Source organism: Nitrospirae bacterium YQR-1, assembly GCA_039908095.1.
Lineage (GTDB): Bacteria > Nitrospirota > Thermodesulfovibrionia > Thermodesulfovibrionales > Magnetobacteriaceae > Magnetomonas.
In genome coordinates this window covers 1-42,396 of sequence record JAMOBJ010000031.1, presented here as the reverse complement: position 1 = coordinate 42,396, position 42,396 = coordinate 1, and the positions used below count along the sequence as shown (strand labels likewise).

General features: G+C 41.6%; 39 protein-coding genes, 1 tRNA gene and 2 pseudogenes. 26 read left to right on the top strand and 16 right to left on the bottom strand.

The genetic code is table 11. The features are described 5' to 3' along the window. Positions 1 to 89: 89 nt before the first annotated feature. The 11 genes and pseudogenes from H7844_13065 to H7844_13015 all read right to left on the bottom strand — a co-directional run bounded on the left by H7844_13065 (position 90) and on the right by H7844_13015 (position 6,378). A complete protein-coding gene (locus H7844_13065; GenBank protein MEO5358208.1) occupies positions 90 to 1,193 on the bottom strand; it encodes a phage tail tape measure protein in 1,104 nt (367 codons plus the stop codon). Between the two features lie 22 nt (positions 1,194 to 1,215). After that, the gene (locus H7844_13060; protein MEO5358207.1) at positions 1,216 to 1,401 is read right to left on the bottom strand and encodes a hypothetical protein; all 186 of its coding nucleotides are present in this window, start codon (positions 1,399 to 1,401) and stop codon (positions 1,216 to 1,218) included. After that, complete coding sequence (locus H7844_13055; protein MEO5358206.1) at positions 1,401 to 1,571, bottom strand: hypothetical protein; 171 nt, start codon at positions 1,569 to 1,571, stop codon at positions 1,401 to 1,403. The genes H7844_13060 and H7844_13055 overlap by 1 nt, the downstream gene beginning before the upstream one ends. 141 nt (positions 1,572 to 1,712) lie before the next feature. Beyond that, on the bottom strand, positions 1,713 to 2,033 hold the full coding sequence (locus tag H7844_13050) for a hypothetical protein (protein ID MEO5358205.1): 321 nt from the start codon (positions 2,031 to 2,033) through the stop codon (positions 1,713 to 1,715). A 165-nt stretch (positions 2,034 to 2,198) separates the two neighbouring features. After that, a pseudogene (locus tag H7844_13045) lies at positions 2,199 to 2,378 on the bottom strand (hypothetical protein). 63 nt (positions 2,379 to 2,441) lie between these two features. After that, positions 2,442 to 2,705, bottom strand: a pseudogene (locus H7844_13040) (hypothetical protein). A gap of 196 nt (positions 2,706 to 2,901) precedes the next feature. Further along, positions 2,902 to 3,492 carry a PBECR2 nuclease fold domain-containing protein gene (locus H7844_13035; GenBank protein MEO5358204.1) on the bottom strand — a complete coding sequence of 197 codons (591 nt, stop codon included), beginning with the start codon at positions 3,490 to 3,492 and terminating at the stop codon, positions 2,902 to 2,904. Then, on the bottom strand, positions 3,461 to 3,856 hold the full coding sequence (locus tag H7844_13030; protein MEO5358203.1) for a hypothetical protein: 396 nt from the start codon (positions 3,854 to 3,856) through the stop codon (positions 3,461 to 3,463). Before H7844_13030 ends, H7844_13035 begins: the two co-directional genes overlap by 32 nt. A 237-nt stretch (positions 3,857 to 4,093) precedes the next feature. Then, positions 4,094 to 4,648: a hypothetical protein gene (locus H7844_13025; GenBank protein MEO5358202.1), complete on the bottom strand. Its 555-nt coding sequence runs from the start codon at positions 4,646 to 4,648 to the stop codon at positions 4,094 to 4,096. A gap of 11 nt (positions 4,649 to 4,659) precedes the next feature. Beyond that, a complete protein-coding gene (locus H7844_13020) occupies positions 4,660 to 5,538 on the bottom strand; it encodes a hypothetical protein (GenBank protein MEO5358201.1) in 879 nt (292 codons plus the stop codon). Positions 5,539 to 5,661: 123 nt separating this feature from the next. Beyond that, entirely contained in the window at positions 5,662 to 6,378 is a 717-nt protein-coding gene (locus H7844_13015) for a zinc ribbon domain-containing protein (protein MEO5358200.1), read from the bottom strand. Between the two features lie 880 nt (positions 6,379 to 7,258). Here H7844_13015 and purL point away from each other — a divergent pair. Together purL and purF are read left to right on the top strand one after the other, a co-directional pair. Beyond that, positions 7,259 to 9,505, top strand: a complete 2,247-nt coding sequence (gene purL / locus H7844_13010) for a phosphoribosylformylglycinamidine synthase subunit PurL (protein MEO5358199.1) — start codon at positions 7,259 to 7,261, stop codon at positions 9,503 to 9,505. Beyond that, the gene (gene purF / locus H7844_13005) at positions 9,498 to 10,913 is read left to right on the top strand and encodes an amidophosphoribosyltransferase (GenBank protein MEO5358198.1); all 1,416 of its coding nucleotides are present in this window, start codon (positions 9,498 to 9,500) and stop codon (positions 10,911 to 10,913) included. Before purL ends, purF begins: the two co-directional genes overlap by 8 nt. Positions 10,914 to 10,957: 44 nt before the next feature. Here purF and H7844_13000 read toward each other — a convergent pair whose 3' ends face one another. Further along, positions 10,958 to 13,531: a response regulator gene (locus tag H7844_13000; GenBank protein ID MEO5358197.1), complete on the bottom strand. Its 2,574-nt coding sequence runs from the start codon at positions 13,529 to 13,531 to the stop codon at positions 10,958 to 10,960. Positions 13,532 to 13,903: 372 nt separating this feature from the next. Here H7844_13000 and H7844_12995 point away from each other — a divergent pair, with 372 nt between their 5' ends. Genes H7844_12995 through H7844_12980 form a run of 4 tightly spaced genes read left to right on the top strand, consistent with a single transcriptional unit; the run spans position 13,904 to position 19,346 of the window. Further along, on the top strand, positions 13,904 to 16,483 hold the full coding sequence (locus H7844_12995; GenBank protein MEO5358196.1) for a protein kinase: 2,580 nt from the start codon (positions 13,904 to 13,906) through the stop codon (positions 16,481 to 16,483). Next, positions 16,473 to 18,299 (top strand): AAA family ATPase, encoded by a 1,827-nt coding sequence (locus H7844_12990; protein MEO5358195.1) that lies wholly within the window; start codon positions 16,473 to 16,475, stop codon positions 18,297 to 18,299. Before H7844_12995 ends, H7844_12990 begins: the two co-directional genes overlap by 11 nt. Then, entirely contained in the window at positions 18,266 to 18,877 is a 612-nt protein-coding gene (locus H7844_12985) for a radical SAM protein (GenBank protein MEO5358194.1), read from the top strand. Before H7844_12990 ends, H7844_12985 begins: the two co-directional genes overlap by 34 nt. Next, a complete protein-coding gene (locus H7844_12980; protein MEO5358193.1) occupies positions 18,864 to 19,346 on the top strand; it encodes an FHA domain-containing protein in 483 nt (160 codons plus the stop codon). Before H7844_12985 ends, H7844_12980 begins: the two co-directional genes overlap by 14 nt. A gap of 231 nt (positions 19,347 to 19,577) precedes the next feature. On the opposite strand, the gene H7844_12975 is transcribed toward H7844_12980, so the two are convergent. Continuing rightward, positions 19,578 to 20,588, bottom strand: coding sequence for a flagellin FliC (locus tag H7844_12975; protein MEO5358192.1), 1,011 nt, complete (start codon positions 20,586 to 20,588; stop codon positions 19,578 to 19,580). Between the two features lie 297 nt (positions 20,589 to 20,885). Here H7844_12975 and H7844_12970 point away from each other — a divergent pair, with 297 nt between their 5' ends. From H7844_12970 to H7844_12930, 9 genes are all read left to right on the top strand, one after another. Then, on the top strand, positions 20,886 to 22,391 hold the full coding sequence (locus tag H7844_12970; GenBank protein ID MEO5358191.1) for a glycosyltransferase family 39 protein: 1,506 nt from the start codon (positions 20,886 to 20,888) through the stop codon (positions 22,389 to 22,391). 296 nt (positions 22,392 to 22,687) lie between these two features. Then, positions 22,688 to 22,879 (top strand): helix-turn-helix domain-containing protein, encoded by a 192-nt coding sequence (locus H7844_12965; GenBank protein ID MEO5358190.1) that lies wholly within the window; start codon positions 22,688 to 22,690, stop codon positions 22,877 to 22,879. Between the two features lie 4 nt (positions 22,880 to 22,883). Continuing rightward, the gene (locus tag H7844_12960; GenBank protein ID MEO5358189.1) at positions 22,884 to 23,288 is read left to right on the top strand and encodes a DUF5618 family protein; all 405 of its coding nucleotides are present in this window, start codon (positions 22,884 to 22,886) and stop codon (positions 23,286 to 23,288) included. A gap of 664 nt (positions 23,289 to 23,952) precedes the next feature. Further along, positions 23,953 to 24,498, top strand: a complete 546-nt coding sequence (locus H7844_12955) for a hypothetical protein (protein ID MEO5358188.1) — start codon at positions 23,953 to 23,955, stop codon at positions 24,496 to 24,498. 200 nt (positions 24,499 to 24,698) lie between these two features. Beyond that, the gene (locus H7844_12950; protein ID MEO5358187.1) at positions 24,699 to 29,861 is read left to right on the top strand and encodes a PBECR2 nuclease fold domain-containing protein; all 5,163 of its coding nucleotides are present in this window, start codon (positions 24,699 to 24,701) and stop codon (positions 29,859 to 29,861) included. Positions 29,862 to 29,941: 80 nt separating this feature from the next. Next, positions 29,942 to 30,556, top strand: a complete 615-nt coding sequence (locus tag H7844_12945; protein MEO5358186.1) for a hypothetical protein — start codon at positions 29,942 to 29,944, stop codon at positions 30,554 to 30,556. 60 nt (positions 30,557 to 30,616) lie between these two features. Then, on the top strand, positions 30,617 to 30,985 hold the full coding sequence (locus H7844_12940) for a hypothetical protein (GenBank protein ID MEO5358185.1): 369 nt from the start codon (positions 30,617 to 30,619) through the stop codon (positions 30,983 to 30,985). 5 nt (positions 30,986 to 30,990) lie between these two features. Further along, complete coding sequence (locus H7844_12935) at positions 30,991 to 31,251, top strand: hypothetical protein (GenBank protein MEO5358184.1); 261 nt, start codon at positions 30,991 to 30,993, stop codon at positions 31,249 to 31,251. Between the two features lies 1 nt (position 31,252). After that, the gene (locus tag H7844_12930) at positions 31,253 to 31,519 is read left to right on the top strand and encodes a type II toxin-antitoxin system mRNA interferase toxin, RelE/StbE family (GenBank protein ID MEO5358183.1); all 267 of its coding nucleotides are present in this window, start codon (positions 31,253 to 31,255) and stop codon (positions 31,517 to 31,519) included. A 43-nt stretch (positions 31,520 to 31,562) separates the two neighbouring features. Here H7844_12930 and H7844_12925 read toward each other — a convergent pair whose 3' ends face one another. Beyond that, positions 31,563 to 32,324 (bottom strand): ORF6N domain-containing protein, encoded by a 762-nt coding sequence (locus tag H7844_12925; GenBank protein MEO5358182.1) that lies wholly within the window; start codon positions 32,322 to 32,324, stop codon positions 31,563 to 31,565. 280 nt (positions 32,325 to 32,604) lie between these two features. On the opposite strand from H7844_12925, the gene H7844_12920 reads away from it, so the two are divergent. From H7844_12920 to H7844_12910, 3 genes are all read left to right on the top strand, one after another. Continuing rightward, positions 32,605 to 32,787, top strand: coding sequence for a hypothetical protein (locus H7844_12920; GenBank protein ID MEO5358181.1), 183 nt, complete (start codon positions 32,605 to 32,607; stop codon positions 32,785 to 32,787). Then, positions 32,771 to 33,241, top strand: coding sequence for a DUF2335 domain-containing protein (locus H7844_12915; protein ID MEO5358180.1), 471 nt, complete (start codon positions 32,771 to 32,773; stop codon positions 33,239 to 33,241). The genes H7844_12920 and H7844_12915 overlap by 17 nt, the downstream gene beginning before the upstream one ends. A gap of 206 nt (positions 33,242 to 33,447) precedes the next feature. Beyond that, entirely contained in the window at positions 33,448 to 33,696 is a 249-nt protein-coding gene (locus H7844_12910) for a hypothetical protein (protein MEO5358179.1), read from the top strand. Between the two features lie 274 nt (positions 33,697 to 33,970). Here H7844_12910 and H7844_12905 read toward each other — a convergent pair whose 3' ends face one another. Together H7844_12905 and H7844_12900 are read right to left on the bottom strand one after the other, a co-directional pair. Further along, positions 33,971 to 34,225: a DUF5659 domain-containing protein gene (locus tag H7844_12905; protein MEO5358178.1), complete on the bottom strand. Its 255-nt coding sequence runs from the start codon at positions 34,223 to 34,225 to the stop codon at positions 33,971 to 33,973. A 544-nt stretch (positions 34,226 to 34,769) separates the two neighbouring features. Beyond that, positions 34,770 to 34,841, bottom strand: a tRNA-Thr gene (locus H7844_12900). Between the two features lie 217 nt (positions 34,842 to 35,058). Here H7844_12900 and H7844_12895 point away from each other — a divergent pair. Genes H7844_12895 through H7844_12860 form a run of 8 tightly spaced genes read left to right on the top strand, consistent with a single transcriptional unit; the run spans position 35,059 to position 41,935 of the window. Next, positions 35,059 to 35,493, top strand: a complete 435-nt coding sequence (locus H7844_12895) for a hypothetical protein (protein MEO5358177.1) — start codon at positions 35,059 to 35,061, stop codon at positions 35,491 to 35,493. Positions 35,494 to 35,495: 2 nt separating this feature from the next. Further along, on the top strand, positions 35,496 to 36,056 hold the full coding sequence (locus H7844_12890) for an ATP synthase F0 subunit B (protein MEO5358176.1): 561 nt from the start codon (positions 35,496 to 35,498) through the stop codon (positions 36,054 to 36,056). Continuing rightward, a complete protein-coding gene (gene atpH / locus H7844_12885) occupies positions 36,053 to 36,595 on the top strand; it encodes an ATP synthase F1 subunit delta (GenBank protein ID MEO5358175.1) in 543 nt (180 codons plus the stop codon). Before H7844_12890 ends, atpH begins: the two co-directional genes overlap by 4 nt. Positions 36,596 to 36,599: 4 nt before the next feature. Further along, on the top strand, positions 36,600 to 38,114 hold the full coding sequence (gene atpA / locus H7844_12880; protein MEO5358174.1) for a F0F1 ATP synthase subunit alpha: 1,515 nt from the start codon (positions 36,600 to 36,602) through the stop codon (positions 38,112 to 38,114). A 6-nt stretch (positions 38,115 to 38,120) separates the two neighbouring features. Beyond that, entirely contained in the window at positions 38,121 to 39,002 is an 882-nt protein-coding gene (atpG, locus tag H7844_12875) for an ATP synthase F1 subunit gamma (GenBank protein ID MEO5358173.1), read from the top strand. A 21-nt stretch (positions 39,003 to 39,023) separates the two neighbouring features. Beyond that, a complete protein-coding gene (atpD, locus tag H7844_12870) occupies positions 39,024 to 40,442 on the top strand; it encodes a F0F1 ATP synthase subunit beta (protein ID MEO5358172.1) in 1,419 nt (472 codons plus the stop codon). A gap of 2 nt (positions 40,443 to 40,444) precedes the next feature. Next, complete coding sequence (locus H7844_12865) at positions 40,445 to 40,711, top strand: hypothetical protein (GenBank protein ID MEO5358171.1); 267 nt, start codon at positions 40,445 to 40,447, stop codon at positions 40,709 to 40,711. A 15-nt stretch (positions 40,712 to 40,726) separates the two neighbouring features. Next, positions 40,727 to 41,935: a U32 family peptidase gene (locus H7844_12860; GenBank protein ID MEO5358170.1), complete on the top strand. Its 1,209-nt coding sequence runs from the start codon at positions 40,727 to 40,729 to the stop codon at positions 41,933 to 41,935. The last annotated feature ends 461 nt before the right edge of the window (positions 41,936 to 42,396 follow it).

Below are 42,396 nucleotides of genomic sequence, written 5' to 3'. Positions count from 1 at the left end.
GAACACTTCTTTGCCTTTTGCCAAATCTCTTACTCTTATTCCTGTTGTCTTCATTTCTGTTGCCCTCCTTGTTGGTCCTGGCTACTATTTTAACCAATGAGGCTATCTTTCATGTTTCTATCATAGTATCTCTCTGTTATTAAGGAGGAGCCGGATTCCTGTTTTCGGTGTAATGACATCTCTGTAAACATTGATTGCCAATAATCGCCAACAGTTGTACCTTCAATTTTAAGTTTACTTATTGCCGTGCCGAGTTCCCAACTAGTAGTAGCCACTGCGGCGGCAGCAAATGCTCCGTTTAGACTTTTGATTGCAGTAGTTGCACTTATTGTTGACAGGGAAAGCCCTTTCATATAAATTGTCAGTTTTGATATGCTGCTACCAAAAACTGTAGAAGAAATGGCAGCAACGCCTAAAACAACTGTTATACCTTTGACCGCTGCCGGCAACTCATTAAAAGAATCAAGCATCGTCTTTACTGCTCCTGCCACCATAATCACAACTGGGGCAAATGAGGCCATTAATGAACCACTGATGGCATCCAATGAGTTTTTAAACAATTTGATTTGATTTTCCAGAGTATTTTCCATTTTCTTGTAAGCGCTTTCAGTAGAACTGGCTGCTTTTTCTATCTGACGTAATGTATCTACAAGACCATTAAAATTCTGAGTTAAGGACATCACACCCTTAATACCCTCCGTATCAGGGATTATTTCACTGAGCGTTGAGGCTGACAGGTGTAATTTAGAAATTTGTTCAAGCGTGCCCATAAGGCCATTCCACTGTATTCCCAGTTCTCGCAATTTACTTTTTGCCTTTGCTGTGGGCATTGCAAGAGACCTCAATGCTGAGTTAAGAGCTGTAACGGCTTCAGGAGTTTTAATGCCGCCATTTGTTAGTTGTGCCAATGCCGCCGATACCTCGTTAAACCCGACTCCTACAGCTCTGGCCGTGGGTAACACATTGCCGATACTTTGAGACAATTCAGGGAAGGTTGTAACACCAATTTTAACCGTCTGGAAGAATGTATCATAGACACGTCCAAGGTCATTTAAGCTCATACCGTAGGCGTTAATGACTGCCATCCCTGCGGTGATGGCGGTTTTTGTATCTGTAACGCCTGCAACGGCAGCCTTTGCTGAGGCCTCTAAAGCAGCAGGGGCATCCTCCACCGATGCACCGGCTGATATCATCTTATACAGACCGGCTCCAAGCTCAGATGCACTTTGAGGTATAGGGAACATTAAGTTTTTGGAAAGCATTTGAAAGCTCATTGTCAGCCGTCTTTATTTGTTTAGAAAAATTCGTTATACTATCAATAGAACTCTTGAAATTTTGTTGAAGTTTGTCAAAACCTTTCGGGGTGGCCTCTATAACGATTTTAACATTAGTCTCAGCCATTAGGAGGTTCCCATGCTTAAAGAGAAATTATCAGTTAAGCAAACGATTTTTTTACTTTCAGTGGGTATCATTGTTATACTTTTGTGTGCTTCCCCTTCTTTAGAGAAATTCGGGAATTTCATAGCAACCTCTCTCTGGTCAATTGTTCTTGTCATCGGTATTCTTGTCATCGTTAACTTCATGTTTAAATTACTTTATTTCCTCTCTCGGCGTTAACATTTTTAGTTGTGTTTTAACTATCCTTTCAAACCACGAAAAACCATACTCAAAAGCATTAACGTGGCCGTTGTTGATTAAAAACGTAATTTGCATTAAGAGCCCGTCAACGACTTTGTCATTGCAATCATCCTCTGAATCATCAGAGTATAACCCTCGAAAAAACTTTTGTTTATCTCCATGATTGCCCGATGAATCACAACAAAATCATTAGCAGCCTCCATGCACTCAACAGCCTCTTCTATCGTCAAATTGCCGGAAAGAGTAAGCATGTGTTTTGTGGCTTCAACATCACCGGACAGAAATTTGCCAAGCACATTGTTTTCATCTGCAAACAACGTTAAAGCGTCTTTTGCCCTCAGCTCGTTTATCGTTATCTTTTTATTGCCTATGGTTACAATTTTTGATTTGAGCATTGTTGTCTCCTTTTTTTCTGTTTATTAGAGTAGTAGCGCAGTAGTTCTGCAGAGCCCTCCTTTGAGAGCAGTAGAGCAACAGACAAGGGATAGCGCAGCAGAGCAGTAGCCCTGCTGGTCTGTTGCTCTGCTGCACTGCTGTTCTACTGTTCTATTCCTGCTCTTTTAAAACTTCACCCAAACACCATGACTGTTTACGTCAAAAACCTTGCCGGCCACTGATCTTGTACCTGTTCCGTCCGTCTTTGCCACGCTCTGATCATCCACTATGTAGCAGTCTTTGCCAATATCGGCCTTAGTTATTTCATCAGCGGCACTGCTGTTTTCATATGCAAATATACCCTTTATAGCATCCCTGCCAAATTGGTGCGTGGCGCCATACACAACGTTAGTGCCAATTTCTACCTTGTCTTTTGAGGCTTTGTAGTTTATTGAATTCATCAGATGTTTGCTCTCAATTAAAATTCTCTTATCAGCAAGCCTGTTTACTGCTTTTTTCTTTAGCCCGCCTTTTTGCTTTAGGTGAACCTTCATGTTTTCACCACGTCTTATTGTATTAAGCAGTGTTGCGTCTTTAAGCGGAGTCCATTTCTCAGGCCGGCCACCGGCTAAAAAATTCTCTCTTACCGAATCTCTAAGAATCTTCCCGACTATTTCAAAGACGGGCTTCATGTTTTGTGTGCGGGTTAATAGCGTATTCAAAAGCTCACTTAATCCCTTATCGTCTATTTCTACTGTTAAAAGTGCTCCTGCCATTTGCTATTTCCCTCCTAAAGAGTTAAAATATAATCGTATTGTTGCCGATTGGACTACGGCTCCGATAATCGGCAATGGTGATGCAAGTTGCCGTAGGGCTTGACATCTGATTTTACTTTCCATAAAGTAATATCCCAACACGTCTTTTGTTTAAAGCATCTAATTGTGATGTATAAACAAAAGTCCATGTTTCTAATTTGCCGTTTATTGATTGCAACACAACAAAACACCCTCTTTTTTTATCATTTTCTAACTCAAAACCTTTGATCAGATATTCTCTTAATACTACACTGCCATCTACGCTGCTCTTCTCAAATGATGCCCATATCTCATATGGGTCTTTTATTGTTTCTATCAAAAACGGATAATATTTTGTCCTTAAAAAACCTTCTTTATCCATATGTCTTCCTAACGCTTCTGCATTTACCAAAACAGATTGTGTAAAATCACCATAGTTGTGAATAAATATTTTCTCTTCCTTCCCGTCGAGCAAGTCTTTCAAAAAAGTAACGGCTTCATATCCATTACTCGTAATCTTTCCTGCTTTAATTCCGGTTGTCATCGGGACGTCATGCGGCCTATCATAATTTGTATAATCTTTTCCTTTGAGTTTTTCCCATTTGATTTTTGGTTTCGCTTCAGTAGGCTTCCATTCAGTTACTGTGTAAGCGTCAAGTAAACCCCACCAGGCCCCAGAATCCAAGATTAAAGCACATGCTGATTAGTACCATCTTGCGAATGTCCGAAAGTGAGTCATAAAAGGTGAGTCTCTTTAACTTTTCCTCACATTCTGCTATATCGTTATCTAAAAGGTATAAGGCGATTTCTTTCGTTATTCCAATACCTTTGATATCGTTTAAAAATTCATTACAGGTGAGAGCAAAAGATTTAAATCCATTAAAATTAGACGTTATATATTGAAATTCATCCTCAGTAATTCCCTTATCATCAAGATTACGGCCTACTCCAACTGTCCATTTGCCGACCGTGTCTTTATAAGCGTTAAGCCTCATTCCCTCGTGCCGGACTAACATCTCTTTAAGGGCTGTCATAGATTCATCTGTCAACGGGAATCACCTTTAGTGAAGGGAGGGAAGGAAGAGCGGAGATCAGGGTATCCGCCCTTCCTCTCACATTGAGGAGTCTTTTCTGGCAAAAAAGCTCATGCTTTGAGCTTAACACCTACCCCTTTAGCATTAAAATTATCCTGTTAAAGGATTTAGGATAAAATCTTCAGGGGGTTAGGTAGCAGGGGGTGGCTGGTAGGGGTAAGGACTGGATTTCAGGGATTCGGTAGTTTAGACTTATTGAATGTCTGAGGGCTCTGATACCTTTTTTCTTACTTCTACCCTGAATATCAGATATAAACTTGTTATATTCCTCAAAGAAAGCAGTATATTTTGCAGTATCCCAAACACTATTAGAAAAAATATAATAAACACTATCTTTACCATGTATGGGTTGTTTATATTCACTGAGGATAAAAGAAAGAGATTCAATATTGTCATCATAAGGATCGCAGTCCCTGATATTATCGAAAATACAAAATTCATGTAAATTAAGGTAAAATATGTGATGCTCTTTCCTAATATTTTTCTTTCACTTTCAACCTTCAAAACAGGCGTCCTGTCTTGATTGGCTGTTGTAAATATTGCAATTGCTGCTATTGTAAACCCTAAAAGTATCGCTATCAGGCTGATTGTCGTAGAAATAAAAAACTTAACAAATTCTGTGTTTATATAATCATTACAAAGAAAATATAATGATGTTGTCAGCGCCAAAGGAAAGCACCATTCATAAATAAATTCATTTCTCTTTAATACGATAAAATATTCTATAATTGGAATCCGAAAATCCATGTAGAACCCTTTCAGATCATCCCCCTGATTATCGTTGCTAATTGAGGAAATATTGATTCCGTCACCACTTGACCATTTTCGTCAAGCTCAACTTCTATCTTTATTTTCTCAATAATACGATCTGTGTCTAACACCATATTAGCATTATCTTCTGTTTTACCACGAACTCTCAATCTTGAAATTATTTTATCATTTTTACCAAAATGTGTCGAATGTATTTTTTCGATAAAAGACAACGTGCCCTTCTTTTTTGCCGATAGTGTTATTATTATGTTATCTTTTATTTCTGCCGGTATTATAGCATCGCTAACAAAAGTATCGGTGAGTATTTCAGATGGCGTATATATCTCAGCTACTCTTATTGTTTTCATCTTATTTAAATTACTTAAAAAATCTCCAGCCACTAATAATTGATATGAGAGAAAATAGTGTTTACCAAATTTATTGTTATTTTTGAAAATGATATTTAGTTGATTTTCTATGAATTCTTTAATTAATCCTATAGAAATCCCGCCATGCTTCTTTTCTAAAATTAAATATGCCTCTGTCTCTCCGAGTCCTAATGCAAAATGAGTTTTTTCAGCTTCTCCTTCATTCGGTTCTTTGGGATTAGGCCTTGTCTTTAATGTTTCAAGAGAAATCAAATCCGGCATATGATTGTATTTAGCAGATATAAAATATCCCAAGCCATAATGAGATTCACTCCTGTAATCCTTTAAGAAGTGAAAACGATTATTGTTCTTTCTAATGAGTAGCCTCTCACCCGGAACCCTATTCATTAGTTCATTCATGCAAGTGTTTATTATCTCTGTTTGAATTACCGGTGTTTTTATATCCCCTGTTTTCAATCTCAAGATATAATGTAAAATCTCTCTGGTCTTTTCGCTCATTTCAACCCCCTTTATTCCAATATTTTATTGCTTATTTTTTCCCTTCCCCTCTGCACCTTTCCCTTCTCCCCTTCCCCCTCCGGTCATCCCCCACCACCAGCGGGAAGGGAGGGTAGTTACTTATTAATTTAGGACTTCTCGAAATCGTTGTTCCCGCAGATGTTCACTTATCCCGCCTTCCTTTACATAGCCATTCTTTGTATCTATATTCCAGACATCTTTATATCTATCAAAAAGATTGTATTCCCTTCTTAATTCCACAGCCTTAATCCCGACACTATTTAATGCGAATAAAGTCTGTTTATTATTAGCGAACTGATAAGCCCATGGCCGTGAGAATAAAGGATATTCAATAACCATTACATCTTCACGATCTCCTTCTATTTCTAATTTATCTGTACTTAAATAAATCACTACATTCAATCCTTTAAGTAAGAGTTCCTTTTCATATTTAACGGCGAACAGCCTTCTTTCATTTGTAATTTGTTCTTTAGTTTTGGAAACTTTTTCGGGTAGTTGAGCTTGAGAGTTTTGTGTTATATTCGCTTTTGTATCATCTTTGAAACCGGAAAAGATTACACCTATAATAAAAAAGACTATAAGAATAGCCCCGATGATGCTGCCATAATTAGCTGCAAGTTTACTTTTTTTAGCGACAACTATATTATTTCTGCATGATGGACAGACCGTAGCCCTGATATCCATCGCTGTAAAACAATAAGGACATTGTTTTTGAGGTATTGGTTTTATATTTTCTTTCGTAACCTTATTATACCCGCACAGACACGTCTCTATCCTATCAGGGCCGGTTCTCTTACAATTTGGACATTCCCATGCCATTTCTTTCCCCTCCTCTCTACCCTTAGTATCATACGCAATTATATCATTTCAAACTTTTTTTGAAAACTACTATCCAGCATGGATAATCAACCATTATTTTTTCTAATACAAAATATTGTAATATATATGGAAATGACATTAAACCCTTGACATAAAGGGACTTGGGATTGATTTTTTGCTATTTTTCAGGAATTTGAGGCGTTTAGATTCTCTAAACAATATATATACATTCCAGATATTTCATTATTGTTACGAAAGACTAAACATGATTATATTCTGAAAAATTTTAAAGAGAGTAATCAGCGAGAATTAGCAAAAGCAACAAACTATTCCTTACCGTATATTTACAAAATCATTAAAAGTAAATGCCGTCAAGATGCTAAAAACACCGCAGAAAACGCAGCCAAACAACCATCTCTGTTTGAATAATACATTTCAAATTTAGTTTGAAAAGCCTCCGAAAGTAAAGCTACCGTACACCTAATTCCAAGCATTTTAAAGTATCTCAAGAGCAACTTATAACATTTTCAAGTACTTACTTATAACATCCCTCCCCAATGACTGAAAAGAAATGACTGAAGAAAAGGCCCCTCCTCTGTCATTGCCGCTCGGAGGCGGCAATACAGAGGAGTACGTTATTGGGGAGGTCTTTCTTTCCTCCTTTTCTGTCATTCCGAGCGAATGCCGGAATCCAGTTCTTTGTTAACGCAGTTAACTATAAAGGCAAGAAATCCACTATAAAATTTCAGAAATCCACTACATAACAAAAACTGAAAAGCAATTGTTTATTCATTTATGTTAGAATGCAGAAGTAGCCTTAAAAATCAAGATTAAGAAATATATTCTGTAAAAAATATATTTTAATGAAGGGGCAGTTTACGTGAAACGACCGCAAATGAGAGAACCTCAGATAACAGACCGGTTGATTAAAGAACATGGTCTTAAGCCGGATGAATACGAAACAATATTAAAGATACTGGGTAGGGAGCCGACTTTTACCGAGCTGGGTATTTTCTCAGTCATGTGGTCTGAGCACTGTTCGTACAAAAGTTCAAGAATACACCTTAAAAACTTTCCGACTGAAGCGCCATGGGTAATCCAGGGGCCGGGTGAAAACGCCGGTATCATAGACATCGGGGACAATCAGGCGGCTGTGTTTAAAATGGAATCCCACAACCATCCGTCCTTTATAGAGCCGTATCAGGGGGCGGCAACCGGGGTGGGCGGCATACTAAGGGATGTTTTTACGATGGGGGCAAGACCTGTGGCAAGCCTTAATTCGCTGCGTTTCGGCCCGCTTTCCGAGCCCTATCACAAGCACCTCTTCAGCGGCGTGGTCTCAGGCATTGCCGGATACGGTAACTGCATCGGAGTGCCCACAGTCGGCGGTGAAATTTACGCTCATCCCTGCTATGCCGGAAATATCCTTGTTAATGTGTTTAATCTGGGAATAGCTGACATCGATCGCATATTTTACGGTAAGGCTACAGGGGTGGGTAATCTCATCGTCTATGTCGGCTCTAAGACCGGCAAGGATGGCATCCACGGTGTCACAATGGCCTCTGAGGAGTTTACAGATGATGCTCAGCAGAAAAAACCCAACGTTCAGGTAGGAGACCCATTTACGGAAAAACTCCTTCTTGAGGCCTGCCTTGAGGCCATGAGGGAAGAAAATCTTATCGTGGGCATACAAGATATGGGGGGGGCTGGGCTTACCTCATCGTCCTCTGAGATGGCGGCACGGGCAAACATGGGCATTGAGCTGGAGCTAAGCCGGGTGCCTTTAAGAGAGGCCGACATGATCCCATATGAGATCATGCTCTCGGAAAGCCAGGAGAGGATGCTTATCGTGGCGGAGGAAAAAAACCTTGAATCGCTGCTTTCAATATTTAAAAAGTGGGACCTTGAGGCTGTAGCCATTGGTTTTGTAAGCGGGGACGGCTATCTCAGAGTTAAGTGGCACGGCGAAACTGTAGCTGAGATTCCGGCCTCACGGATTTCAACCGAGGCCCCCATTTATGACAGGCCACAGGCACGTCCCGGCTATCAGGATAATTTAAACTCTCTTGATGAGTCTGAGATAGAGGTACTTAACGACAATAACGATGTTTTATTAAAACTCCTTTCATCTCCTGCAATAACCTCAAAGGAGCTGGTGTGGCAGGAGTATGACCATATGGTCAGAACCTCAACCGTGCTGCTTCCTGGCAAGGCGGATGCAGCAGTGATAAGGGTACAAGGCGGTAAAAAGGGGCTTGCCATGTCGGTGGATTGCAACAGCCGGTACTGTTACCTTGACCCATACATGGGCGGCGTTCATACGCTTGCAGAGTCGGCCCGAAACGTGGCCGCAACAGGCGCAAAGCCCCTTGCCGTGACCGACTGTCTGAACTTTGGCAACCCGGAAAAACCCGAGGTCATGTGGCAGTTTGCAGAGGCGGTAAGGGGAATTGGGGATGCCTGCCGTGCTCTTAACATACCCGTAATCAGTGGTAATGTTAGTTTATATAACGAGACAAAAGGTACCGCCATATATCCCACTCCAACGGTCGGCGTTGTCGGAATCATAGAGGACGCATCAAAGGCTCTCTCTATGGGATTTAAGGCTCATGGTGATATTGTCATGCTGCTGGGCCCCCCAGCAGGCTCTCTGGGCGGCAGTGAATACTTAAGTCTTCTGCATGGGATAGAAAGGGGATTGCCGCATCCGGTGGATTTAAAAATGGAGAGCTCCCTGATAGAACTGATGGTGGAATTGTGTAAGAGGGGGCTTCTCAATAGCGCTCATGATCTGTCGGAAGGAGGGCTTGCCGTAGCCCTTGCCGAGTGTTCAATTGTGGGTAATGTAGGGTTGGAGGCGGAGCTATTGCCAATAAGTGCGGGGCTGCGGACGGACACACTGCTCTATGGAGAGTCCTCAGGCCGTATAGTGGTAAGTGCCGGCGCATCCGGTAAAATCGAGTCTATGGCAAAGAGCGCATCAGTGCCATTTCATATAATAGGAAAAACAGTGCAAAATGGAATGTTTAAAATAACTCTGGGGGGAAAAACCTTGACAGAAGTACAGTGCAGCGACATTTCCACGGCATACAAAGAGTCTCTTAAAAGGGGATTAGCCGATGGTTAATTTTCATGACATACATGAGGAGTGTGGAATATTTGGCGTATTTGGCCATCCTGAGGCAGCCAACCTGACCTACCTTGGGCTTTATGCCCTGCAGCACAGGGGGCAGGAGGGGGCTGGAATATGCTCATCGGACGGTAAGACTCTGTATGTTGAAAAAGGTATCGGACATGTCTCTGAAGTGTTTTATGAAAAAAGGATAAAAAGGCTTCCCGGTGATATCGCCATAGGGCATAACAGGTACTCAACAGCCGGTGGCGGTGCTTTAAAAAATGTACAACCCATAATGGTAAACTTCTCACTGGGGGCGCTTGCCATAGCCCACAACGGCAACCTGACCAATGCCCATATGCTTAGGCGGCGGCTGGAAAGTGACGGAGCAATCTTTCAGTCAAGCTCAGACAGTGAGGTTATAATACATTTGATAGCACGTCTGAGGGCGTCCTCGGCGGAAGAAAAAATAATCCGTGCAGTCAATGAAATTCGTGGTGCTTTTAGTTTGTTGATAATGAGAGAAAATGAGCTGATAGCCATACGGGATTCCTACGGAGTGCGCCCCATGTGTTTGGGCAGATACAACGATGCTTATGTTGTGGCCTCCGAAACGTGCGCTTTTGACCTTATAGGGGCCACCTATTTAAGGGACATTGAACCCGGTGAAATGTTAACGATTGACCACAACGGCCTGCATTCATTTAAGGCAATAAAAAGCACAAGGCGTGCTTATTGTGTGTTTGAGTTTATTTACTTTGCAAGGCCCGACAGCAATATCTTTGACGGTATAAACGTTCACGATGTAAGAAAGGAACTGGGTAAACAACTGGCAAGGGAGTCAAACACAGAGGCTGATGTGGTAATCCCTGTGCCGGACTCAGGCGTTATGGCAACGATCGGTTATGCCAACGAAAGTGGCATTCCATTTGACTTCGGCCTTGTAAGAAACCACTATGTAGGAAGGACATTTATAGAGCCAAAGCAAAACATAAGGCATTTTGGCGTTAAAATAAAACTCAATCCTATAAAGTCCTTGATAATGGGGAAGCGGGTGGTTGTCATGGATGATTCCATTGTACGCGGCACAACCAGTAAGAAAATCGTAAAAATGCTCAGAGAAGTCGCCATGGCAAAGGAAGTTCATATGAAAATAAGTGCACCGTGCACAATTAGCCCGTGCTTTTATGGTATAGACACTCCTACCAGAACCGAGCTGATTGCCTCAACGCATATAGTTGATGAAATCAGAAAATACATCACTGCCGATTCCCTGTCCTATCTTTCCCTTGAAGGCCTTAAACTGGCAATCCCAAACCCTGACGATTACTGTTACGCATGTTTTAATAATAAATATCCCATCGCCTTACAAGAGGTGACTGATGTGGATTATACACAGATGGAGTTGTTTTTTACGTAGCAGGGAGAAACTCCTGAAAAAAAGAAAGTTAACAGTCTCAGCTATTACAAATCCGTATATTTTTCAATTATTTTATATAAATCCTTTGTTCCCAGCGGTTTAGTAATATAATCATCCATGCCGGCCTCCAGACATATCTCCATGTCACCTTTAAGGGCATGAGCTGTCATCGCTATTATTGGAATAAAAGCATTTATCCTGATATCTGCAGCACTTCTGATTTGCTTTGTAGCCGTAAGGCCATCCATCACAGGCATCTGGACGTCCATAAGGACAAGGTCAAAGTGACTTGCAGCCAACATATCAAATGCCTCCTGTCCGTTGCCGGCCACTGAGGTAGTATAGCCGCGCTTTTGCAGAAGTTTAACCGCAAGCGTCTGGTTGACCGGGTTATCCTCGACTACCAAAATACTTATGGACTTTCTCGACTCCATTACTGTATGGCGTGTCAGAAGCTGCCCCGACTGCTGTGCCGCTGCATCCACCAACATAGAAAGAAGCCCCAACAAGTCCGATTTATACACCGGCTTGACCAGATAGCCGACAATACCAAGTTCCCTGCACTGTATGTCATCTCCCTTTAAACCGGCTGCTACAAGCACAATCAGTTTAACATGAGATAGTCTCTTGTCTGATTTTATCTTTTCCGAAAAAACAAATCCATCCATATCCGAGAGCTGTAAATCTAAAATGATTATGTCATAGCTCATGTCAGAGTAGTTAAGCATACCGAAAGCCTCATAACCGCCGATGGCAATGTCTGCATAGTAGCCCTCGTTTCTTACCATCTCTGATATTTCCTTTGCACTTACTGCATTACTATCTACTATGAGTATGCGCTTGTTTTTTAAATTCACCTCCGGCACATTTGAAAGAATTGCAACAGGTGTTGTTGAGAGCGAAAACTTAGCTGTAAAATGAAAAATGCTTCCCTTTCCAGTCTCACTCTCCACCCATATCTCCCCTCCCAGCATCCCAACAACTCGTTTCACTATCGCCAATCCCAACCCTGTCCCCTCATACTTTTTTGTCATATAATTTTCACACTGGGAAAAGCTGTCAAAAATCATGTCAAGTTTATCCGCAGGAATTCCTATCCCGCTGTCACTTACTGAAAAATACAGCATCCTTGTTTCATCTGTATCGGAGACGCCCTTTCTTAAAACTGTGGGAAACATTGTAATCTTTAATTCAATTTTACCCTTTTCCGTAAACTTCAGGGAGTTGCCAATCAGATTAACCAACACCTGTCTTAACCTCCCTGCATCTCCTCTGAGCGCTGTGGGCACATCCGGTGCAATTTCGGTGTTTAACTCAAGATTTTTTTTCATTGCCACAATAGCAAGAGGCTGTACTGTGGATTTTATAGTTGAAATTAAATCAAAATCTATCTCCGCAGCAGTCATCTTCCCAGCCTCTATTTTAGAGAAATCGAGAACGTCATTCAACAAACCAAGAAGATGTTTCGATGAGTTCATAACAATATTTAGGTACTCTCTTTGCTCTGAGCCCAGATTAGTATCCAGTACAAGCTCAGTCATTCCTATTATGCCGTTCATGGGAGTGCGGAATTCATGGCTCATGTTAGCTAAAAATGAGCTTTTTGCCCTGTTCGCTTCCTCGGCTGCTTCCTTGGCTCTGAGCAATTCATCCTCGGCTTTCTTACGCTCAGTGATATCATGCATTGATACCACTGCACCTATTTTATTACCGTCTTTATCAAGCAGCATCCTGCCCGTTGCAAGTAATGTACGGGGAATGCCGTTTTTGGGAGCTATCACCATTTCCACATTTGTAACATCCTCACCTGTCAATGTCCTAAAAAGAGGTATATCGGTTATTTGCATTTTAGTTTTACCGTCGGATAAATACAAGTCATAGTAGCTCACCCACTCCTCAGGTGGTATCGGCTCAGCAGGTAATCCATGCAGCTTTTGAGTTGCACTGTTAAACAGCTTTAAGACCCCCTCGCTGTCACATGCCACTATGCCGTTATCTATACACTCAAGCACAGCATCAGTGAAAGAGAGATTTCTCTCCAATTCCTGCTCAATCTTCTCACGCTCAGAGACTTCCAGCATAAGTTTTTCATTAGAGGCGCTAAGCTCCAGAGTTCTATCGAATACCTTTACCTCCAGTTCTTCATTTTGCGCTTTTATTGCCTTTCTCGAGGTCACTATCTCATCGAAAAGCCTTCTAAACCTCTGCTCAAGCTGGTACAGGTGATCTCCCACATAACTGTGCCGGTCTAAGTTTACATCTATCTCCTTTGAAAACTCAGTAATTTCATGATTCAGGGCTGCGATCTTTTTCATTACAAACATCATTATTATTACAAAAGAACATATTAAGGTGGAAGCTGCCAACATACTCAACAACCTGGCTTTAAACCTGATGCTGAAAGTCAGATTCTCTACATCCTCAATGGAGACTAAAGAGGCAAACATGGGAAGTCTTTCAGTTAACAGTTCTTTTAGAAGACCCTCGAGATTTTTATCAAGGAAGTATCCGCCTGCTGTGCTCACAACAAAACCAACCAGCACTGTAATGAGAGTCATCTTTAGCGTCAGGGATATGCTGCTTAAATCAAATTTTAAAAACTTTCTTAGCAAGTTCATGCTGTTAAATCCCTAACCTTTCTTTTACTTAAACGGCAGTGCTGCTACCATCGCCATATTATATCAAAACTCTAAATTAAATCAATATCAAAACTCAGTCTGCAATTCGCAAACCGGCATGTGTTACCAAGTAGCAGTCAAAAGAGTAACGAGGCGGCAAGGAGAAAGCGACACCTCCCCTCATAAGGGAATCCCCTTAAGGGGAGACGTCAAGGAGCTTTAGACGAAGCCAACAAAGTTAATCGAATGACTGCTACTTGGTATGACGTATTCATTGCCATTTTCAGACACCATTGGGTATTATATCAGCGAGGAATAACAGCTGAAGCTGTTTTACACAACTGTTGCGCTACTACGGAGTAATCAAAACAAATGAGTGACCCCGACAGAACGCTGATTGATTCAGATAAAACGCTGGTTGAGAGCGACAAGACTCTGGTTGAGGTTAAACACGCCAAATCAGGCAAGATAAACTCCTTTAAAAACTATACGATTGTGGATGAGCTGCCCGCTAAGGGTGCTGAGGCCGATATTTACCTGATTGAGCAAAATGGGAAAACCAGTGTTCTGAAACTCTACAGAACCGGTATGGAGCCTAAGCCCGAGGTGTTAAAAAAAATGAAAGAACTTAGCGCCCGCTTCCCCGACCATATCATATCCATAACAGACAGCGGCTTTGACACTGAGGCCGGCAGATGGTATGAGATTGAGGAGTATGCCGCCTTTGGCTCACTGAAAGATTTTGTAACGGCTCCGGCCGGGCATGCACTACTTGATGGGATAATAAGCGAAATAAGCGAATCCATCAATGTCCTTCACAAAAACAATATAATTCACAACGATTTAAAACCTTCAAATATTTTAGTGAAAGCCAATGCACCCCTTAACCTTGTCTTTATAGACTTTGGGATATCCTCGCTTATGGACCCTGAACTGTCAAAAAAACTGACAACCGTAAAGGGTACCCCTCTGTACTGGGCACCGGAGGCCTTTACCGGTGTTGTCGGCAAACAGTCCGATTGGTGGTCCTTTGGGGTTATTGTCCTTGAGCTGCTCCTGGGCCGTCATCCTTTTTCAGGTCTTGACACAAGAGTTATCATGTACACGCTTTCAACAAAAGGAATTACCGTCCCTGACGATATTGCCCCAAAGTATGCCGTACTTATAAGGGGGCTTCTGACCAGAGACCCAAAATCCCGTTGGGGGTATGATGAAGTCAGCAGGTGGCTCAGAGGCGATAAAAGCCTCATTGAGTACTACTCCAAAGAGCAGGTTGAAGGAAAAAAGTTTGCAATACCCTTTGTCCACAGAGACAAGGAGTACTTTGAGTTAGAGGAGCTTGCAGCAGTCTTTATAGAGAGTGAGGAGGACTGGGAGGCAGCTCTCTCCTATATCCAAAGGCGCTACATTAACAAGTGGCTTATGCAAAACGGCAATTACAGCGCCTCTATCCGCCTTGACAATCTCTTAAGCATTGAACTAAACGACCCCGACCGCAGCCTTATTAAAGTCATCTATTCCTTTGGAGATAAATCACTTCCCTTTGCCCTGTACGGAAAACTGATAACATTAAATAATATATGCCTCTATGCAACTAAAGCTCTTAATGATGAAAGCACTAAAGGTGAATCTGTAATCATAGACAGCCTCCTTAGCGGCAGCCTCCTTACATACTATAAAGACTATATCGCTTTGACACAAAATCAAGATAACGATTTCCTGAACACTCTTAAAAATCTTACAAAGATGTTTTTTGGAAGCACCTCATATGAAAGAAAACTCGAGCAGTTAAAATCCCTTCAGATCATGATTGATGCCCAACACTATGTACTCCCTGCTGAAATAAAAAATGACTTTTTTAATAAATCAGATATTATTGCAGGCCGAACAGATTTTCTCATTAAAAAGAATGATTACAACATCCTCACAGAAAAATATATCGTACCTGAGTGCTTACAGAATGATATAACCGGAGGCAAGTTTGACGATTACGTTGCATCTGTAAAAGTCCTGCTTGAGCTTTACAAGGGCGGTATGCTCATCAAAAAAAGAGTTTTTCAAGAACTTGAAGAGGATTACATTTTACCGGCAGACGTTAAAAATCATCTTATGGGTAGTGACGTCCAAAAATACAAAGAAGCAGTAGAATTTCTTAAAAAAATAAAAGACGCTGGTTTTTTGCTAAAAAAGGATTATTACAACAGTCTTCTACAGAAGTACATTATTCCGGTCTCTATACAGCAGGAGACAATTGCAGGCTCCATGTTTCCACAATATTGTAAATCACTGGAGACCCTCCGCCACATGATTAAAAACAATCAGCTTATAACTGAGGATGATATAAGAAATCATGCACGTGATTACCCATACAACATTACATACATCACAGCTCACATTAAGGATTTAACCGGATTAAACACGGAAAGAAAAATCACAGGGCTTATCAAAATTTTCAGAACCAGGCCCAATTATTTTAACCGGTACCTGCAACTGGCTAAGTGTATTACAAACAAGGTGGAATTATCTAAAATCCCAACTATCAATTTTCTTATGGATGAATTAAAGACAACGCTTGATTATGAATTTAAGGAATTCTACATGGCATACAGTTATAAAAAAGACGAATACTCGGTTTTAAAAAAACTGTTATTATATCTGGAAGCATTAAAATCGAGTGAGATACGATGGGAGTTTTCGGATACGGAATTCTTGTTTGAAATAGAGCAGAAAACACCTGGGCTGGTTCGTTCGATAGAGCGGAGTATTCAAAAAAATCCTGGAATAGAATTTTTAAGCGGCATCATAACAGATACAATCAAGGGTGTCTTTAGTGACTCATCTTTTCTAAACGTCTGTATGAACGCCTATATGAGATTTCAATTCAGAATAGAAGAGGCCATCGCCCTTTACAAAGAAACTGAAAGCAAAGGACAACAAGACGATGACAAATGAGATTATGCCTAAATGGGCAAGGGAAATAATCAGGTTTCTGACAATTAAACCACAGTTTATTCTGTGGGGAAATGTGTTTGACATTTATCCAATAGAGATTTCCGGCGCCGTAACGACTTTAAAGATGACAGACTATCTGCATAGAATTCTTAAAGAGGCAGGATACTCCATCATTTTGGCATACGAGCCACTCTACGGCTTTGAAGTCATGGAGGGGGAGCCGGAAAAGATAAAAAAAATTACCCCTGAGGAGATTAAAAAGGAAAAACCCTATCCATGCACACCTTTAAAGGCTGCCGGAATAATTGAGCAGTTTTCAACAACAAATACAACCTACACAGCCGTAATTATGAACTTCGCCTCACGGCTGCAAGACATCGCACCTAATGATATGCAGGAGCTTTACTACAGAGCCTACCATCTTTCCCAGAAGTCAATACCGGTAATTGCCGATGGGGCTGCGTTTCCGCAGTTTAACCTGATAATATGGCTACTCAATAAGGAAAACGATATTCCTGCATGGTTTACCCTGGAAAGCCCAAAGGTTAAAGTCCTGGCAGTGCCGAGGCCGGACTTTCATTTAAGAAAAATTATTATTGAAAACCTTGCGAAAAATATAACCGGCTTTAACACACTTGATGATAATAGAAAAGGTGAAAACATCAACCTTTTTATAGACCAGACAAATAATTTACATGGTACGGAGATAATATCCATTGTATCGTTGGCAAGAAAACAGGGGATTGTGTTTTCAGAGATAGGGTCAGCCATACGAGCCTATAAACTCGGCATAGTGGAAAATCCATGGTCAAAGCTGGATTTCGATAAAATATCAAAGTCGGTTGAAATTTTAAGTTTAAGGGTAAAGGGGCAGCCTCATGCCATACGAAGGGCACAAGACATAGTAAAACGTGCTGTGTTTAATCTCTCAGGGGCACAGTACTCAAAGTTTTCCCAGCGCCCTAAAGGGGTGTTGTTTTTTGCAGGCCCCACCGGGGTGGGAAAGACTGAGCTTGCCAGGGCGCTCACTGAGCTGCTCTTTGGCTCAGAGACAAGTTACATCAGGTTTGACATGAGTGAGTTTTCCAAAGAGCACGCCGACCAGCGGCTGGTAGGAGCGCCACCCGGATATGTAGGATATGATGTGGGGGGGGAGCTGACAAATTCCGTGAAACAAAACCCTTTTTCCGTAATCCTGTTTGATGAGATAGAAAAAGCCAACCCTAAAATCCTTGACATATTTCTACAGATTTTAGATGACGGCAGGTTAACCTCCGGGCGCGGTGAGACTGTATATTTTTCCGAGAGCTTGATAATATTTACGAGCAATCTGGGGATATATGACATAAGCGCCGAGGGCCAAAAGAAAATGCGGGTTGACCCGGGTATGCCCTTAGATGCAATCACAACGGAAATACAGACTGCTATAGAGGATTTCTTTAAGTATAAACTTGGCAGGCCGGAGATATTAAACAGAATCGGAGACAATATCGTGGTGTTTGACTTTATAAGGCCGGAGTCCGCCGCCGCTATTGTTAAAAAGATGATTAGCAGCGTTTTAGAAAAAATAGAGGATAGTTTTAAAATCACAGTGAAATTAACTGATGAGGTATCAAAAAAGCTTAATGATTACTGCTGTGCCGACCTTACAATGGGAGGACGCGGGATAGGAAACAAACTTGAAACTGCTTTTGTTAATCCGGTATCGAGAGCACTTTTTGATTATGGGATAAAGCCCGGGGAGACGGTAACTGTAACAGACTTAACGGAATCGGAGCAGGTATGGGAAATCATAATAGCAGAGATATATATATAAACCTGATTCACTATCCACTGAGCACCCTTGGGCCGGGTAATCGTGTCGGGATATGGTTTCAGGGCTGCAACATAAGATGCAGCGGCTGTATGTCTGAGTTTACATGGGAACAAAGTGCTGTGCATAAAACAACTACATCAGTGGTAATGGCGGCACTGAGTAAATATCAGGGGTCCGGGATAACAATAAGCGGCGGGGAGCCCTTTTTTCAGCCGGATGCCCTGTATGAGCTCTTGCTATTGATACGAGAGAGGGGCTTTAATGACATTTTACTTTATAGCGGATACAGGCATGAGGAGTTAGCTTTGAAGTACGGCTATATCTTGCCGCTTGTGGATGTATTGATAGACGGGGAGTTCACAGCCGGCATGGAGACGCAACAGTGGTGGAAGGGCTCAGAGAATCAGAGGGCAATAGTCTTGTCAAAACAGCAATCTCTGGTAGCCGTATATGAAAAGTATTTAAGCCAAAGGGGAAATATGAGACCGCTTCAGGTGATTAAGCTTAAGGACAGGATTTTCATAGCCGGCATCCCGCGGCAGCAGGATATGGAGGCAATTTTAAATGGGATTGGTTAAAGTGTGTCCGACATGCAGGGGGGTTAATTCATCGGCTGATATGATGTGCAGCCGTTGTTTTGGAGACATCTCAGGCATAAAGCCAAACGATGAGTTTACCGATGAATTCAAAGTATCTCAGGAAGCCCTTGAAGCAGTGCCGCCGCCTGCTACCTCTGATGACAGAACAATCGTGGAAGTCAAAAACCGCTTGTTATTACGGCTTAAAGACGGCAGGGAAATAGTGGTTAAGCCGGGGGATGTGGTGGGCAGAAAAGCGGTGGGAGCGGATGTAATAGCTGATTTTCCGACAGTATCCCGCCGTCATGTTAAATTTACCTTTGAAAACGGTAAGTGGTTGATTGAGGATCTGAATTCCACAAATGAGACATATCTTGATGATGTAAGACTGACAACAGGGCAAAGGACAGAGATTAAGCAAAACCAAAAGCTCACACTATCGTTTTCTTTAGATATGACAGTAAAGTAGATTTTCTTAAAATTCGCTATATTAGCAAATACACTTTCTGGATGTGATAGCAAGCAGCATTCAATCGTCTAATACCAAGTTGCAGTCATTCGATTAACTTTGTTAGCTTCGTCAAAAGCTCCTCAGCGTCTCCCCTAAAGGGGAATCCCCTGTTAAGGGGAGGTGTCGCTTTCTCCTTGCCGCCTCGTTACTCTTTTGACTGCTACTTGGTATAAAAGAGCCTGAAACTCCTCATCTTAAAAGATTAAGAACACTTTGAGGGGCGGTGTTGGCCTGCGATAAGACGGAAATGCCTGCCTGCCGGAGTATCATGGATTTTGTGAGGTTTGCCGTCTCCTGGGCAAAGTCTGCATCCATGATTCTCGATCTGGAGGACTGTGAAGCCTCTAAAACATTATCCAGATTACGAATTGCCGCCTCAAACTGGTTTGACTTAGCACCCATGGAAGCCCGAAGACTGGTCACAGAGGTTATTGCCGAATCTACAATCGCTATTGCATTCGATGCAGCAGACCTCAATCCTGTTGACTGACTGACATCATTTACCATAAATGATGCCCTGCCTGTATAAGTTATTGAGACGCTTGCTGTGTAGCTAAATGCTGAGGGATATCCGGCTCCGCTTACCCATGAGGCGTCTCCCACACCCTCTACTGCTGTTGATGTTGCAGTATGGATGTCTTTCAAATACATGATAGTACCGTCTTTTCCGCTTGATGTATAGGTGTTTCCGCCCAATACGTCTGTGTTGACCGATGGCACATTCATCGAAATTGCCGAATCACTTGCCGAATAACTTACTTTCATGGATACACTGAAGGAATCCGACAACAATCTCTTGCCGTTAAATTTTGTTTGCTCTGATATCCGTCCTATCTCTTCCACAAGTGAATTAACCTCTTTTTGCATGTAACCAACATCGGTTGAGCCGTATTGACCGCTCAATGCCTGCAAACCGAGTTCACGGATTCTCTGTAAGTTATTGGTTACCTCATCCAAAGCACCCTCTGCCGTTTGTGTAATTGACAGACCGTCGTTGGCATTTCTTACCGCTACCGTAAGCCCCCTGATTTGTGCCGTCATTCGTGTTGCTATTGCTAATCCTGCTGCATCATCCTTAGCTGAGTTGATTCTTAAGCCCGACGACAGCCTCTGCATAGCATCCTGTAGTGGTCCCTGTGTCCTGTTGAGATTACGCTGTGCATTGATTGACATTATGTTGGTATTTATAACGAATGCCATACCTACCCCCCCACCCGAAGATTTTTCTCAAATTAAAATTTTGTTATGAAAAGCTGCTTCACAAGTTTTTTTCCCCAATCCCTAAAGCAATACAATAAAAAAACCGATAATAACACTAATACAGGGTTGCGCCCCCAGCGTCGACCCCTTATACCATCTGTCACTATTGTTTAATAATTTACTCAAAAAGTCAAGTCTGTCTTGATTTTTTTTGTATTTTTATCTATCATTAATTATGGTATTAAATCAATGATTTTGTTGAGAGATTTTCTTTTAATAATGCCGGAACACTATTAAATGTTGAAAAAATTATTGATCATTTTTGTTTTTATGATGGTGTTGTTTATTCATATTTTCAAGCTGAGTGAAATTCCAAGGGGATTCTTTGTAGATGAGACTTCTATTGGAAACAACGCATATTTAATAGCAAAACATGGCTTTGACGAATACAAAATACCATATCCTTTGTTTTTCAGAGCATTCGGTGAGTACAAAAATCCTCTGTATATATACGTTAATGCAATAGTGTTCAAAGTACATGGATTTTCTGAGTTTTACCTCAGATTTACCAGCTTCTTATTTTTTTCAATATTTTTATTGGTGTTTTTCTTTTTAATTAAGAGGATTTTCCCGGACAACAAAAAAATCCTGCTATATGCCCTCATAAGTGCCGGCACGCTTCCGTGGTTTTTTATCATTTCAAGAATAGCTTTTGAGGCTGTTTCACAGTTAACTGTTATTACGCTTTTATTGTTTTTTATATATAAAACCTATGAAGAGGATTTTCTCATCAACTCAAGTAATTTGTTCTTTGCAATTGTTGCAGGCTTTTTTTTGGGGCTTTCCGTATATTCTTACACGAGCTCAAGACTCATTGCATTTCCTATGGCTGTTGCAGTTGTTTTTATCTATAGACGCCGGCGATATCTTTTACGAAACATTTCCTTTGTTCTTTCGTTTCTAATATCGCTGATACCGTATGCTGTTTTTGTTAAAAGAAATCCTGACGCTCTTACAGTCAGATTTAAAGAAACCACTTACCTCTACGATCCGGGCTTATCTTTCTTTGAAAAAACACTGCTCTTTATTAAAAATTATATTTCATTTTTCAGCCCTGAATACCTGCTTACCAAAGGGGATGTTAATCTCAGGCTTGGAATCGGAAACTTTGGCCTGATGTATGTAACGGTATTTGCTCTTTTCATTTTTTGGATTTACCTTGCTCTCAGAAAAAGGCATGTTTTTGAAAACAAATTTGTCAGACTGTTAGCAGCCTTTCTTGTCATATCACCAGTTGCCGGTGCTTTGACCTTTGAATGCCCTCAGTCCTTAAGGGGTCTCCTTATTGCGCTCTTTATGTTGATACTGTCCGCTTATGCCTTTGATGAGTTGAAACACTATAAGGCTGTAAGATTTCTATCCCCTTCAGTGTTTATCACACTAATTCTTCAGGCTGCTGTTTTTCTTTACTTGTATTTTTATGTTTATCCGCCTAAAACTGTAGAGGCTTTCATAGGATATGGGTTTAAGTATGCTTACAAAAAGGGAATTGACTATAATCCTAAAAAACTGACTCTGATTAACGACGAGTTTTTTACATATGTGCGATTTTATAAATATGTACTGGAAAAAGAAGGTGGCTACTTTAACCCGGCATTAGCCGACAAAACCAATGGAACATGCTATTTGTACTATAACAAAACCGAAAAGGCCGACAGAGCTCTGAATGAGATATGCAGCGGCACGGATTATTTGGATGACGGTCTGCCAGGCTCACGATTCAGAGTCAGATGCTGCCGGTAGGCTTTTCCTTACCGCATTGCTTATTATGGAGTAGCTACGATTTAATCGGACATAGATTTTTGGTATATATCCATTGGAATTTGTACAAGTTTTCTCTGCTTGTCGACGATAGTAGCCCCTATTGTCAAGCCCACTTTTAAGTGAAATTAAGGTACACGTTTTGACATTTTTACACCTCCATAAGTTGTGCTATACAGTATAATAGCTTTATTTGCGTCTATTATGTGCGACATGTCAATACCTATTTTCTAATAAAAAGCATTGACAAACATTAATGGACTTAATATGATAGAATTGTGGAAAAGCTTATACCGTTATCTGAGGTAAGAAAGAATTTGAATATCTCAAGGTCAACTCTTTGGAAATGGATCAAAGAGGGTAGGCTTATGTCCGTTACGTTATCAGAAAGAAAGGTGTATATTGAGGAAACGGAGCTTAACCGTTTTATAAGAGATAGCAAAAAAACACTACAATCTGTTAAGGACTGAAAAAATGGCACATAGAGCAACAACGCACACACAAGGAGAGGCTTTAAGGTATTTGGCCAATGCAAAGGAATTGCTGAGTCAATCGCCGATAGATGATAACTTTTATACAGACATTAAGCCTGTAAGAGAGGCGTTCAGCACGGCCTATTTAGCGCTACTGGAGGCCATAGATGAGGCTTTAATTAAGAGGGGGTTGATTAAAAAGAAGCTTCCTAAGTCAGCAGAGGCTTACAGGGAAGTTTTAAGAAAGGAGTTATCCGTAAACAACGGCAAGCTGATGAGGGAATTTGATTATCTCTACGACACACTTCACATAGCAGGGTACTATAGGGGCTTAATACACGAGACAGATATGGTCAAAGCAGCTTTAAAAGCTACTGAAGTGTTTATAAAGAAAGTAACCGGCTGATAATTATTTTGATAACAACTTCGTAAGTTCGAGGCAAGTGAGGACGGCTTACAAGCGAATGGAAAAACTACTATGAAAAAGATTAAAAATTGCCGTATTTAAAGACGATCTTTGCAGCGTTCAGTTAGAATTCGTCACTATATCCTTCTAGTAATATATTTTTGGATACTAAAATTTTATTAATATTGAAAATATGAATATTAAACCTTCTATATAGTGCCAAAATTTCATGAAACAAATCAGTTTTACCAAATGTTATTGACCTCCATATTGTTGGCCGATATATAGCAATTGAGGATAGAATAAAATGACAAAGATAATCTAACAATAGTTCAGAAGTCTTGTTTTCTTCTGCTGCAATATTATAAGACATATTTGCATATTTGAAATTCAACAAATACTCAAGATTCATTCTAAGTGACTGCTGAGTAAGTAAATAACGTTTAAAAGATGGGTTTATATCTGCGCCTGCGCAGATGGAACCGCAGAGCGGTGTATTCAGCTTCACAAATTAACTTGATGTACTCCTGTCCGATAAAGACCGCAAAGCGAGGATAAAACGATAACATTTAACTCTGCAAAATCAGATGCACACGAGATTCCGGGTGAGCTATTTACTGAAGCTCTACAGTCAGGTATAGACAAGAGTACTACCGACCCCAACATGACATTGGCCGATTTCGGGAAACGATTAAAAGAGACAGCCCTTATGGCCGCTATAGCGGGCCCAATACAGGGTGCAAGGGTTCATCCGTTTGTACGCAATGAGTCTCAGGGAAAGAAACCCTTGGTAGCTGACCAACCCGTTGCTCCATCCGCCCCCATACCCGTTGAAATGCCTGCTCCGAAACCACAATTTGTTGGCACACCGGAAGGGGAGAATATTCCACCAGAAGCACCACTTGGTAAGCCACCAATAACAGACATAGATTTAATGATGGCAAACTTGGCTAAAACAGGTAAATATAACCCTGACCACCTAATCAATTTAACAGATAGTCAAATACATGAATTGTATAATAAAGAAACTGGGGCATCCCCTGTTAGTCAAGCAAACGAAGCTGCTACAGAGCCCGTGTCACCCAATAGGTTAAATGGCACCGTGGAGAGCGGCGTGGTTGCCCCAGATATAACACCACTGCTACCGAAAAAACCTTTGTCAAAGCCCCTGACGGCACTTTTGATTTCGGGCATATCACTGATGACATAGCCAAAGAAGCCGACATCCCCGCCGCTCCGATAAGGCTAGAGAATGGGGATGAAAAGTATGGTAAAACTCATATCGAGACAAAGTATGGTGGAAAACGCTTAGAAGGTATTAAAAACGCCGGATACGCTGATACTGAATCGTTTATTAATGACGTAGCGTCAAACTATAACCAGATTTGGCAACAACCAAACGGCAGGTTAATGTTAGTCAAGCAAAATGGCGGCGCTAAATTAGCAGTTGTAGAGTTAGCAAAAGAAGACAATGGCAGTCATTATGGGGTTTCATCGGCTTTTATCGCACCACCTAAATATCCAGCTAATGGTGAGAGAAAGCTGATTTGGGAAAGGAGCGGAAACCCCTTCGACAAGACTGAGCCCCTTGCCCCACTTATATACCCAACACCTACAGCATCTCAGGGTGTTGAGCTTGGCGCTCGTGGCCAAAGCAACCTTCTTACTGATGATATTGTATCAAATTCCGACATGGCTGTCAATCTCCCCAAAGGTGATTCCCCTGCTACCACTATGCCGGACGGGTTCAAGGTAACGCCGGATGTCAGGAAACAGTTAGTTGATGTGGCCGGTTTGTCAAAGCAGGATGCAATGAAGTTAGCCAAAGACCCGCAGAAAGCGTGGGATACGTTACAGGCGGCAAAAGGCGCAGAAAAACCCCAGCCGACAGAACAGGCAGGGGTAACACAGCCTTTACCGGAAACGCCTCCCGCACCAGAGAAGATAGATAGAGGCCTTAAAGACTTAGGCTATGGTGATGCTGACAGAGCGGCTATGACAGACGGCCGGAAATATCATATTTACGATAACACTATTTTAAAAACACCTGTTACAAAGCATCCGGAATTTCTTTCTAATACAGAAGTAGAACAACAGGCAGCGGCAGATACCGCAAGAAAGGATGCACTATCTCTTATATCTGCACACAATATTCCCATGGATTCAAATTTAGCTCAGGACATTCTAAAGAGTCATTTAAAAACAGCATACAGAGAATCACGAGATGTTGACCCTGTTACCGGCTTTCAAGTACCTACAGCATATAAGTCAGCAACTGAGAGAGCATGGGAGAGTCATGTTAAAGATGAAAGGCAATTTGCCTATGGTGACATAGATGTTTTAAACCTTGGCGGGTTAAATAAAGCAGCGGGATCAAATGCGGCCGCAGACGTACATCTCAGTGCGATGGCGCAGATAATAAAGGATACAGTAAATAAAAGCATACCAAAAGCTCAGGTATTTCGACAGGGCGGCGATGAGTTTAGTGTATTAGCTCCTGATATTGACAAAAAACAATTGCAAATTGTGTTAGACCGTGCTAAACTGAATGTAGATGCGTATGTAAAAGAGAATGGGCTGGACACATTATACCATCCCAAACTTCACAAAGAGACTGGCACTGGGATTTATTACGGGGTTGCTAACTTTAAAGACGGTGGTAGCTTCTTTGAAGCAAAGAAAGCAGCAGATGAAATAACTGCACAGGCAAAGAGAGAGTTAGAGAAAGGAGGGGAAGATGTCACAGGAAGCAAGATTGCAGAGGCTGGGGCTATCTCATCTGATAAACAAGCCGGAAGAGTTGGACAAAGTGCTCAAGGAACGCATAGCGCAGAGCCAGAAGCGCAGCGAGGAATACGACCGGAAGCACCCGCACCTGAAGCCCAAAGAGCAATAGCAGAGGGGCAGCCCCCCTCTGAGGTATCCACAAATAAAACAACTGAAAACCAACCACCCATAACACCGCCGGAGTCCACCGGCATATCTTTTTCAATAGGCCGTGATGATGCGATATTGAAGACGCTTAAAGACAATGCCGCACCGTTTAGAGAATTAAAACTTACTCCGGAGACTTGGAAAAGCGAATTTGGGGAAAACCAAACAGTTAAAACGCCTGTCGGTGACGTGACTCTTGGTAGAAACCAATATATAAAACTAAAGGCTAAAAGCAGAGAGAAATATTTCGGGCTAATTAAGCCGACTTTAACAGACCCTTTGTATGTGGTGGAAGTCCACGACCCAAAAGAAGGAGCGGAAAGGGATACAAAGCGAATTTACATAAAACCATTTGTTGACGAAAATAAAAACACATATTTCACATCAATCACTATCCAAAAAGACGGAAAAGAAATATCTATAAGTAGCCATCCCAAAGAATCAGAGGTTTTAATTAAATCCATCAAGAAAGGTGAAGTGTTATATTCTACGTCGGCCCGTGAAATCTACACTGCTGCCCCAATGCTCCACGAACACCCACCCACGGCAGGCAGACCCCTTGATGAATCTACCTCTAATATACCACAAGAGGGCGAGTCTGTCAAGAACGATGCTATTAAAGGAAGCGGGGAGGAGACACAATTTTCTGATAGAGACAAGAGCAAGCTTGCGCTATCAGAAGAAGACAAAAAGCTTGGCAAAGTCATCTTTGGTAAAGATGGTTTTTTTGATAAAGTGCAAAAAGGTGAAGTACGAGGAAACGACTTAGTGTCTTTGATTTCTATACATGGGAATAGTCAAGAGAAAGAAATAGCAAAAGCAATGCTATTAAATCCATACATTGTCAAGCAACTTGAGCAGACCATTATACAATCAATGCCATCAACATCGCCATTTGTATTTGAATCGGGAGGTCTTCATACCTTTGGAAATCCGAACAAGATTGAGCTAAACTTTTTTGGACTTAGAGGCAAATATGGAGGCTCCTCAATTAAAAAGTTAATGACTGCCGGGTTACATGAAATTATCCACGATGCAACGTCAAAATATCTTTACATAAGTGGCGATGATACTATTTATAAAATCAGGCAAGCAATTAAAGATAACCATTTAGATGAGAGCAAGAATAAATACTATGGGATGAAGAATGACCATGAATTTTTAGCAGAAGCCTTTACAAACAAAGAATTCCAGGATTTTCTCAAGAGCATACCAGATGAAGGAGCGCCTGTAAAACAAAAGACAACCTTGTGGGATAAGTTTGTTAATTTTGTCAAAAATGCTTTAGGGTTAAAAGATTCACAGTGGAATATGCTTGATAAGGTGATTGAAGAGGGCACACGGATAATACAGAAGCAGGCAGAAAGGGAATATGATAACAGTGTTTCTTTTTCAATAAGCAAAAAAACTACTACGACGGGAATAACCGACAAAGAGATGTCCGAAATTAGAGGTAAAACCAAATCTCCTGAAGTAATTAAATTTATTGAGGAACACAGACACTCTATTGAAAAAGAGCCGGCAAGAGTAACAGGAAACTATCAGGAAGTATTTTTTAATGAGTTTGGGCTATTCGGCAAAACAACATCTGAAATAACCACGCCGATAGAAACTGTAACAATAATGAAAAAGCATTACTTAAAGCTGGCAGCACATGAAGATAAGAGTCGGAAGGATTTTGTTAATTTTATAAGGCCTACACTAGAAAGGCCGAATGATATAAGAGATGTTGATGGTGAACATACTTATATAAAAATATTTAAAGATGGTGGGATTAAACTACATGCGACAATCGTTAAAGTAAAGCCGGACGGCACGTTTTACGTTACGAATATCCCTCTTTCCAATATCAGGAGATGGGAGACAAACTTACTTAAAGGGGAGTCTATATTGCCGGATGCACTCAAAGGCAGCTTACCGGTATCAACTGCCCCGTCGGCTTCTCTGAAAGACACCATAGCCGCATCTGATATCCCCAAGCCTGCAAAAGAGGCCGTGCCTTCCTCTCCAGACAATTATATTTTACCACAGCCAACCGAGTCTGTCAATACGGGGCTCTCCAGAGCCGACATTCTCAGGGCTAATAGGGATAAAGTTGTTGTTGCGTGGAGTCGTGCACTAAACGCATTAGGGAATAACAAGTATCTCCACATTGATGCTGGCTTAGACTTGCCTGAAACATTAACAAAAGAGACTATGACGGAAGCACAAAAAGAAGGGTTGCGGGCACACGGGCTTGAGCCTGACGAATTGACGGATAAAGAGCTTGCGGAACTCAGCGTCCACGGCAGCACTCAGGTTTTTAAACTTAACGAGAAACAAGCCATTGCAGTTGTTAAACTTGCAATCAGCGATAATCCTGACGTTAACACTATCAGGACGGCTTATCACGAAATAGGACACGTGGTTGAGAAAACCCTTCTGACCGATAAGGAAAGAGCTATCCTTGAGAACAAATACAGCAAGGGCGATAAAGACTGGCAGGAAAACTACGCCGATGGATTTGCTAAATATGCAGACGAAAAACTTAACGGCGCCAGACCAAAAACCTTGATACCTGAACCGGTCAGGAAAATCTTTAATAAAATCCTCGATTTCTTTGAAAGCATTGGTAATTACCTGAGAGGACAGGGCTTTAAAAACCATACGGACATATTTAATGATGTGCTCTCAGGTAAAATGGCCGACAGGGAATTAAATATTGCTGATGATAACTCTGAAAGAAACGTAAGGATAACTGGAATTAGCGATAAGGTATTTAGCGATAAACTATGGCAGGCACGGAAAGAGGCTAAACAATGGGCTAAAGAGAACTTGCAGAAGAAAGAATTCATTAATGAAGATACAGGATGGAAAATCCAGATAAACAGAGCTGGAATTGAAAAAGCGTTAAGTGGTGAACGTTCGTTAGAACATATTGAGGCAATAAGAGCTATCCCTGAACTGTTAGAAAATGCTGTATTGCACGAAAGCCGAGCAGATAGGTACTCTGACCCAAACATTAAAAGCATACATAGGTTTTATGCTCCCTTAGAAATATCAGGAAAACTTTACAGAGCAAAGCTTACAGTAAAAGAAACCAACGAAGGAAAGCGTTTTTATGACCATAGCCTTACAGAAATAGAAAAGCCTGCTGCGGGTCGAGCTTTGCGCACGGACGATACCTTTTCAGGCAGCGCGCCTCGTACGGGGCAACAGGCTTCTACTATTAGTTTAAATGATTTACTTAAAGATGTCAAGACACCCGGAGGGGATAACCTGTCTTTCTCTTTAGGCCAGCCGAAAGAAGACGAAACGATTAAAGATAAATACGACAGCATCAAGAGCAACATTAGGGCAATCGGCAAGGATATACAATCAATATTTGCGCCGTCCACAATGTCTGATGCTGCAAAGGTAACGGCAGGCACTTTAAGGAATTGGTTAGCGGAGTACACAAGAAAGACAGTTATTTCAGGTAAAGCCTTAAAAACGTACAGAGACCATATGAACACTCTTAGCAGCGAAGAACGGGTTGATTTTATTAACGCTACAGAAAGAGGGAAGTTTCAGGAAATATCACCACTGATGAGACAAGGCGTAATTGCATTTAACAAAATGTTTGCCGGCCGGAGAGATTATCTCTGCCTGCTTATTTAAAAGATGTTATCCACTGGTCAGAAAAACCGCTGACCACGGCAGGCAACAAAGCGCATCCGTTAATATCTCTGATAGTTGAAATGTTAAAGAATAAAGATTTTTATGGCGCTAAAATAATCAATGAGGATGATCCATTTTACAAGAAAGGCGCTGACTTACTTTTACATGCTGCCGCCTCCGGAGTGCCGTTTGGGATAAGAGGAATGATTAGGGAAAATAAACTTAGCGGTGAGGTAACCGTGAAATCGTTGTTGCCATTTATTGGCATAACACCGGCGCCTGCAGAGTTTGTACGCTCTAAGGCAGAAAATGTGATGAGTGAAATCATGTCACAGAAAGTGCCGATAGGCGGCCGCACATCAGAGCAACAGGGCAGGGCAGACAATGAAAAGAGGCTACAGCGTCAGCTATTTATGGACCCGACTAAAGGTCATGATATGGTTGTAAGTGCTCTCAAAGAGGGCACGATAACGCCTAAAGAAGCAATGGATATGGTGAGAAACAGCAGGCTAACACAGCTTCAGAGCGGGTTTAAACATCTCAGTATAATTGAGGCTTTAAAGGTGTATGAAGCGGCAAACAATGAGGAAAAGAAAACCCTAAGACAGTTGCTTGCGCAAAAGTCAGTTACAAGCATTCCATTGAAAGACAGACGGGAAGTTATTGAGCGGAAAAGACAGGCGTTGACGATGTAAACAGGGGGAGAGTATGACAAGCCTCTTGCAATTCTTTTGCTTTTATGGTAAGTTAAGAACATGGCAACAACGATAGACACCTTAAAGATATACGAGCGGTTGAAAGACGCTGAGCTCAGTGAAAAGGCTGCTAAAGAGATTGCCGAGGTTATTAAAGAAACAACTGATTTTTCCTCTGGAATGAAAACAGAGATAAAAGAGGAATTATCTAAAGATTTGGCTACCGAGGGCAATTTGCAATTAGTAGAAACAAGACTTTCAGGCGAAATAACAAAGGTGGAAACAAGGCTTTCAGGCGAAATGAAGGTTCTCAAAAGCGATTTAGAATGGAAAATGAAGCTGTATTTCCTCGTTCTTGCCTTTCTTATCATTCTGTCTAATCCCCGTGCGTTAGATTTAATCTCCAAACTCTTAGGTATCGTCAAGTAACTCCTATGAACGAAACTATTATAGAAACTGAAAAGCCCCCTGAAATCACTGACCAACAGGGATACATTGAGCGGATAGATGAAACACTGCGCAGCCTGTCTATTGAACGCTTGAAAGAAGTGTCTGACTTTGCGGCATACCTTGCTGATAAAGAACGCAGGCATAAAGAGTTTGTTGAGGAAACGCTTAGATTTGAACAAGAAGAAGGTTATACGTTTGATACGGTGGAAGAGGCTATGGAATTCATTAAAAATTGGAAAGAATAGTTTGCCTAAGTTGAATTTCAAAAAGCCTTTCGTCCGGCAAGCGTCTAAAATTACTAAAAACTCACAGCCCCTTACTGCAAAGTTATCAAAAACCTTAGAGACATTACGGGATAATCCTTTCACCCCATCGCTTAAAACACATGCCCTCTCAGGTAACTTCAGCGGCAGGTACTCCTGTTCGGTAACCCCAGACATCCGCATAGTATTTGAACTATCCGAGGACACTGTTCATCTCCTCAACATCGGCTCTCACTACGAGGTTTATTAAAAGGGGGCATTAGCGCCCCCCGCTCTTATACATACAGCCGTCATCAGTGAACTAATTCCCCGACTTCCTGCATACACCGCTCTACAGACCAATGCGGGTCTCTGAAATCTTTTACCTTAACCGGCGGTTTTTGGCCTAACAGCAGCGATGCTTTTGCTATAGCCATCTGTCCGATAGTTCCGGGTATCTTCCCATGAGCGCTAAAGGCTTTCATAAACAGGTTTATCGCCTCTATGTTAAACTTAGCCTCTCCATGTATCCACTTAACCACCGCCACATCTCCCTCCAACCATATCTCCATAAACTTAGGGTCAGGCTTCTCTTTCTCAAGGGCTTTGACTTTTTCCTCAAGCTCTTTATTGCGTTTCTTTAGCGCTTCGGTCTCGACAACAAGCGAGTCCGGGTTCTTCTGTATCGTCAGCGTCTTAACCGTAAAGTAACTATTAACCAGCGCTCGTTGGATTTTCCATGATAGTTCGTCTGTGAAGCTCTTTACGAGGAGCAGGTAGCCGGATTCGGTTAGGAAAATCATTGAACCCCTGTGACCACCTCGTTTGTGAGTGTCAAACTTTTGGCTAGGAGGAAAACTCTTTACCATACTTTTCCATTCTTGGTAGGGAACATTGAAATAATCCTCGTTTTCGTTAAAGCGTGCCTTGTTTGTTGTGAAGTTTTTCTCTGCTGTGCCGGTTTTCCTTTCGTGTAATTCGTTAATTGTTTGAAGAGTTATAACGGGTTTACTTTTGTAGATAATTTGGGTAACTTCTTTGCCCTCGATTTTGAGGGTGGCGGATAGATTAGACATATTGTGCCTCCAATGTTGCGAACGCTTTGGACATTAAAAATGCCCGGGCTCTGTTCCTGTCCATTGGAAGACAGCCCATAGCCTCACGACTACGGGGAACCCGGGCACGATAAAATGCCTGTAAAACTAAAAATCCCATTAAGGCATGGGCAGCCTCCAATACACTGCGAACGCCACTAAGATAGCACGGGGAAGCGGGGGTTGTCAAGTATTGCAAATATTTTTCAGATGTGTTATCTTTTAAGTGATGAGCACACGACTTAGAAATATACTTAGAGGGATGGGGAGCGTGCTTGATATATGCCCAAACACTGATTACAGCAAGTATTTGCCAAAAAGAAAGACTTCTTCTCAAGAATTTGGCTCTTTCCAAACAGATGCTGAGAACCTTCGCAATGATTGGGTAAAAGTTGGTGATGCTTTGCGTCATGCGATGAGTATTGTTAATGTCGAAAAAGAATAAAGACAGCCAGCTAAATATCAGCAATCCTTTACCTCCAGTCAAGACAGCGCAATATTTAGCCCATACAGGCCCCATTCCTGACCCTGTTACTTTGCAAGGATATGAAAGGATTATCCCAGGACTTGCTGAACGAATCGTGAAAATGGCAGAAGACGAGGTTAAGCACAGACATAAGATAGACGATGACGAGCAAAAACATAGACATAAGATAGATAATGACTTTTTATCTTTGAATAGAGACTCTTTCAATATAGAATCAAAAGAACGAAAACTTGGGCAAATATTTGGAATTATAATTGGCTTAGCCGGATTAATCGCATCTGTAATCTGCGTTTCATTTAATGCCCAAACTACAGCTTCAATTATTGGTGGCACTACTGTTGTAGGGCTCGTTACTGTTTTCGTTGTCGGTGAAAAACTTAAATCATCCAAACAAAGCAACGACCATGAATAAGTGGCTGTCATGTTCCGCTTATTAGGGCTTTTTAAGTAATTAAACATGTGCCGCCTCCTTTACGCCTTTGGTGTCGGCAAGCGTAGGTAATACCTTGCTGAGGAGCTGCGTTAGGTACTCAATCCATAGCGCCGGTGTATGTCAAGAGAGTTGACAGCCTGCTCAAACTTTTTTTACTATAAAACAGTAAGAGCAAGGAGGCAGCCATGAGTGTGATAACGATACCAAGGGCGTTAAGAGAGAAGTTAGGGGATGAGGCTACTGACAGCCTTGTCAAGGTTATCAATGATGCTGAATTAAATTCTCGTAAGGATTTGGCTACTAAAGAAGACATATTTAAACTAAGTGAACGCATGACTAAGATAGAAGGCGAACTAACTCTTATCAAATGGATGATGGGGATAATGCTTGCCGGTGTCATATCTCTTGTCATGAAAGCATTTTTCATGCACTGAGTTACAGAGATTATGAGTATGAGCGAAAGTGTTATATTTGATACTAAAATCGCCTCCCTACAATGTCCTACGTTGAGCTATTTATAGGATTCATTTCTATCCACTTATAAAGGCTTGTAGGCAATCCTGTGGGCTTTGGTGGCATACTGTATAAATATTAACACAACCGTATGCATGGAAGCATTAAGCGGAGATAGTTGATGTTTTTAAATAGTGCTTAACAAGTTTTCAACAAAATTACATGCCAAATTCTTGATTGATTAAAAAAGCCTTATCACTTTCCCGCCTTCAGAGCCATCATTTGTGCTTTAAGTGACCGGAGGGAATTCATAAAGTCCAAAACCGGTACGGGTTTATTATCGTTGTAATCACCAACAACCCTATAGGTTTTATCACTAACGGGAAAATTAAAAGCGATATGACCGGTGCTGCCGTGGGGTATAAGCTCCGGCTTAATACCTCTGTAATTCAAGTAAGCCGATAAATTAATGTCATTGACGGGGATTTTCTGTACACTTTCTTTTGCCATTTAATACCTCTCATTTCAATTCATGATTCCGGTTAAAAAACCAGAATTTGATTTTAACACAAAAAGTTTTTTATTACATTAGAAAGTTAGAGGGTGTACGAAGTTTCTAAAATTGGGGAATTACAAACTTATAGGGGGTGCTAAAACAAACTTATAGGGGGTGGTAAGTTTGTAAGATTTATTCTTTATTGTTAAGGAGTTACATAATTTTTAGTCTGCTTAATAATATCTTTTTATTCCGCCATTAATCAGCTCTAACGCTTTTTTATAGTAATTTTCTATATTTTTCTCATCAAGTACTTTCTGAATTAATTGTATGCAAACTGTCTGCATTTTGCATACAATTTTGACATTGTTTTATAGTTTTTGACGATTATTGACACATAGCTGTTTTCCAAAAAGTCGAGGTTTATTAACAGTAAAATTTACCTCAATAAGTGCTTTTTACTCATGACGACAGCATGACGACAAACGCTTAAAAATCGAGAGCAGAGCTAATCATAAAAGCATATTTAAGTCATTGGTGTACAAAGGATTTTTTGAGAGCCGGGGAAGGGATTTGAACCCTCGACCTGCTGATTACGAATCAGCTGCACTGCCACTGTGCTACCCCGGCAATAGAAACTTGTAACACTAATTTTAAACGACACTATAGTAACATAATAACTCGCTTATAGAAAGTACCCTGATGTTTTTTTGAGAATATTCAGTCTTCTTAGAAATAATTTAAGATTTTTGTTTATTTGTGCTTGACAATTATTTGTCTGTGTGGTAATTTACCGTTGGCTTGGTATTTTTTTATTTCAAAAACTTATAAGGTGGAGAGATAATACGTGGTAGAATTTAACGCGTGGTTTCTTGTACTGGTAGCCAATTTTGTCATTTTGGCTATCATCTTAAACTCAGTATTGTTTAAACCGCTTATCTTCCTATTCAAAGAACGGCAGCGAATAAGGGACGATTCCACCTATGAGGTAAAAGCCCTGACAGAAAAAAGAGACAGAGCGTTTGCCCTTTTAAAAGAGGAAATGGCGGCAGCCTCGGAAAAAGCTAAAGAGGAATTCACAAGACTCAGAAAAGAAGGACTTGTTATCCAGAGTGAAATGCTCTCAAAGGCTCATACTGAAGCTCTGGAGAGGCTCAACAACGCCATGAAAGAAATCTCCACCGAGGCACGACAAGCCAGGGAAAAACTACAGAGTGTCATCACTGTGCTTTCCGCAACTATTGTCAACAAACTAATGTATGACCACATAAAGGAAAGCTAAGTTTGATAAAATCACTTGTATATCTATTTACTATATGCTCTGTTCTTATCGAGGCAACTACCGGTTACGCCTCTGAAGAGGCGGCACACACAACTAATTGGTTTTGGATGATTGTTAATTTTGCTGTTTTCCTTTCCGTTATCATCTTCTTCTTAAAAAAGCCTCTGTCTGAGTACTTTACGGAGCGGACCAGGTTAATTGAGAAAACTCTGGAGGAAGCTAAAGAAACAAAAATACTCGCTCAAAAAGCCCTCGATGAAATAGAGAAACAATTGAAGCTCAAGGACAGCGAAATCGAGCGGATTATCAACGTTGCACGCATGTCCGGTGAGGCTGAAAAAGAAAAATTAATCGAAAATGCTAAACGCATGACTGATAAAATCAGGGAAATAACAGAGCAAAATATCACTTTTGAAAAGAGGAAGGCTATTGCCGACATAAAGGAAGACGCAGTGAAAAGCGCTATGGAAATGGCACAGAGCACTATAAAAGAGCAGATTACCGCTCAAATTAGCGAGAAACTCTTCAACGATGCTGTTGAGCAAATCGGCGGTAAAAATTGAAAATCAATAGCAAAGTAGCTAAGAGATTCGCTAAAGCCCTGCTTGATTCTATTGGGCTTGAAAAAGTTGAAAAAGCTCTCTATGATTTGGATTCTTTTAATAAAGTGCTGCTCTCCGACTCCACTGTAATATCAATATTTACTAATCCTGCTTTTGATTCTGAGGAGCGTTTAAAGGCAGTATCTGTTATCTCGGAAAAACTGAAAATCACGGAAGTAGTTCAGAAATTCATCAGGAATCTGACCCAGAAAAATTATATTACCGGACTCGCTTTAATTATAGAAATCCTCAGAACTATTTACATGGATAAAACAAAAAAAGGTGTAGTAACTGTAATAACCCCCTTACCGATTGATAAAATAAAGGAAGAAAAGTTGAAAAATGCCCTGTATAAGCGTTTAAATAAAAAGGTTGAAATCGCCTGTATGACAGATGAATCTATATTGGGCGGACTAGTTATAAAGGTAGACGGCTATGTGCTAGACACCAGCATTAAGGGCCAGTTGAGGCTTTTAAAAGAAGCTCTATCGAAGGAGTAGCAAAATGCAAATTAATGTTGAAGAGATTAGTGAGTCTATAAAAAAGGGGATTTACGGATTTGAGGAAAAAATAGATGTAAGCGAAATAGGAACCGTTATTAGCGTCGGAGACGGTATTGCAAAAATATATGGTCTTACAAATGTTATGGCCGGTGAGTTGTTGAGTTTTCCAAGCGGTATTTACGGAATGACGTTAAATCTCGAGAGTGACTCCGTCGGGGCGGTTTTATTCGGTGATTCAAACCGTGTTAAAGAAACTGAGGTGGTCAAACGTACCGGACGCATTATGGACGTACCCGTCGGTGATGCTCTGCTGGGAAGGGTCGTTAATGCCATCGGAATGCCTATAGACGGTAAGGGGCCTATTAACACCACTGAAAGAAGACAGGTTGATGTTATTGCCCCAGGAATTGTCGAAAGAAAACCGGTACATGAACCCATGCAGACAGGTATCAAGGCTATAGATGCCATGATTCCAATTGGCCGCGGACAGAGAGAACTTATCATAGGAGACCGCCAGACAGGCAAGACCTCCATCGCCGTAGATGCTATTATAAACCAAAAAGACTCCGGCGTCCTTTGTATATATGTGGCGGTCGGACAGAAAAATGCAAACGTTGTCCGGGTTGCAAAAAAACTGGAAGAATACGGTGCACTTGACCATACAATTATAGTTAATGCAACAGCAAGCGAGCCCGCCCCGCTGCAATACCTTGCTCCATACACAGGCTGTGCCATGGGTGAGTATTTCAGGGATAAGGGGAAACACGCTCTTATTATATATGATGACCTTAGCAAGCAGGCTGTTGCATACAGGCAGTTATCCCTTCTGCTTAGGCGCCCTCCGGGCCGTGAAGCGTTTCCAGGTGACGTCTTCTTCTTACACTCAAGGCTGCTTGAAAGAGCTTGTAAACTTTCCGACGATCTAGGGGCTGGCTCCCTTACGGCACTGCCAATCATTGAAACACAGGCAGGAGACGTATCAGCATTTATTCCGACAAATGTTATCTCCATTACAGACGGACAGATTTACCTTGAGCCGGACCTCTTCTACGCAGGCATAAGGCCTGCTGTTAATGTCGGCCTCTCAGTCAGCCGTGTCGGAAGCGCTGCTCAAACAAAAGCTATGAAACAGGTAGCCGGTACTCTAAGACTTGACTTGGCCCAGTTCAGGGAACTTGCCGCTTTTGCACAGTTTGGCACAGACCTTGATAAGTCCACCTTAGCGCAGATAGAACGTGGCAAGAGAATGGTTGAAATACTCAAACAAAACCAATTTCTACCAATGCCGTTTGAAGAACAGGTTCTTGTACTTTTTGCCGGCACTCAGGGTTATGTTGATGATGTTGCGGTAGCTCAGATCAGGGAGTTTGAGGCTGCTCTGCTTTCATTCATAAAATCTCAAAAACCTGCTCTGTTAAAAGAAATTGCAGATAAAAAGGCTATAGATGATGAGGTTAAACGAAATCTCGGTGAAGCGCTTAAAGAATTTAAACAAAACTTTGTTATAAACAATTAACTATAAATGGGAAATTTAAGAGAAATAAGAACTCGTATAGAGTCGGTTAAGAGCACCGGCAAGATTACAAGAGCTATGCAGATGATTTCTGCATCTAAGCTGAGAAAAGCCCAAACCGCCATGCTTGCCACCAGACCCTACAACGCGGAACTGGATAACCTTATCACTCAGATTTTATCTAACGTGCAGAAAGAGGGATATCCCCTTTTAAATGCAAGGCCGCGGAAAAAAGTGGAAATAATGCTGCTTACCAGCGACAGAGGGCTCTGCGGCGCATTTAACACTAATGTTATCAGAGAAACCACACTTCTCTTAAGGGAGCTTTCAGTACAAAAAATAGATGCCACCGTCTTAGCTATGGGGAAAAAGGCAAGAGACGGTTTACGCCGGTTTGATATTAAACCCCGGCAGACATGGGTTGATTTCTACAAAAATGTTGTTTTTGGAGATGTGAAAAAAATAGCGGATGAGATAATCGAAAGATTTATTAATGAAGAAACAGATGAGTTCGTGCTTGTTTATAACGAGTTTAAATCCATGTTGTCACAGTCTGTAAAGATTGTCAGAATGCTGCCTATTCAAACTGCCGACAGTACAGCGGCAGATTCAACCACACCACAGGTTATCTCAAAGTATCTATATGAGCCCTCGGAGGCTGAGGTTTTAAAAAGCCTGCTTCCCAAGTATGTGGAAACTCAGCTTTTTAAAGCAATTTTAGAGTCCCGGGTGTCGGAGGAAGCGGCAAGAATGATGGCTATGGAAAATGCAACTAAAAACACCAAAGAGCTTCTGACAGCCCTTACTCTTCAATATAACAAGGCACGCCAGGCGTCCATCACATCCGAGCTTATGGATATTGTCGGCGGTGCGGAAGCTATAAGTAAATAATAAGTTCAGGAGGATATATAGATGAAACAGGGAAAGGTGGCGCAGGTAATTGGGGCGGTTGTTGATATAGAATTTGACGGACCTTTGCCCGAAATCCTCAACGCACTACTGGTACAAAGACCGTCGGACCCGGAAAAGAACTTAGCGGAGATAAATTTAACTCTTGAGGTGGCTTCCCACATAGGTGACAACATGGTTAGAACCATAGCTATGTCCTCTACTGACGGCCTTGTAAGAGGAATGACAGCTATTGACACCGGACAGCCGATTACAGTGCCGGTTGGAAATGAAATGTTGGGACGAATAATAAATGTGGTAGGCGACCCGATAGACAGACTCGGCCCGGTAAACACTGAAGAGCGGTGGTCAATCCACAGAGAGGCTCCGTCTTTTGTTGAGCAAGAACCTACAACACAGGTGTTTGAAACAGGGGTTAAGGTTTTTGACCTCATGATTCCATTTGTCAGGGGTGGAAAGGTTGGAATGTTCGGTGGCGCCGGCGTTGGTAAGACTGTTGTTATTATGGAGATGATACATAACATAGCTATGGTACACGGTGGTGTTTCCGTGTTTGCCGGCGTTGGGGAAAGAACCAGAGAAGGAAACGATCTCTACCGCGAGATGAAAGAATCCGGTGTCATCAATAAAGCAGCACTTGTTTACGGACAGATGAATGAGCCCCCGGGAGCAAGACTCAGAGTTGCTCTGACAGCCCTTACCACTGCGGAGTATTTCAGAGAGCAGGGGCAGGACGTTTTATTATTTATAGATAATATATTCAGATTTACACTGGCTGGTGCGGAAGTTTCCGCCCTCTTAGGCAGAATGCCCTCCGCTGTTGGATACCAGCCGAATCTTGCTACCGATATGGGTGAGTTGCAGGAGAGAATCACAACCACTAAGAAGGGCTCTATCACCTCAATGCAGGCAATATATGTCCCTGCCGATGACCTTACCGACCCTGCTGTTGCTACGGCATTTACGCACCTGGACGCTACCGTTGTTTTATCAAGAAAGATCGCCGAGCTTGGTATATATCCTGCTGTTGATCCGCTTGACTCTACATCAAGAATTTTAGACCCCCTTGTTCTGGGTGAGGAACACTACGCTACAGCAAGACGTGTTCAGATGATTCTGCAGCGATACAAGGAGCTTCAGGACATTATTGCAATCCTTGGTATGGAGGAGTTATCGGAAAATGACAAAATAACCGTTTCACGTGCAAGAAAACTTCAGAGGTTTTTAAGCCAGCCCTTCCATGTGGCTGAGACTTTTACCGGCACACCAGGGAAATATGTGAAACTCTTTGACACTATAAAAGGCTTTAACGCCATTGCCGAAGGGGAATATGATGACATGCCTGAGCAGGCTTTCTGGATGGTTGGAACAATAGAAGAGGCTGAGGAGAAAGCAAAATCTCTTGGTTGGTTAAGGGGCTGATAGTGGAAGAGGGAAAGCTCACACTAAAGATTATAACTCCTGAGGGGTTTACTATAACCGAGCAGGTTGACGAGATTGTCGCTCCCGGCACAGAGGGAGAGTTCGGGGTACTTTACGGTCATACCCACTTTATCACAACGCTGGCTACCGGTTTACTTACCTACAGAGTGGGTAAGGCAATTAAGAAAATACAAATAGCATCGGCATACGCAAAGGTGGAACCTGAAAGCGTCCTAATACTTTCCGACAGTGCCGGTTACATTGAATAAGCAAACAAGCTTTCAATGAAACAACCTGAATTGCTTGCTCCGGCAGGGAATTTAGAGAAGCTCAATGTTGCACTGCACTACGGGGCGGATGCTGTTTATTTTGGTTTATCAGAGCTCAGTCTAAGGGCAAAGTCCGGCAATTTTTCACAAGAGCAGCTTCAAAAAGCCATCGAATTAACCCACGCTGCAGGTAAAAAAGCATACGTCACCATAAACATTTTTCCGCACAACAGAGATATTGGCTTAATAACAGAACATATCAGATTTTTGGCAGCCTCAGCTCCCGATGCTGTAATAATTTCCGATCCGGGAGTGTTTGAACTGATTTCAAAACATGCACCTCAGGTACAGATACATATCAGCACTCAGGCCAATATAACCAATTACAATAGCGCTGAATTTTGGCAGCGGCTGGGAGCCTCAAGGCTTGTGCTTTCAAGGGAGTTATCTATAGAGGAAATCTCAGAGATAAGAGAGCATGTCGCCATTGAACTGGAGTGTTTTGTACATGGCTCCATATGTATATCCTACTCCGGAAGATGTTATATGAGCAGTTTTTTAGCAAATCGCTCCGCCAACAGTGGGCTTTGTACCAACTCATGCAGGTGGCGGTATGCACTTATGGAGGAAAAGCGCCCGGGCGAGTACTTTCCCGTCTATGAAGATGACAGCGGTGCTTACATGCTTAGCTCAAAGGATTTATGTATGCTTCCATATCTGGATAAACTCTGCAAGGCAGGCATTAACTGCTTTAAAATTGAGGGCAGAATTAAAGGCATAAACTATCTTGCCGCAGTAACCGGAGTTTACAGAGAGGCAATTGATACACTCTCAGCTGACTCCTACAAGGTAAAAGAGCGCTGGATGCAAACACTTGCAATGTCCTCAAACAGGGGGTTTACAACCGGCATGTTTTTAGGGCCCCAGCCCCAGAGTGATTATAACCATAACGAGACTGAAATCTACAAAGCAACCCACACTCTGGTAGGCGTAATTAAAGCACTTAACAGCAACGGTACAGGCATGGTTTCACTGAGAAACAATTTAAAAGTCGGGGATACCCTTATATGCCAAACCATAAATCATCAAAATCCCGAATTTGAGATAACACACATAAAAGACACGGATGGAAATGAAATAATCTCCGCTCATAACGAACAATCAGTCGTTATCCCACTTCCTCCCGCCGCTGCTGTAAGCGATATAATCCGCCGCAGCGTGTGAGTAATAAAGATAATGGGAGAAGGATATTTAAGGAAGGCGCTGCCTTCCCTAATACCCATCCGCAAGGGGAAATGATTTCCCCTTGACCCCTCAGAGCTGTTTTCAGGGTACAACCTCTCCGAAACGAAATCTGGTAGGACATAACTGCGAGGATGGTACTAATAAGTTTGCATATTAACAGAAAATTATAAATTTACGGGGGATGGTGTTATGTCACCATCCCTCAATCACTACAGAAGGACTTATATTACAAAAAATATCAGGTAATCGTACATTTCATAATCGACCCAGCTGGTAAGCACCGTCTTTGTTTATACACTCCTTGTCAAAACCCCCCTCAGTTCATCCAGTGAATTGGCTTTCTTGATAAGATTCTTGAGCTCTTCCAATTTATCCACAGTATTTATAACTCTAACCATATTCATCAGCTCAAGTCCGGTTAAACCAAATTTGAGCTCAAG

Bases quoted from the DNA above. Each gene is read 5' to 3' on its own strand.
- atpD (MEO5358172.1), top strand. From the start codon at position 39,024: ATGAAACAGGGAAAGGTGGCGCAGGTAATTGGGGCGGTTGTTGATATA.
- H7844_12950 (MEO5358187.1), top strand. From the start codon at position 24,699: ATGTTAGTCAAGCAAAATGGCGGCGCTAAATTAGCAGTTGTAGAGTTA.
- H7844_13015 (MEO5358200.1), bottom strand. From the start codon at position 6,378: ATGGCATGGGAATGTCCAAATTGTAAGAGAACCGGCCCTGATAGGATA.
- H7844_12960 (MEO5358189.1), top strand. From the start codon at position 22,884: ATGGCACATAGAGCAACAACGCACACACAAGGAGAGGCTTTAAGGTAT.
- H7844_12945 (MEO5358186.1), top strand. From the start codon at position 29,942: ATGTTAAAGAATAAAGATTTTTATGGCGCTAAAATAATCAATGAGGAT.
- H7844_12920 (MEO5358181.1), top strand. From the start codon at position 32,605: ATGGGGAGCGTGCTTGATATATGCCCAAACACTGATTACAGCAAGTAT.
- H7844_13060 (MEO5358207.1), bottom strand. From the start codon at position 1,401: ATGGCTGAGACTAATGTTAAAATCGTTATAGAGGCCACCCCGAAAGGT.
- atpG (MEO5358173.1), top strand. From the start codon at position 38,121: ATGGGAAATTTAAGAGAAATAAGAACTCGTATAGAGTCGGTTAAGAGC.
- purF (MEO5358198.1), top strand. From the start codon at position 9,498: ATGGTTAATTTTCATGACATACATGAGGAGTGTGGAATATTTGGCGTA.
- H7844_12985 (MEO5358194.1), top strand. From the start codon at position 18,266: ATGGGAAATCATAATAGCAGAGATATATATATAAACCTGATTCACTAT.
- H7844_13020 (MEO5358201.1), bottom strand. From the start codon at position 5,538: ATGAGCGAAAAGACCAGAGAGATTTTACATTATATCTTGAGATTGAAA.
- H7844_12940 (MEO5358185.1), top strand. From the start codon at position 30,617: ATGGCAACAACGATAGACACCTTAAAGATATACGAGCGGTTGAAAGAC.
- H7844_12915 (MEO5358180.1), top strand. From the start codon at position 32,771: ATGTCGAAAAAGAATAAAGACAGCCAGCTAAATATCAGCAATCCTTTA.
- H7844_12980 (MEO5358193.1), top strand. From the start codon at position 18,864: ATGGGATTGGTTAAAGTGTGTCCGACATGCAGGGGGGTTAATTCATCG.
- H7844_12975 (MEO5358192.1), bottom strand. From the start codon at position 20,588: ATGGCATTCGTTATAAATACCAACATAATGTCAATCAATGCACAGCGT.
- H7844_13050 (MEO5358205.1), bottom strand. From the start codon at position 2,033: ATGCTCAAATCAAAAATTGTAACCATAGGCAATAAAAAGATAACGATA.
- H7844_12995 (MEO5358196.1), top strand. From the start codon at position 13,904: ATGAGTGACCCCGACAGAACGCTGATTGATTCAGATAAAACGCTGGTT.
- H7844_12990 (MEO5358195.1), top strand. From the start codon at position 16,473: ATGACAAATGAGATTATGCCTAAATGGGCAAGGGAAATAATCAGGTTT.
- H7844_13025 (MEO5358202.1), bottom strand. From the start codon at position 4,648: ATGGATTTTCGGATTCCAATTATAGAATATTTTATCGTATTAAAGAGA.
- H7844_12905 (MEO5358178.1), bottom strand. From the start codon at position 34,225: ATGGCAAAAGAAAGTGTACAGAAAATCCCCGTCAATGACATTAATTTA.
- H7844_13000 (MEO5358197.1), bottom strand. From the start codon at position 13,531: ATGAACTTGCTAAGAAAGTTTTTAAAATTTGATTTAAGCAGCATATCC.
- H7844_13055 (MEO5358206.1), bottom strand. From the start codon at position 1,571: ATGACAAGAATACCGATGACAAGAACAATTGACCAGAGAGAGGTTGCT.
- H7844_12860 (MEO5358170.1), top strand. From the start codon at position 40,727: ATGAAACAACCTGAATTGCTTGCTCCGGCAGGGAATTTAGAGAAGCTC.
- H7844_12935 (MEO5358184.1), top strand. From the start codon at position 30,991: ATGAACGAAACTATTATAGAAACTGAAAAGCCCCCTGAAATCACTGAC.
- H7844_12970 (MEO5358191.1), top strand. From the start codon at position 20,886: ATGTTGAAAAAATTATTGATCATTTTTGTTTTTATGATGGTGTTGTTT.
- H7844_12910 (MEO5358179.1), top strand. From the start codon at position 33,448: ATGAGTGTGATAACGATACCAAGGGCGTTAAGAGAGAAGTTAGGGGAT.
- H7844_13065 (MEO5358208.1), bottom strand. From the start codon at position 1,193: ATGATATCAGCCGGTGCATCGGTGGAGGATGCCCCTGCTGCTTTAGAG.
- atpA (MEO5358174.1), top strand. From the start codon at position 36,600: ATGCAAATTAATGTTGAAGAGATTAGTGAGTCTATAAAAAAGGGGATT.
- H7844_12955 (MEO5358188.1), top strand. From the start codon at position 23,953: ATGACATTGGCCGATTTCGGGAAACGATTAAAAGAGACAGCCCTTATG.
- H7844_12925 (MEO5358182.1), bottom strand. From the start codon at position 32,324: ATGTCTAATCTATCCGCCACCCTCAAAATCGAGGGCAAAGAAGTTACC.